Source organism: Micromonospora sp. NPDC002411 (genome assembly GCF_053592955.1).
In genome coordinates this window covers 1-42524 of sequence record NZ_JBSFBM010000012.1, presented here as the reverse complement: position 1 = coordinate 42524, position 42524 = coordinate 1, and the positions used below count along the sequence as shown (strand labels likewise).

Here is a 42524-nt window from a genome sequence, read left to right as displayed (position 1 = left end):
CGCAGCGCGGTCAGTAACTCCGGTGCGATTGTCGGGTCGGGGTGCAGGTAGTGGTCCTGCCCGGTCGGCTCGGTGACCGGCAGGGTGAGCCCGACCGGGTCGACCGATCGCAGGTCGGGGACGAGCCGCAGCAGGTCCGGCAGGGCGGACCGGTCAGGTGACACCACGATGTCCGGGCCGACGACGGCGAGCAGCTTGGCGAGGCGTACCGGATCGGTGAGCACGTCCTGGTCGGACGCCGCGCGGACCAACCCGGCTGCGAAGAGCCGGCCGTTGCGGTCGCGGTCCTGGCTGCCCCCGGGCAGCCCACGCCGTTGACGGAGCAGGTCGACCGCGGCGGCACCGTCGAGGCGCTGGCATCCGGCCGGGAAGACCCGCCGGGTGTGGGCCGACCCCACCTGCCGGGGCAGGCACACCGGCACACCGCCCACCTCGTCGGTGAGCGAACGCAGAGCGGAGTACGTCAGCACCACGCCGGTCCCGATGTCGACGCCGGTCAGGTCGGCCACCGTCCGCCGGGTCAACTCGTACCCCTTGGCCAGGTCCGGCTTGTCGCCCTTGGCACCGAACACGAACGCCGAGTTCAGCTTGTCGGCGCCGTGCCCGGGGATGGGTACCTTCAGGTCACGGGGCAGCGAGATCAGGTACGGGCGGCTGCGGTCGGCCGGGATGTGCATCAGCAGTACCGAATCGGCCAGCGGCGGCTGGGTCGTGTGGCGGTCGATGCCGAGCACCAGGATGTTCACCGCGCCGGACGGAACGGGCCGACCGGGCTCGCCGACCAGCCCGGCGGCCGACGGCGTCCCGGCCCGCTCCGGGGTGAGCAGCGGCACCCCGATTCCCAGGACACCGAGCATGGCCAGAGCCGTGCCACCCGCCTGCCACCGGCGACGGCGCCTCCGCCGCACCGTCGCCAGCCGGTCGATCGCGGCCCGCAGTGGACCGGTCGGCGGGGTCAGCGGCTCGTGCCGGCTGAACGCGGCACGCAGATCGTCCTCAATCATGTTCACGCCTCCACGTACTCGGCCCGGAGCGTGGCCAGGGCTCGGGAGATGGACGAACGGACGGTCCCAACGGCGCAACCGAGGACGTCGGCGATCTCGGCGTCGGGAAGGTCTTCGTAGTAGCGCAGCACCAGGGCGGCGCGCTGCCGACGCGGCAGCCGGGCCAGCCAGGCCCAGATCTGGTCCCGATCCACGGCGGACTGGGCGTGGTCGGTGGACGCGGGCACCGACGCGTCGGGGTACTCGCGCAACAGCACCCGGCGAACCCAGGAGCCGCGCCGCCAGTCGACGTACTGGTTGGTGAGCATCCGGCGTACATAACGTTCGGGCGAGTCCGCTCGGGAAACTCGTCGCCAGTTGAGCTGGACCCGGACCATGGTTTCCTGGACCAGGTCCTGGGCGTGGTGCGGATCGCCGGTGAGCATCACCGCGTACCGCAGTAGCGGGGCCAGCCGCGTGTCCGCGAACTCCTCGTACGTCACTGCACCTCCCGGGGCTCCTGCCTCAGATGACGGGAGCGGGCGCGCCAAACATTGCGATGCGCGTTGATCACCCTTTCGGTTCGTCTTGTCGAACGGGTGGGGCCGGTCCGGCGCGGCCAGGGCCAGGGGCTTCGGTACCCTATGTGGCCGTGGACACAGCTGAGAACATCCGCGCTCTCGGGGAGAGCGTCGCCCTGAACCCGCTCGATCCCAAGGAGCTCTTGCAGACCTTCGGGCTGATCGGCGTCTGGGTGATCCTCTTCGCCGAGACCGGCCTGCTGGTGGGCTTCTTCTTCCCCGGCGACTCGCTGCTGTTCCTCGCCGGAGTAGCCTCGTCGCCGGTGGCGGACGCGATCTTCGGCGACGGCACCCGCCTCTCTCTGGCCGGCCTGCTGATCGGCGGTCCGATCTGCGCGATCGTCGGTGCCCAGCTGGGGCACTGGCTCGGCGCCCGGTACGGCCGGCCGATGTTCGAGCGGCCGAACTCCCGACTCTTCAAGAAGGAGTACGTGGAGAAGGCCGAGTACTACTTCCAGAAGTTCGGCCCGGCGAAGGCCGTGGTACTGGCGCGCTTCATCCCGATCGTTCGGACGTTCCTCAACCCGGTCGCGGGCGCGCTCGGCATGCCGGCCCGGAAGTTCCTGCTCTGGAACATCGTCGGCGCGGTGCTCTGGGTGGACGGCATCCTGCTGATCGGCTACCTGCTGGCGGAGCAGATCTACCAGGCCATCGGCGACAAGATCGACCACTACATCCTGCCGGTGGTGGCCCTGATCATCGTGATCTCGGTGCTGCCGATCTTCTTCGAATTCCTCCGCGACCGGCGGGCTCGTAAGCGCGGCGAGGCCGTCGCGGTGGTCGCGGCGGCCAGTGCCGCCGGCGCCGTGGAGGCGGCGCGTGAGGCGTTCGACCACGACGGGCACCACCAGCGCGACCGCCGGCACCCGGAGCACGGTCAGGATCGCTGACCTGACGTACGACGACGGCCGGCCCCCTGGCGAGGGGGTCGGCCGTCGGCATGTCGTACCCGGCCTCCGGTGGTGCGACCGGGGACGAGCAGGTGTCAGCTACCGGTGACGCCACCCCTGGCTCGTCACCGGACGCCGTCCCCGACGCGGGACGGCGTGTTGTGCCTACGTCAGCGGGCCTTCTTGGTGGCTCGCTTACGCGGCGGGGTCAGCAGGTCGGCGATCGTCGCGATCGCACTCGGGACCAGGCTGTAGTACGCCCAGACACCGCGCTTCTCCCGCTGCAGCAAACCGGCCTCGGTGAGGATACGCAGGTGATGACTGACCGTCGGCTGAGAGAGGCCGAGCGGCGCGGTCAGGTCACAGACGCACGCCTCGCCCTCGGGGGCCGACTGGATCAGGCTGAGCAGCCGCAACCGAGCAGGGTCGGCAAGGGCCTTGAGGACCCCGGCGAGACGCTCGGCATCGGCACGTTCGATCGGCTCGCCGTTAAGCGGCGAGATCTGAGGCATAGTCATTTCGGCCAACGCAGTTCCCACGTATTCCATCCTTCCACCAGCAGCATCGATCCGCCTGCATATCAGCAGATCCGAATCGGCAAACTTTTACGCCACAAGGCCGAGGTCAGCCAACGTATAGGCCGCCCGGTACGGCAATCCGGCGGCTCGCACCGCGTCGCCGGCGCCTCGATCAACAATAACCGCCACGCCCACGACTTCCGCCCCGGCCTCGCGAAGTGCCTCGACAGCGGTCAACACACTTCCGCCTGTCGTGGACGTATCCTCCACCGCCAACACCCGGCGGCCGGCCACCTCCGGTCCTTCGATCCGCCGTTGTAGACCGTGCGCCTTGCCCGCCTTGCGCACCACGAAGGCGTCCAGGGCTCGATCGGTCGGAGCGGCGTGCAGCATCGAGAGCGCGACAGGGTCCGCGCCCAGAGTGAGGCCGCCGACGGCGTCGTACTCCCAGTCGGCGGTGAGGTCCAGCAACACCCGGCCGACCAGAGGAGCGGCCCGGTGATGGAGCGTGACGCGCCGCAGATCCACGTACCAGTCGGCCTCACGCCCCGAGGAGAGCACGACCCGTCCGTGGACCACAGCCAGGTCGGTAATGAATTTACGCAGGTCGTCGTGGTCCCCCATGGCGATAGAGGTTACTGCTCAAGTCTGAACGCCGTGTGCGGGGTCCACCCCGACCGACCCGGTGGGGGACCGATGGTTGGCGATGTTCGACTACGCTCAGCTACTGGCCTGACAGCGGCGTGCCAGCAGCGCCTCGGCGGCTCAGCGGCCCCGGTGGGCGGGTCGAGGGTCAGCGCTCGTCGCGACCGATGCGACCGCGAGTGTCCTTCGCAACAGCCTGGAGCAACCGGCGCGGTGCGTGCCGCATGCCCGCGACGACGACCTTGTATTTCCACGCCGGGACGCTGACCATCTTGCCTTTGCGCAGGTCACGCAGGGCTTCGTCGACCACATTCTCGGCCCGCAGCCACAGCCATTCCGGCGTCTTGGACATGTTGATGCCGGCGCGCTGGTGGAATTCGGTGCGGGTGTAGCCGGGGCAGAGAGCCATCACGCGGACACCGAATGGTCGCGCGGAAAGGCCCACCGACTCGCTGAAGTTGGTGACCCAGGCCTTGCTGGCCGAGTACGTCGAGCCGGGCATCGCCGTGCCGAAACCGGCGACCGAAGAGACATTTATCACTGCCCCGTCCCGCCGTTCGGTCATCGGTCGCAGCGCCGCCAGCGTCAGCCGCATGACCGCGTGCACGTTGAGCCGCAACAGGCGGGCCTCGTCCTCCGCCGTCGAACGCAGGAACGGCTTGTTCAGGCTGATGCCCGCGTTGTTGACGAGCAGGTGCACCGGGCTGCCGTCGGCGATCCGCTGTTCCACCACGGCGCAGCCGTCGTCCGTGGACAGATCCGCCGGGATGGTCTCCACGACACGGTCGTGGGTCGAGCCCAGCTCGGTGGCCATCTCGGTCAGCCGGGCCGCGTCACGGGCGACCAGCACCAGATGCCAGCCGTCGGCGGCCAGCCGCCGGGCGAACGCCGCTCCGATGCCCGCGGTGGCCCCGGTGATCAGAGCCCGGCGCTCAACGGTCGTGGGATCGAGCGGCACGGCGGATTCCTCACCTGGGCGGGTACGGGGGCGCGGGTGGCGCCGACGGCGGCTGGTACGGGGCAGGCGTGAACGCTTGTGGTGCGGACGGCATGGTCGGCGCGGTCGAGCGGTGGCGACCGAACCAGGCGCTGGCCGCCGGCAGCGCCAGCAGCGTAGCTACTACAAGGTAACCGAGCCCCTGCGCGACGGAAAGCCCGGCGTTCAACGGGATCCACCACGACGGGTACGCGTCGCCGACCAGCCCCAGCAACTCGGCGACAGCCTGCTCACCGGAGCCCAGTTGCAGGGGTGCGGCTCGTTCACCGATCAGCACCGCCACACTGCAACAGCCGGCGAGCAGGCCGAGTCCGCTGACTACCCAGGTGGCCACCCGCGCGCCGTTGCGACCCGCCAACAGCCCGAGGGCCAGGCCGGCGAGCACCGGCGCGGAGAGCGCGGCCACCACCGCCGACAGCACAACTGACGCACGGAGCACTGTCACCACGTCGGCGATCTGTTCCGGACTGGCCGAGGTTTCCCGGGCCGCGGCGCGGAACGCGTCGACAGTCCCGCCTAGCACCGCCAGGTCGACCACGGCGTACGCGAGCGCGGCGACCGCCATCACCAGCAGCGCGCACGCGGCCAGCAGGACGACGGCGGGCCGGCGGGCCGGTGCCGATTCCGGGTACGACACGACGAATCCCTCCGGTAGGCGTCGGGTTGCAACCTACTCGGAGGGATCGTCGGAGTCGTGCTTATCCCTCGGTCAACTCGTCGACGGCGGAGTCGACCCGGGACGGTCCGCGGGCGGCGTGTCGTCCGGCCGGTTCGTGGCCGGCGGCGGCGGGTAGCTCGGCTCACCGCTCGACGGGTAGCCGGGCTCACCCGTCGACTGCGGGTAGCCGGGCTGCCCAGAGCCCTGCGGCTGCCCAGGGTAGCTGGCGCCCGGGGTGGGCGGCTCCCAGGCCGCGGTGGGCTTGCGGAAGAACTCGTTGGCCTTCGGCAGCGCCAGCAGGATCAGCGCCACGATCAGCGCGATCAGGCTGACCGCGTTGAGCAGGAGGCTGACCGGGGTGACCCAGGAGGGCAGCGCCTCTTCCAGGCGGCGCTGGATCTCGTCGGAGCTCGGCCCGCCGCCGCTGGCCTGTCCACCGGCGAAACCGCCGGCCGCGTTGCTGACCAGGCCACCACCGACGCAGCAGACCATGATGCCGCCGACAATCCAGGTGGTGATCCGGGCACCGTTGCGGCCCTGGTTGTTGAACAGGGCCAGGACGCCCAACACGATGGCGAGCAGCAACAGCACGACGCCGGCTCCGACGCCGAAGGCGACGAAGACGTCGACCACCTGGTCGGCATTCTCGACGGTGCTGCCCGCGTACGCGTCGCGGAGAGCGTCGCGCGTCTTACCGATGGTGCTGAGCGTGATGATCAGGCTGATCACCTGGCAGGCCAGGAACAGGTAGAGCAGGTAACTGGAAATCGACACGATGGACGGCCGCTGACGGTCCGGCGTGTTCTGGGAGTCGACCACGATTCTCCTTCCCTATGATCGGGCCCACACCGTATCGACAACCGGCCACTTCGGCATGCCGTCGTGTTCCGCGAGTCCTGTCCGTTCGGCTCAGCGGTCCTCGGTCGTGGGGCGGATCGTCAGGTCAGCGGGGTCGAGCAGATTACCGCGGGCCACCCGCCAGCCCTCCTCGCCGTACGCCTCGAAGGAGAGCCGCGCCCCACCACCCCCCTGGTAGTCGTGGTAGCGCACCGTTCCGGCCGACGGCAGCCCGGTCTCACCGGTGGCGGTGTAGCGCGCCTGCCCGGTCTCGGTCCAGGTGTAGCGCCGCCCGCCGAGTGCGATGGTCGGCGCGCCCGGGGTGACTGTCGCGCCCGGCTCAGCCGTCCAGAGCACCAACTCCACCTCGGGACCGTCCTCCACGGAGAGCCGCTGGTGAGTGCCGGAGCCGTCGTCGAGCAGGTGCTGCACCCAACTCCAGTCGCCCTCGACGAGGCGAATGGTGCCGCTCACCGCGTACTCCCGGTCCCGGATGCGGACACGGTCGTGCAGCGCCAGGCGGAGCGGGCCCCCGCGCGGCGACGCTGTCGCCTGGCCTCCGGTCCGGCTCGTCGCCCGCCGGCGGGCCCGCACGAGGATCGCGACCACCGCGAGTACGGCAACCGCCGCCACCAGGCACATCGTCAGCGCGTCCACCCGACCACCTCCCCAGGTACGTCGGCGCAGACGGTAACAACCTTCGGCACCTGGACGGCCCGCGCTGTGGCCGACAGCTCAGCCACGTCGTGCCAAAGCCGTCGGGTGAGCCGTGTCCGGCGGCCGCCGTGGGCCGGGCGATGACACCTGCCTAACGGGGAGCGTCGGGTGCGTCCTCCGGTGGCAGCGTCGACGGTCCGGTCGGCTCTGATGTCGTGCCGGAGGCGGCCGGCGGCAGGTGCGCGGCCGGGTCGGGGCAGATCAGGTAGCCGGGTGGGAGCTGCTGGCTCGGTGGCGGGAAAACCGGCACGAGCGGGACTGGCGGATACCCGTAGCCGGTCATGGCGTAGCTGGGACCGGGCATCGACCACGCCGGGCCAGGTGGCGTCTCCTTGGCGCTGCCGGGCACGAACCAACGGTGCGCAGGCGGCAGCGCCAGCAAGAGGACCACGGCCGCAGAGAGCGCCAGGACGGTGAACACGCTCAGCCCTATCGCAGGGAAGAGGAGGTCGTCCCAGGGATCGGTGCCGGCGTAGAGCGTGTCGAAGAACGTCGATGTCTCCCACTCCTCCCACTCCGGTGGCGGCTCCGTCCCGAACCCGGGCGTGGTCAGTACGGGCACGAGAAACCCCGCGGAGCAGCACTGCGCGAAGCAGACCAGCAGCTGCGCGCCGCCGGCGACGAAGACCAGGATCCGCGCGACGTTGCCGCCTCGCCGGACCGGGACCGCGGTGACCGCCAGCCACACCGCGAGCAGCACCGCCGGTATGCCGAGGATCAGCGCCATCGCGACGTTGCCTCGCCGCTCGCCGGCCACCTCGTCCGGGTCCGCGTCCGGCACCAGTCGCACCGCGCGGTCGATCTGGCCGTCGAAGTGCACCGCCTCGACCACCGCCAGCGCAGCCAGGCCGAGCAGTACCAGCACCACGGCGAGTTGCAGCCAGAAGGCGATGGTCACGATGACCGGGCGGGGCGGGCGCGGCACGGTGACGGGCGGGCTCATGGCTCGCAACGTACGGCGCGGCATCGACAACCGGCAGGACCGATCGGGCAGCACCGATCGGCGAATGGATCATGCTGCGGCGAGCCGCTGGGTGGCGTAGTTGCCGATGGTTTCGCGGTCCATCACGCAGCCGACGAAGGTGGTGAACTCGCTCGGGTCGTCCCGCAGCGACGTCCACGCCGCTCGGGCCGCCGCCGGGTCGATCCGCTCCAGCAGCGTCGCCGCGTACGCCCGGCCGGCGGGTGTGCCGTCGGCCAGCACCCGGTCGAGCTGTCGGCGTACCTCCTCGGGGTGGTCGTCGAGGGTGGCCGCAACCTGGTGGTACGCCTCGGTCACCGGCAACAACGTGCCGGCGATACCGACCCCACCAAAGGCGAGCGTGTCAGCCGTGACCAACGTGTCGGCGGCCGACTCCAGTTCGCGCTCCCACTTCTTGCCGATACCAAACATGCCCCCACCTTTTCCCCGTCCACCCGCTCCCCACCCTGTTGATCAAGAGGTTTGCGTCAGGAGAGGGCAACTTCTTGACGCAAACCTCTTGATCATCGTGTTCAGGCACGGTCAGGCGGCGGTTACCTCGAGGGTGTTGGTGTTGGGGCCGCGGTCTACCTTCACCGTGTCGCCGTCGCGGATCTGCCCGCCCAGGAGGGACTTCGCCAACTGGTCTCCGATCGCGGTCTGGACCAGGCGACGCAGCGGGCGAGCACCGTAGATCGGGTCGTAGCCGTGCTCGGCGAGCCAGTCCCGGGCGGCGTCGGTGATCTCCAGGCCCAACCTGCGGTCGGCCAACCGCCGCCTCATTCGGTTCAACTGGATGTCGACGATGGAGCGCAGATCGTCACCCCGCAACGAGGCGAAGACCACGATGTCGTCCAGCCGGTTGAGGAACTCCGGCTTGAAGTGCGACCGGACCACGGCGAGGACACCCTCCCGGCGCTGCTCCTCGGCAAGCGTCAGATCACCGATCACCGACGACCCGAGGTTGGACGTGAGGATCAGGATCGCGTTGCGGAAGTCCACGGTGCGGCCCTGGCCGTCGGTGAGCCGACCGTCGTCGAGCACCTGGAGCAGCACGTCGAAGACATCCGGGTGGGCCTTCTCCACCTCGTCCAGCAGCACCACCGAGTACGGCCGGCGGCGCACCGCCTCGGTGAGCTGGCCACCTTCGTCGTAGCCGACGTAGCCGGGCGGGGCACCCACCAGGCGGGCGACCGAGTGCTTCTCGCCGTACTCGCTCATGTCGATGCGGACCATCGCCCGCTCGTCGTCGAAGAGGAATTCGGCCAGGGCCTTGGCCAGCTCCGTCTTGCCGACGCCGGTGGGCCCGAGGAAGAGGAAGCTGCCGGTCGGGCGATCCGGGTCGGCGATGCCGGCACGGGCACGGCGTACCGCGTCGGAGACCGCGCCCACCGCCTCGGCCTGGCCGACCACTCGGCCGCCCAGCGACTCCTCCATCCGGAGCAGCTTGGCCGTCTCGCCTTCGAGCAGGCGGCCGGCGGGGATGCCGGTCCAGGAGGCGACGACCGCGGCGATGTCGTCCGCTCCGACCTCCTCCTTGAGCATCGCGCCGTCGGCCTGGAGCTGGGCCAGCTCCTCCTCGGCCTGGGTCAGCTCGACCTTCAGGGCGGGGATCCGGCCGTAGCGCAGCTCGGCGGCGCGTTCCAGCTCGCCGTCGCGCTCGGCCCGCTCGGCCTCGCCACCCAGGCGCTCCAACTCCTCCTTCGCGGTGGAGAGCTTGGTGATGTGGCTCTTCTCGGTCTGCCACCGCTCGGAGAGCACTGTGAGCTGCTCCCGCTTGTCGGCCAGTTCCTTACGCAGCCGTTCCAGCCGCTCGGCGGAGGCGGCGTCCGGCTCCTTGGCCAGTGCCATCTCCTCGATCTCCAGCCGGCGGACCGCGCGCTCGATCTCGTCCACCTCGACCGGCCGGGAGTCGATCTCCATCCGGAGCCGGGACGCGGACTCGTCGACCAGGTCGATCGCCTTGTCCGGCAGGAACCGGTCGGTGATGTACCGGTCGGAGAGCGAGGCGGCGGCGACCAGCGCGGCGTCGGTGATGCGTACGCCGTGGTGCACCTCGTAGCGCTCCTTGAGCCCGCGCAGGATGCCGATGGTGTCCTCGATCGTCGGCTCGCCGACCAGCACCGGCTGGAAACGGCGCTCCAGAGCCGGGTCCTTCTCGATGTGCTCGCGGTACTCGTCAAGCGTGGTGGCGCCGACCATCCGCAGCTCACCACGGGCCAGCATCGGCTTGAGCATGTTGCCGGCGTCCATCGAGCCCTCGCCCTTGCCGGCGCCGACGACGGTGTGCAGCTCGTCGAGGAAGGTGATGACCTGCCCGTTGGAGTTCTTGATCTCCTCCAGGACGGACTTCAGCCGCTCCTCGAACTGGCCCCGGTACTGGGCTCCGGCGACCATCGCGCCGAGATCCAGCGAGATCAACTTCTTGTCGCGCAGGGACTCGGGCACGTCACCGGTGACGATCCGCTGGGCCAGGCCCTCGACGATCGCGGTCTTGCCGACGCCGGGCTCGCCGATCAACACCGGGTTGTTCTTGGTACGCCGGGAGAGCACCTGGATGACACGGCGGATCTCGGAGTCCCGGCCGATGACCGGGTCGATCTTGCCGTCCCGGGCGCTGGCGGTGAGGTCGACGCCGTACTTGGTCAGGGCCTGATACGTCTGCTCCGGGTCGGCGGTGGTGACCCGGCGGTCGCCACCCCGGACGGTCGGGAAGGCCGCGACCAGGGCCTCCTCGGTGGCGCCGGCCGTCTTCAACACGCCGGACACCGCCCCACCCACCCGGGCCAGACCGGCGAGCAGGTGTTCGGTGGAGGTGTACTCGTCGCCCAACGGCCGGGCGATCTGCTCGGCGGCACCGATGGCGTTGACGAACTCCCGGGCCAGTGTCGGCTCGGCGATGCTGGAGCCCCGGGCGGCCGGCAGGGCGTCGACAGCACGCTGGGCGGCCCGGCGCAGCTCGGTCGGGTCGGCCCCGACGGCGCGCAGCAGGCCCGTGGCGGTCGAGCCGTCGGTGTCCAGGAGGGACAGCAGCAGGTGCCAGGGCTCCACGGTGGCGTGACCACGCTGGTTGGCCAGCGCGACGGCGCCCGTGATGGTCTCGCGGCTCTTGGTGGTGAGTTTTTCGGTGTTCATGGGCTCCCCCGGATCGGCGTTGTCCACTGGGTTGGACACAACCAGAGTTGAGCGTATTCCGCTCAACCTTAGCGCTGTGACGCCTGTCACTCCCGGCGACGCCACCGCCAGTCGAACTCACCCGCGGCGGGCGCCGGACCGGGCAACGGGTCCGCGTCCTGCACGGCCGACAGGCCCGCCACCAGCACCGCGAGTTGCCGGCGGCGCAGCTCAGCGGTCCGCTTCGAATCGGGTACGCGCACCGCGGCGCACGCCTCCAACACCAGGCCCAGATCCTGTACGACCACGTCCGGGCGCAGCCGACCACTGGCGCGGGCCCGATCGAACAGGGCGGCGGCCAACTCGCCGGCGCGCATCGCGTCCCGGCCCATCTCCTCGGTGGGAGTGAAGGTGCCGGCCAGGTGGACGGTGAGCGAGTGCACGTCGGCATCGACCACGCCGGCCAGGAAGGTGCTGAACGCCGTCCAGTCGTCCGGCTCGGCGAGGGCCGCGTCGGCCTCGGCGATGTACCGCCGCAACCCGTCGTGGCAGAGCCGCCGCAACAGGTCCTCCTTGCTCGCGTAGCGCCGGTAGAGGGCGCTGATGCCGACCCCCGCGCGTTCAGCGACGGCAGCGATCGGCGCCTTCGGGTCGTCCAGGAAGACCGCGCGGGCGGCTTCGAGGATGACCTCGTCGTTGCGGGCGGCCTGGGCGCGGCGGCCGCCCAGCGTCTTCTCGGGTGTCGGCATGACCTCAGAGTATCAGTGGAACGGATCGTTCCGGTCTGCTACTGTGATTGCAGAACGAAACATTCCGTTCCGAAGGAGCTCCGAGATGACCGGCACCGCGATCCGCCCGTTCCGCGTCGAGATCCCGCAGACCGCACTCGACGACCTGGCCGCCCGCCTGGACCGCACGATCTGGCCCGCCGACCTGCCCGGAGCCGGCGACACCTACGGAATGAGCACCGACCGCGTCCGCACCCTCGCCGAGCGGTGGCGCAACGGCTTCGACTGGCGTGCGGTCGAGGCCCGCCTGAACGCCCACCCGCAGTTCGTCACCGAGATCGACGGCGAGCAGATCCACTTCCTGCACGTCCGGTCGTCCCGGCCGGACGCCACCGCGCTGGTGCTCACCCACGGCTGGCCCGGCTCGGTGCTGGAATACCTCGACGTGATCACGCCGCTCACCGAGCCCACCGACCCGAGCTCGCCGGCCTTCCACCTGGTCATCCCGTCGCTGCCCGGCTTCGGCTTCTCCGGCCCGACCCGCAGCGCCGGGTGGAACCACGAACGCACCGCCCGCGCCTGGGCCGAGCTGATGAACCGACTGGGGTACGACAGCTACGGCGCTGTCGGCAACGACGCCGGCTCGATGATCGCCCCGGTATTGGGCCGACTCGACCGGGAGCACGTCCTCGGCGTCCACGTCACCCAACTCTTCTCGTTCCCCTCCGGCGACCCGGCCGAGTTCGCCGGGCTGACCGACGCGGACCAGGCGGCGCTCGGGCACCTCCAGTGGTTCTACGAGAACAAGTTCTCCTTCAACCAGGTGCACAGCCAGCAGCCGCAGACCCTCGCGTTCGGCCTGGCGGACTCGCCGGTCGGGCTGCTCGCCTGGAACGCCCAACTCTTCGACGAGAGCCTGGACGCGGACTTCGTCCTGGGCAACGTGGCGGTCTACTGGTTCACCGGCACGGCCGCGTCGGCGATCCGGTTCTACTGGGAGGACGCCCACGCCGACCAGCAGCCGACCGAGCCCACCACCGCGCCGACAGCGGTGGCCATGTTCCCCGGCGACTTCCAGTCCATCCGCCGCTTCGCCGAACGGGACCACACGAACATCGTCCGGTGGACGGCGTACGAGAGCGACGTCGAGGGCCGGGGCGACGTCGGCGGCCACTACGCGGCTCACCAGGCCACCGATGTGCTGGTCACCGACATTCGCGAGTTCTTCACCAGCCTCCGCTGACCGCGTCGCGCTTGATCGACTCAACCACGAGCGCTTGATCGACTCGACTTCCTGAAAGTTGCGGTATCCCCCTTGCTGGGACACCCCGACTTCGGCGAAGTCGAGTCGATCAACCGTCTGCCGAGGCAGTATTGTCCGATTCGTCTTGGAAGGCGGGCAGTGTAGGGCGTCTCGTGGTCGGCACGCAGGACGCAGCGATGACCGTCGTCGAGCCGCCGGTCACAGAAGACCCAGTGCCGTACCCCTTGGTTGTCCTCCGTCGAGACGGTGATCCCGCCAAGGTCGATACGCGCAAGGAAAGCGAGCGACCGGCCGGCGGTCCGGCCCAGGATCTTGGCGCGCGCGAGGTCTGGAGCGGAGATCGGCAGGTGGATCACGAAGCGCCCAGTCATCGCCACTGCACCGGGTCAGGCATGGCTGGCAGTCCTCTCTCGCCAGGGATCGCTGGCACGACCGTCCACTGAAGGGAGTGCCCGGCCGTGCCAGCGCGACGCGGACGACCAGGCCGAGAGGCCGGCTGCCTACCAGAGCTTTTCGTCCCGAGTGCCCGCCCGGTCAACATACAATGCAAAGCATTGCAGGACAAGCAGTGAGCATGCTTAGTACGCACAGTGTTGGCCGAACACCCTTCCGCGTGGGAAGATCTTGGCGCCTACCAGGAGTCGCCCCATGCCCCGAATTTCGGACCGCCAACGCATCGCGCAGGACATCCGCGACAAGATCAGCTCCGGCGAGTACGCGCCGGGCGACAAGTTGCCCTCACTCCGCGAGATGACCGCGCACTATGGCGTGTCCGCCGAACCCGTCCGCTCGGCCCTGCTGATCCTCCAGGCCGAAGGGTTGATCGAGGGGCATCAGGGCAAGGGCACCTACGTGGCCGACCCAAAGTCGTAGAGATCGACACGACATCGCCGATGTTGCGGTATCCCGGCGCTGGGACACCCCGACTTCGCCGAAGTCGAGTCGATCAACCGCGGGACCGGGTCAGGTTGAGCGCTGTCACTCCAAGATCTGCGCTTTGTTCACCAAGCGGTAGCCTTGGCTGGTGCGAGTACGTGTCGAGCAGACCGCCTTACCCGGGATCGGGGTACGTCACGATCTGGTGACGGAGTCCGGACGCCGTTTGGGCGTCGTCTCCCACCGCAACGGCCGCCGTGATCTGGTCCTCTACGATCCCGACGATCCTGACGCCTGCCAGGCGGACATTCCGCTGACCGACGACGAGGCCGAGGCTCTGGCCGACATCCTCGGCGCGTCGCTGATGCTCGGCCAGCTCTCCGGCCTTCGCGAGCAGGCGGCCGGGCTGCTCACCGAGCAGATCGCCATCCCGGCCGGTTCGCGGTACGTCAACCGCCAGCTTGCCGACACCAAGGCGCGTACCCGCACCAGCGCCTCCATCGTGGCGGTGCTGCGCGAAGGCGAAGTAATCGTCTCGCCACTCCCCTCCTTCCGCTTCGCAGCCGGCGACGTGGTGGTCGTCGTCGGGACCCGACGGGGTCTCGACGGTGTGTCCGCCATCCTCGCCGACAGTGACCCGGACGGCTGAGGCGGATGCACGATTTCACCACGCTGCTCATCGAAGTCGGTGCGCTGCTGTTGCTGCTTGGCCTCCTCGGCCGGCTGAGCCGGCGCTTCGGCCTCTCGCCCATTCCCCTCTACCTGCTCGCCGGGTTGGCGTTCGGACACGGCGGGCTACTTCCGCTCGCCGCCAGCGAGGAGTTCTTCGCGGTGGGCGCCGAGATCGGCGTCATCCTGCTGCTGGTGATGCTCGGCCTGGAGTACTCGGCCAACGAACTGGTTGGCAACCTCCGCTCGGCAGCCCCGGCCGGGCTGATCGACGGTGTCCTCAACGCGCTGCCCGGAGCGGGGTTCGCCCTGCTGCTCGGCTGGGACTGGGTCGCCGCCCTGGTGCTCGGCGGCATCACCTGGGTCTCCTCGTCGGGGGTGATCGCAAAGGTCCTCGCCGACCTGGGCAGGCTCGGTAACCGGGAAACCCCGGTGATCCTCTCGGTGCTGGTCATCGAGGACCTCGCGATGGCCCTGTACCTGCCGCTCGTCACCGCCGTACTGGCCGGCACCGGCCTGCTCGGGGGCGGGATCGCGCTCACCGTCGCGGTGGGCACTGTGCTGATCGTGCTGGTGGTCGCCATCCGGTACGGCCACCTGATCTCGTCCGCCCTGTCGGCGAAGGACCCGGAGGCGCTGCTGCTCGGCGTACTCGGTCTGACGTTGCTGATCGCGGGCATCGCCGCGTCGCTCCAGGTGTCGGCGGCGGTCGGCGCGTTCCTCGTCGGCATCGCGCTCTCCGGCCCGGTGGCGCACCACGCCACCGAGTTGCTCTCGCCCCTGCGGGATCTGTTCGCCGCGGTGTTCTTCGTCTTCTTCGGCCTGACCACCGACCCGCAGGACATTCCGCCGGTGCTGCTGCCGGCGCTCGCGCTGGCCGTCATCACCATGGCGACGAAGACGGCCACCGGTTACCTCGCCGCCCGTCGGGTCGGCATCGCCGAACCCGGTCGATGGCGGACCGGTCTGGCACTCGTGCCCCGGGGTGAGTTCTCGATCGTCATCGCCGGTCTCGCGGTGGCCGCCGGGAGCGTCGAGCCGCGTTTGGCAGCGTTGGCCGCGACGTACGTCCTGATCACCGTGGTGACCGGGCCGATCCTGGCCCGGCTGCCGGACTTCCCGTGGTTCAAGAGGTGGCTGCGTAACCGCGCGGCGGCCCAACGACAGATGCCGGTGCCGATCCACGACTGACCGCGAACGTCAACGGGTGGGTCCTCCGGTCCAGCGGAACGCCGCTGCTGCGTGGGTCGCACCTTCGCGGAGGTAGAACCGGTGTGCCTCGGTCCGGGCCAGACCGGACTCCAGGAAGACGTAATCGGCGCCCTGTTCGTGCGCCCACGTCCTGGCAGCGGCCAGGAGGTTCGAGCCGACACCCCGAGACCGCCAGTCGGGGTGTACGGCGAGATCCTCGATCGAAGCCCGACGGCCGAAGCGCACCGAGAGGATGTCCACGTAGACGCTGACCACGCCGACCAACTGGTCCTCGTCCGATCGCGCCCCGAAGAGTGCGACGCCTTCGTGGTCGAGCAATTGCGCGGTCCGTTCGACGGCGCGGTCGTTGTCCCAATCCACGGGACGGCCACCGGGTGGGGCGAAAAGCCATTCCAGCCCCGTGACGAACTGAGCTTCAGCGCCTCGCTCGAACCGTCGAACGTGGATTGTCATAGGAGCATCATCGACCGCTCTGTCGATGCGGGCGTCCCGCCCATGCCAACGGTTGCGGAATTGCTCCCCACGGGGACTACCGCAGCACCCGGCGGCAGGTTACCGTTTCGCCCCAGCAGCCATGGTCCGCAGGCAGCGTTGCCACCCGCGGGCCAGAGCGGAAGGTTGGCCGGTGAGCGTGCAGGAGTCGACGTTCCACGGCTTCGCGAACCCCGTCGATCCGAGCCCGGCGGAGTTGCGAGCTTGGGCGTACAAGCCCGATTCGGTGCCGTTGGCCTCGATGCCACCCGACTGGGACCTACTGGTCTCCGGTGACCGATTGGTCCTGACGCTCTTCGAGTTAGCAATGGATCCGACCTGCCCGGCGCGCCGTTTCGCGTTGCACTGTCTCTACATCTACGCGGCCGACGGCATCCGGACGAACTTCCGCGCCCACCCCAAACGGCGCTTCCGCAAACTCGTGGAACAGGCCGAGCGGGACGGCGACGAACTGATGAGGATCTGGGCGCACAACGGTCGCGTGCTGTTGGCCCGGCCGGACCTCTTCGTCTATCGCGACTGGTGCGAAGGCGGCCTGGTCCGCGAGAACCGCCGCCTCGGCTGACAGCGCGCTGGTCGTCAGCGGTGATGGTGGTATCTGCGCCACTGTCGAGCACTCATCTACGTGAACGGGCCGGGACCCCCGCGCTGAGATCGCCAGCGTCCCGGCCCGCACTCACCCACGTGAACGGGCCGGGACCCCCCGTGGGTCCCGGCCCGTACGTCGGTTGCCGGTCAGTCCTGCTTCTGTTCCTTCTCAGGTCGACTCCGGTCGCCCGGTTCGGCGAACCTGCCGCCGACGACCCGGTCCCGGTAGGTCCCCTTGGTCACCCTGTCGAACTTCTCGCGGACGGTCTCGGCCAGGTCTTCCAACCGGTCTTCCGTCTGCTGGGCCACGTTCTTCGCCGGCTCCGCCATCGCTCCCCCTCGCCATGCCGGTAGGTCCGGATTAATCCGATTGGACCCGTATCGACAGGTTAACCGAAGCGGCCCGGGGCCGCGCCGGGAAATCCGGTACGGCCCGGGCCGAGGAGGCAGATCCGGGTGAGCGGCGGGTCAGCGACCGGGCGTGCGGCGGGGCCGCCACACCACCAGCGCGGTGGACGTGCGGTTGGTCGGCACCAGGTCACTGCCGGGGAAGCGGGCCAGCGACTCCAGTTCGGCAATCCGGCGGTACGCGGCGTCGAGCTCCGCTTCCAGCCGAGCCACCCGCTGCTGAGCCTGCTCCAGCAGTCGCTCCAGCCCGATGATGCGCTTCACGCCGGCCAGGTTGATCCCGTCGTCCTGGCTGAGTCGCTGCACCTCGCGCAGCAGCACCACGTCACGGACGCTGTACCGGCGGCCCCCGCCAGCGGCCCGGCCCGGCTGCACCAACCCGAGTCGGTCGTACTGGCGCAGGGTCTGCGGGTGCATCCCCGCCATCCGGGCCGCAACCGAGATCATCAGCACCTTGGCCTCGTAGGCAGGGTCACCCGAACCGAGGAACTCGCCCGACATCCCGCTCACCTCCGCGTCCATTCCAACGGACTAACTGACCCGACGCACCCGAGCGTCGAGATGTTCCCTGGCCGCCGGCGGGCTCTGCTCGGCGAACGCCTCCAGCGCCGCGCGAGCCTCGTCCGACAACCGGGCCGGAACGACCACGTCCAACGTGACCAGCAGGTCACCAGCCTGGCCGTCGCGACGAACCACACCCTTGCCGCGGGCCCGCAACACGCGCCCGCTCGGCGTTCCCGGCGGCACCCGCAGGGTCACCGCGCCGTCGAGCGTCGGCACCCGCAGGTCCGTGCCGAGCACGGCCTCCGCGAAGGTGACCGGCACGGACAACGTCAGGTCGTCGCCGGTACGCCCGAACAGCTCGTCCGGTCGAACCTTGACGTGCACGAAGAGGTCGCCCGCCGGGCCGCCGCGCTCGCCCGGCTCGCCGCGCCCGGCCAACCGGATGCGCTGACCGTCGGCCACCCCGGCCGGGAACCGCACGTTCATGGTGCGGGTCTTGGTGACGCCCCCGGTGCCGTGGCACTCCGGGCACTTCTCCTCGACCACAGTGCCGACGCCCTGACAGTTGCGGCACGGCTCGGAGAAGCTGAACGCCCCCTGGTCCCGGGTGGTGACCCCGGCACCGTGGCAGACCGGGCAGGTACGCGGCTGGGTGCCCGGCTTCGCCCCGTTGCCGTGGCAGGTTTCGCAGACTCCCGGCGCGCGCAGCGTCAGGGGCAGCGTCACCCCGCGCACCGCGTCACCGAAGTCGAGCGCCACCTCGGTCTCCACGTCCCGGCCACGGGCCGGACCGCGCGGTGCGGCCTGACCACCGGCCTGACCACCGCTGAAGATCGAGCTGAACAGGTCCTGGAAGCCGGCGCCGCCGAACCGACGGTCGCCGCCGGCACCGCCGAACATGTCGGAGACGTCGAACGGCATGCCGCCCGGCTGACCTCCGCCCCGTGCGTTGCGGCGGAAGGCTCCCGAGCCGAACAGCGAGCGCATCTCGTCGTACTCACGTCGGCGACCCGTGTCGGACAACACGTTGTACGCCTCGGACGCGGCCTTGAACCGCTCCTCGGCCTTGGGGTCGCCCGGGTTGTGGTCCGGGTGCGACTCGCGGGCCAGCTTGCGGTACGCCTTCTTGATGTCATCGGCGGAGGCGGCCTTGTCCACGCCGAGCACGGCGTAGAAGTCCTTCTCGATCCAGTCCTTGGAACTCACCGGTCCACCTCCTCTCGCCCCTCGTGGCCCGACCGTCCCGCCCACCGTTGGGTGGTGGGCGGGACGGCCTGGTCACTGTTTCGCACTATTCCGGGTCCGCGACCGCGACCAGCGCGGGGCGCAGCAGTCGCTCACCGAGCTGGTATCCGCGCCGCATGACCTGCACGCAGGTCGGCTCGCTGACGTCGGCCGAGGTCTGGTGCGCGACCGCCTCGTGCCGGGTCGGGTCGAACGGGTCGCCCTGCTCGCCGAACGCGTTCAGGCCGAACTTGCCCAGCGCGGTGGTGAGCTGTTCCGCCACCGTGCCGAACGGCCCGACCAGGTCGCCGTGTTCCCGAGCGCGGTCCAGGTCGTCGAGGATCGGCAACAGCGCGGCCAACACCGAACCCGTGGCCTGCTCCTGCACCAGGCTGCGGTCCCGGTCGACCCGCTTGCGGTAGTTGGCGTACTCCGCCGACACCCGCTGCAGGTCCCTGGTGCGCTCGTCCAGGTCGGCCCGGAGCGCCTCCAGCTCGGCGCCGAGCGAGGTGCCCGGGCCTCCACCGTCCACCGGCTGCGCCGGGGCGTCCACCACCGCCGGACCGGACGGCTCCGGCCCGTCGGTGGAGTTGACCTCGACCTCGATCTCGTCGACCACAACCTCGGCGTCCTCGACGAGGCCCTCGGCCGGCACGCCGGTCTCCGCGTCGGCCGCGGTGCCCTCGGGCTCCGAGGTGTCGATGAGCTTGCGGTTGTTGCGGATGACGACCCCCTCCCCGTCGCCGGTGGTCGGCTCCGTGGTCGCGGAGCCACCCGGCGTCGACCCGGTGTCGTCCGGGTCGGCGGCTCGTGGCTTCTGCGTCATGCGGCTACCTCATCCCCTTCGCGGTGGAAACGTGTCGGAGGCCGACGGTCACTTCTTGCCGTCCTCGTCCACGATCTCCGCGTCGACCACGTCGTCGGCGCCGCCAGCCTGCGCGCCGGTCGCACCGGTCGCACCGGTGGCACCCGGGCCGGGCTCGCCGCCCGGCTGCTGACCCTGCTCGGCCTGCTGCGAGTAGAGCAGCGAGCCAGCCTGCTGGGAGACCTGCGCCAGCTTCTCGTGCGCGGACTTGATCTTCTCGATGTCCTGACCGCCGAGGGCGCCCCGAAGCTCGCCGAGCGCCTCGTTGAGCTGCTCCCGGTTCTCGGTGGGCAGCTTGTCGCCGCTCTCCGCGAGGAACTTCTCGGTCTGCCACTGGAGTGCCTCGGCCACGTTGCGGGTCTCGGCGTCGTCGCGGCGGCGCTTGTCCTCCTCCGCGTGCTCCTCGGCGTCCCGGCGCATCCGCTCGATGTCGTCCTTCGGCAGCGAGGAGCCGCCGGTGATCGTCATCTTCTGTTCCTTGCCGGTGCCCAGGTCCTTGGCGTGCACGTTGACGATGCCGTTGGCGTCGATGTCGAAGGCGACCTCGATCTGCGGCACGCCGCGCGGCGCCGGCGGGAGGCCGGTCAGCTCGAAGGTGCCGAGCTTCTTGTTGTACGCCGCGATCTCCCGCTCACCCTGGAACACCTGGATCAGCACCGACGGCTGGTTGTCGTCGGCAGTGGTGAAGACCTCGGAACGCTTGGTCGGGATGGTGGTGTTGCGCTCGATCAGCTTGGTGAAGATGCCGCCCTTGGTCTCGATGCCCAGGCTCAGCGGGGTCACGTCGAGCAGCAGGACGTCCTTGACCTCGCCCTTGAGCACACCGGCCTGGAGGGCGGCACCGACGGCGACGACCTCGTCCGGGTTGACACCCTTGTTGGGGTCGCGGCCGGTGAGCTGCTTGACCAGGTCGGTCACGGCGGGCATCCGGGTCGAACCACCGACCAGGATGACGTGCTCGACGTCGGAGATCTTGATCCCGGCGTCCTTCACGGCCTGCTCGAACGGGCCCTTGCAACGGTCCAGCAGGTCCTGCGTCATCCGCTGGAACTCGGCGCGGCTCAGCGTCACGTCGAGGTGCAGCGGGCCGGCCGCGCCGGCGGTGATGTACGGCAGGTTGATGTTGGTGGTGGTGGCTGCGGACAGCTCGATCTTGGCCTTCTCGGCCGCCTCGCGGAGGCGCTGGAGGGCCATCTTGTCCTGAGACAGGTCGATGCCGTGCTCACCACGGAACGTCTTGACCAGGTGGTCGATGATCCGCTGGTCCCAGTCGTCGCCACCGAGCTGGTTGTCACCGCTCGTCGACTTGACCTCGACGACGCCCTCGGCCAGCTCCAGCAGCGACACGTCGAAGGTGCCGCCACCGAGGTCGAAAACCAGGACGGTCTGCTCCTTGGAGCCCTTGTCCAGCCCGTACGCCAGGGCGGCAGCGGTCGGTTCGTTGACGATCCGCAGCACGTTGAAGCCGGCGATCTCACCGGCCTCCTTGGTGGCCTGCCGCTGGCTGTCGTTGAAGTAGGCCGGGACGGTGATCACCGCGTCGGTGATCTGCTCACCCAGGTACGCCTCGGCGTCCCGCTTGAGCTTCATCAGGGTCCGGGCCGAGATCTCCTGCGGGGTGTACTTCTTGCCGTCGATGTCGACGGACCAGTTCGTGCCGACCTCGCGCTTGACCGACCGGATCGTCCGGTCCGGGTTGGTCACTGCCTGGCGCTTGGCGACCTCACCGACGAGCACCTCGCCGTTGCGGGCGAACGCGACGATCGACGGGGTCGTCCGCGAGCCCTCAGCGTTGGCGATGACGGTGGGCTCACCGCCCTCGAGAACGCTGACGCAGGAGTTCGTCGTGCCGAGGTCGATACCGACCGCACGTGCCATCTTCGCTTCCTCGCTTCGTAAGGTTGTGCAGGTGACGGGCGCTGCCCGCGGCTGCCTGGCGAGCACCGCCCGCAGCGGGCCCCACCACAAGTTGAGTGAACTTGACTCAATACTGCCACGCGTTGGCCAATCGTCAAGTCGGGTTGAGTCAACCCGACGCAACCCCACTCGCAATTACCGTCCGGTTGTCTTCCCTTGCATCGGTCGGGCACGCTTTAGCGGTGACGACGCACGGCGATCCCGCCACCCGTTCCGGCGCGCCTGCCGTCGCCACCCGCACCGGCCCGCCGGACGCCACGGAGGAGCCGTCCGCCACCACCGGGGACGACAGCCTCCCCAGCGCGCTGTCGGGCCTCCGGGAGGCGATCGGCGCTACCCGGTACCCTCTCGCGCTGCCCTCCGCCAGCGCCTCCCGGCACACCGCCACGGCCCTGACCGACCAACTCGACGACTACCTGCTACCCCGGCTCGCCCGACTGGACGCCCCCCTGCTCGTGGTGGTCGGCGGCTCCACCGGAGCGGGCAAGTCGACACTGGTCAACAGCCTGGTCAAGGCCCGGGTCAGCGCCGCCGGCGTGCTCCGGCCGACCACCCGGTCCCCGGTGCTGGTCTGCAACCCGTCCGACGCGGCCTGGTTCCGGCAGGGTGACCTGCTGCCCGGGCTGACCCGCACCACCGAACCGAGCGAAGACCCGCGCGCCCTGCACCTGGTCACCGCGCCGGCCCTGCCCCCCGGGCTGGCCTTCATCGACGCGCCCGACATCGACTCGGTGGTCGACGCCAACCGGGCCCTCGCCACCCAACTGCTGGCCGCCGCCGATCTCTGGCTTTTCGTCACCACTGCCGCCCGGTACGCCGACGCGGTGCCCTGGGAGCTGCTGCGCAGCGCCCGGGCGCGAGGCGCGGTGATCGCCATGGTGCTGGACCGGGTGCCCGCGGAGGCCACCGACGAGATCTCCGCGCACCTGGCCGAGATGCTCGCCGAACAGGGCCTCGGCCAGGCGCCGCTGTTCGTGCTGCCGGAGACCTGGGTCGACGGGCAGGGCCTGCTGCCCGAAGGGGTGACCGCGTCACTCGCCGACTGGTTCGCCCGGCTGGCCGCCGACGCGGACGCCCGGGCAGCGGTGGTCCGCCAGACGTTGGACGGGGCGCTGGCCGCGCTGCACCCCGCCGTCGAGGAGTTGGCCGACGCCGCCGACGAGCAGGTCGCCGCCGCCGACGCACTGGACGAACGGGTCCGGGCCGCGTACCGGGGTGCCGAGCGCACCGCCGAGCAGGGGCTCCAGGACGGTCGGCTGCTCCGGGGGGAGGTGCTCGCCCGCTGGCAGGAGTTCGTCGGCACCGGCGAGCTGTTCCGCACCCTGGAGGCACGGATCGGCCGCCTACGGGACCGGGTCGTCGCCGCTGTCACCGGGCGGCCGGCACCTGCCACCGAGCTTCGCAACGCCATCGAGTCGCAGCTGGTGACACTGCTGCGCGGGGTGGCCTCGGAGGCCGCCGAATCCGCGTACACCGGGTGGAAAGCGCACCCGGCGGGTGCCGGGCTGCTCGACCCCGCGCTGGCCCACCCGAGCGACGACCTGCCGGCACGCGCCGAACGGATGGTCCGGGACTGGCAGCGCGGGGTGTTGGAGCTGGTCCGGGTCGAGGGCGGTGACAAACGGTTCGTGGCCCGCACCGCCGCGTACGCGGTCAACGCCACCGGGCTGGCCGTGATGATCGCCGTCTTCGCGTCCACCGCGTTCATCCCCACCGGGCTGGAGGTGGCCACCGGGGCCGGCACCACCGTCGCCGCGCAGGCCGTACTCCAGGCGATCTTCGGCGACCAGGCGGTGCGTACCCTCGCCGCCAAGGCCCGCACCGACCTGCTGAGCCGGGTGCGGACGCTGCTCGACGCGGAGGCCGAGCGCTTCCTGAGTCGCACCGCGGACGCCCGCCCCGCCGCGGACGTCGGTGACGGCCTACGCCGGGCCGCAGGGCGGGTCGAACTGGCCCGACACCGCAGCGGCCTGTCCGCCGCTGGCGACAGCCGGCCGGCCGTCGACGAGGAGGGTTCCCGGTGACGAACATCACCGGCCGGCTCCGCGAGGCGTTCCGCGGAGACCAACGGGTCGACGCCGACGCGCTGATCGCCCGGCTGGACGCGGTACGCCGGTTCCTGGCCGCGGTGGACGGCCTGCTGCCGGACGCCGAACTCGTGCCCGCGCACACAGTGGTCGAGCGGGCTGGCACCCGGCTCGCGCTGTCCCGCGACCACACAGTGGTCGCTCTGGCCGGCGCGACCGGCAGCGGCAAGTCCAGTCTGTTCAACGCGTTGGCCCGGTTGGAACTGTCGCCGGTCGGGGTCCGCCGGCCGACCACCGGCGTGACCCACGCCTGCGTGTGGGGGCCGTTGGAGGGCGCCAACCGTCTGCTCGACTGGACCGGCGTGCTGCCCCGACACCGCTTCGTCCGGGAGAGCGCCCTGGACGCGGACGACGAGTCGGCGCTGCACGGGCTGATCCTGCTCGACCTGCCCGACTTCGACTCGGTGCAGCGGTCCCACCGGCTGGAGGTGGACCGGCTGCTCGGCCTGGTCGACCAGGTGGTCTGGGTGGTCGACCCGCAGAAGTACGCCGACCGGGTCATCCACGACAACTACCTGCGCGAGTTCCACCGGCACCGCGACGTCACGCTGGTCGTGCTCAACCAGGCCGATCGGCTGCCCCCGGCCGAGTTGCCCCGGGTCATGGACGACCTGCGCCGGCTGCTCGACTCGGACGGGCTGACCGGGGTGCCCCTGCTGGCCACCACCGCCATCGACCCGGCCGGGATGGTCGGACTGCGCGACGCGTTGGAGCGGACCGTCGCCGAGCGGCAGGCCGCGCTGCGGCGGCTCGCCGGTGACGTCGACACCGTCGTCGTCGGGCTGGACGAACTGGTCGGCTCGGCCCGACCCGCCGGTGGTCCGGACGACGGGGCTGTCGCCGGGTTGAACCGGGCGTTGGCCGATGCCGCTGGCGTGCCGGCGGTGAGCGAGGCGGTGGAGCGGGCGTACCGGCATCGGGCCGGCGCGACCACCGGCTGGCCGGTGGTCCGGGGCTGGCGACGGTTGCGGCCCGACCCGCTGCGTCGGCTGCACCTACCCGGCCCGGTCGGCGCGGACGCCGACCCGGCGGAGAGCCTGGTGGCGGCGACCTCGGTGCCCGACCCGACGGTCGCGCAGCGCTCTGCCCTGGGCCTCGCGATCCGCGCGGTGGCCGACCGCGCCGCCGGCGACCTGCCCGCCGCCTGGCCGACGGCGGTGACCTCCGCCGCCCGGTCCCGCCTCGACGACATGCCGGACGCGTTGGACCGGGCGATCGCCGGCACCGACCTCGGCCTGGACCGTCAGCCGGTGTGGTGGCGGGTCGTGGGCAGTGTGCAGTGGTTGGTCACCCTGGCCGCCGCGGTCGGCCTGGGCTGGCTGGTGCTCGGCTACGCGCTACGGATACTCGGCCTGCCCGCGTTGGACAACCCGATGGTCGGGCAGGTGCCACTGCCGACGCTGCTGCTGCTCGGCGGTCTGCTCGCCGGGCTGCTGGTGGCGGCGCTGACCCGACCGGTGATTCGCTGGGCCGCCCGGCGCGCGCGGGCCCGTGCCCGGCAACGGCTGACGGTCCGGGTCGCCGAGGTGGGCGAGGAGTACGTGCTCGCGCCGGTGCGAATCGTGCTCGGCTCGTACGCGCAGGCACGCGACGCGCTGCGGGACGCCGCCCGCCGCTGACGTCCGACGCGGCTCGCTACCGCTCTGCGTACGCCCTGGGCGGCGTAGGGTCGAAGCATGGCCACGCCTCAGACCCCCTACGACGCGGTGCTGCACGCCGCACGCGACGTGACCAAGCTGGAGTCCGCCCTCGACGCCGAGATGCTCGGCAGCGCGCTGCTGGGCAGTGTCTACGCCATCGCGGAGACCGACCGCGACACCGCCGTACGGGAGTTCGTCACCGGGTTTCTCGCCGCCACCGCCCGACGCCGGATCGCGTCGGCGACCACCATCCGCCAGATCTTCGCCAGGCTCGTTCCGGACGCCGAGGGCACCGAGCGGGTACGCCCGGGCAGCCAGGCGCCCAGCTGGACCGGTCAGCTCGGCCGGGTGCACCTCACCGGCTCCTGGGCGTACGGCGACGTCTACGGCGACCAGACCTCCTACCTCGCCACCTTCGCCTACGACGACGCGTCCGGCGGCTCCGAGCACGCGCTGGTGGCCCTCGTGGACCACAACATCGGGATCACCAAGGACATCTTCGTGGGCGGGCCGGCCGAACGGATCCTGGACCAGGTCCGGCAGATGTGCGCGGACGACGAGCTGACCTGGTTCCGTACCGAGAACCCAGCCCGGCTCCGAGGCGAGGTGGCCCGCCACCTCGCGGTGACCGACGAGCTGAGCGAGTTGCCCGGCGAGGGTTCGCTGGCCACCGACCGGGCGCTCGTCGGCGCCCGACTGGCGATGCTGCCCACCGCGACCGAGCCGACCGGTCCGGCGGAGGTCGAGCCGCTCTCCGCCGCCGAACGCACCGACCTGGTCCGGCGGTTCCTCGCCGCGCCGGAGGCCACCCGTTTCGGCCTGGACTCCGTCGACGGCCCGGAGTTGGCTTCGCTGCACTTCTGCCTGAGCCTGCTGCTGGACCACTCAGCAACCTTCCCGGACGCCGACCCGATGCGCTGGAGCCCGGCGGTGTCCGGGCTCTTCCTGCTGGACTGGGTGCACCGTCGGGCCGTGCTCGACATGGACGACGCGGCGATGCTGCCCCGGGTGCTGCGGGCGTGGGCGCGGTACGCGTCCCGCCAGCGCGGCCTGCCCGAGGCGGCGACGACCCGCACCGACGAGGCGATCGAGGAGATGGTGCCAGAGTTCGCGCGCCTCTACTCGACGGGTGAGCGGCGCAGCGCCGCCACCGCCGCCGTGGCCCAGCTGATGGCCGACGGAGTGGACCCGGACGACCCGGCCGCGCTGGACGCGTGGATCGAGGCGAACCGACACCGCCTCGCCGACGACGGCGCCTGACGACATCCGAGGCGGGCGGTGCGATGCCGCCCGCCTCGACCAGGCCCGGCGTCCCGCGCCCGGCCTAGCGTTCGTTCCAGGCCGGTCCGGCGGCCAGGCCCGTTCAGCGCAACGGGCCGAAGATCGCCGCGGCGATCAGTGCGCCGAGCACGCCGCCGGCGAGCACCTGCGGCACCGTGTGGTCGCCCAACCGCACCCGGGACCAGCCGACCAACGCCAGGAGCGGTGCGGCGACGACCACGCGCGTCCCGAAGGTCAGCGTCAGGATGACCAGGGTGCCGGCGGTCACCGCCGAGTGGATCGACATCTTCCACCAGTGGCTGACCGACACGGCGACCACCAGGCCGACCAGCCCGGCCAGGGCCAGCGCCAGCACCGGGCGGGGTGCGTCGAGCACGGCGAGCAGGGCGAGCCCTCCCGCGACCGAGCCGAGGCCCACCAGCAACGGTGCCCGGCGCTGCTCCCGCCGGCCGATGTGATGGTCCGTGAGCCGGCCGCGGCGTACCCCGCCGACGATGTAGGCGAACGGGATGCCGGTGACGAAGAACGTGGCGAGCAGCCCCCAGACGAGACCCTGACCGGGGCGGCTCGCGCTGTGCCAGCTCACCGTGAGGATGAGCAACGACACGAGCACTGCCGGTGCGGTCACCTCGGTGACCAGCCGGGCGACTCGTTGGCCCGGGCCAGGTCGGGTGGTGACCGGGCGGAGTTCCGCACCGCCGCCCACGCCACCCCCTCCGGTACGCGCCTACCGTCGAACGCCCCCGGCACCGGATGGGCCGCGGCTGTTCGTCACCGTACCGCCGGTGGCACCACGGGGTGTGCCGGTCGGGCCAGCGGCACCGGGCAGATCGTGGGAGCCGCGGAAGCGGTCGGCTATGACGGAACTGCCGGGCCGGGCCGGCTGGCCGGTGCGGCGGTGGTCGCGGGCGTCGCGGACGGCAGCGCGGTCGCGGACGGCGCGGGCGTCGTGGGTGGCGGCGCGGGCGTGGTGGACGGCGGCGCGGGCGTCGTGGGTGGCACGGACCGGGTGCTGGTCGGCGCTGCGGTGGCGGTCGAGGGGTCGGTCGGCGTGGAGGTCGGACCCACCGTGGGGCTCGGGTCGACCGTCGGTGTCGGCTCGAACGTGGGCGTCGGGTCCACCGTCAGGGTCGGGGTCGGATCAGGCCCGGTGGAGCCGGTCGGATCCGGGTCCGGTGGATCCGTCGGGTCCGGATCTGACGAACCGGTGGGGTCCGGGTCGGTCGGGTCCGGGTCTGGTGAACCGGTCGGGCCCGGGTCGGTCGGCGAAGCGGTCGGCGGCGGCGGAGCGACGGGCGGCGGTACGGCCGGCGAGGTGCCCCGGGTGGGTTTCGGTGCCGGCGGGCGGGTCGTCGTCCCCCGCAGGGCGGGACCCCGGTCGGCAGTGGCCGGCTCCTCAGGGGAACGGCGGGGAGCGGCGGGCAGCCAGCCGCTGGGTGGAACGACGCTGGGTGTGCCGGGCGGTGGGAGCCCTGGCTGGCTGGTCATCGGCAGCGGGATCAGAACCGGGCCGACCGACGGGGTCGGGATGAAGGGGGTGCTGCTGTCCGGCAGTGCGGTGCTGCCCGGAGTGGCCGAGCCGGCGCTGATCGCGGCGAGGATCGGCATCGACGCGGTCCCGGCCAACAGGGCGACGGTGAGCAGGTAACCCCGGGTGGGGCCGCCGCTGCCGGGGGCACGGTGCACACCGACCACCCGGCGGTAACCGCCTGCGGACCGGTGCCGGCCGAGCGCCGGTGTGCCGGGACCGTCACCTGGCTCGTGCACCGCACACCCCTTGTCGTAGCCGTCGGCCGAGATGGAGAGACGCCCCGCCAAAGCTGGCAAATAACCCGATAGGCGCGATCCTGCGGGAATCAGCCTTCCGCAGTCACCCTGCGTTAGCCAACCTCCACCGCGTGTCGACACGCGGTGCTGACCGAACGGTGACGAATCGTCGCCGGATCACCCTGGAGACGCAGCCCGGCATGATGACGACAAACGATGGCAAAGCGTGGCCGGTCGAGATGCGAGGTAGGCGTACTGTGGGCGCGCTCACCTGCTCTGCGAATATGGAGCACGACGGCAACGCAGCCGTGACCTCCGCGCACCCTCGCGGCAGGCGCGGTTGAGCGCCGGCACTCCCGATCCGGGTTCGGCCAGAACCCGGTTCACGCCGTGCGGCAACCCCCACCGGGGCTAGGCGCGGCCGCCAGGAACCCGTCCGGCAGCAGCCGGGCAGGCGCACGAGTTGCGCGGCCGGGTGATCCCCCGGTGCCGACGCAGACACGACAGGGAGAGACCGATGGCAAAGGGCGACCCCGGGGGCACCACCCGCAGCAGGCGGCCTGCACCCCGCTCCAAGAAGGGCGCAGCCGGTAATCCGGAGCTGGTGCAGCTGCTCACCCCGGACGGTGAGCGCATCGACAGCGCCACCGGGCCGGACGGCACCGAGTACCGCGTGGACTTCACCGACGAGGAATACCGCGGGCTCTACCGCGATCTGGTGATGGTCCGCAAGCTGGACGCCGAGGCGACCGCCCTCCAGCGCCAGGGCGAGCTGGGCCTCTGGGCCAGCCTGCTCGGCCAGGAGGCCGCCCAGGTCGGCTCCGGGCGGGCGCTGCGATCGCAGGACATGGCTTTCCCGACCTACCGGGAGCACGGCGTCCTCTACTGCCGGGGCATCGACCCGATCATGCCGCTGGGCCTGTTCCGCGGTGTCGACCAGGGCGGCTGGGACCCGAACGAGTTCAAGTTCAACATGTACACGATCGTCATCGGTGCGCAGACCCTGCACGCCACCGGTTACGCCATGGGCATCACCATGGACGGCAAGATCGGCAACGACGACGGCGAGGCCGCGATCGCCTACTTCGGCGACGGGGCTACCAGCCAGGGCGACGTGAACGAGGCGTTCGTCTGGGCCAGCGTCTTCAACGCGCCGCTGGTCTTCTTCTGCCAGAACAACCAGTACGCGATCTCCGAGCCGTTGGAACGGCAGACCCGGGTCCCGCTCTACCAGCGGGCCGCCGGCTTCGGTTTCCCCGGCGTACGGGTGGACGGCAACGACGTGCTGGCCTCCTACGCGGTGACCCGCACGGCGCTGGACAACGCCCGGCACGGGCAGGGCCCGAGCCTGATCGAGGCCTACACCTACCGGATGGGCGCCCACACCACCTCCGACGACCCGACCCGCTACCGGATCGCCAGCGAGGTCGAGTCGTGGCAGGCCAAAGACCCGATCACCCGGGTCAAGGCCTTCCTGGAGAAGCAGCAGATCGCCGACGCGGCCTTCTTCGCCGAAGTCGACGAGCAGGCCCGCCGCGAGTCGGTGCACCTGCGCGAGCGGGTGCTCAACATGCCCAACCCGGAGCCGGTGACGATGTTCGACCACGTCTACCCCAACGGCTCTCCGCTGCTCGACGAGCAGCGCGCGAAGTTCAACCGCTACATGGAGTCGTTCGAGGGGAGCGCCCACTGATGGCCACGGAGACGCTCACCATCGGCAAGGCCCTCAACACCGGCCTGCGCCGCGCCCTGGAGACCGACCCCAAGGTCATCATCATGGGCGAGGACGTCGGCAAGCTCGGCGGCGTCTTCCGGATCACCGACGGGCTCCAGAAGGACTTCGGCGACCAGCGGGTGATCGACACCCCGTTGGCCGAGTCCGGCATCATCGGCACGGCGGTCGGTCTGGCCATCCGTGGCTATCGGCCGGTCTGCGAGATCCAGTTCGACGGTTTCGTCTACCCCGCGTACGACCAGATCGTGTCGCAGGTGGCGAAGATGCACTACCGCTCGGGCGGCAAGCTCAGCATCCCCATGGTGATCCGGATTCCGTTCGGCGGCGGCATCGGCGCCGTCGAGCACCACTCCGAGTCGCCGGAGGCGTACTTCGCGCACACCGCCGGCCTGAAGGTCGTGACCTGCTCCAACCCGCAGGACGCGTACGTGATGATCCAGCAGGCCATCGCCTCGGACGACCCGATCGTCTTCCTGGAGCCCAAGCGGCGCTACTGGGAGAAGGGTCAGGTCGACCTGGACGCGCCGCTGTCCGAGGCGTACCCCCTGCACTCGGCCCGGGTCGTGCGGCCCGGCACCGACGTCACGGTGCTGGCCTACGGGCCGATGGTGCGGACCTGCCTGGAGGCGGCAACCGCGGCGGCCGAGGACGGCCGGGAGATGGAGGTCATCGACCTGCGCTCGCTCTCCCCGCTGGACCTGAGCGCCGCGTACGAGTCGGTGAAGCGCACCGGCCGCGCGGTCGTCGTGCACGAGGCGCCGTCGAACATCGGTCTCGGCGCCGAGTTGGCCGCCCGGATCACCGAGGAGTGCTTTTACTCCCTGGAGTCGCCGGTGCTGCGGGTGACCGGCTTCGACACCCCCTACCCGGCCGCCCGGGTGGAGGAGGAGTACCTGCCCGACCTCGACCGGGTGCTCGACGCCGTCGACCGCACCTTCGGCTGGTGAGCGACATGTCCCGGATCAAGACGTTCAACCTGCCCGACCTGGGCGAAGGGCTGACCGAGGGCGAGATCCTGACCTGGCTCGTCAAGGTCGGCGACATCATCGAGTTGAACCAGCCGATCGTCGAGGTGGAGACGGCCAAGGCGGCCGTGGAGATCCCGGCGAAGTGGGCCGGGCAGGTGCAGGCGATCCACCACCCCGAGGGCACCACTGTGGAGGTGGGTGCGCCGATCATCGCGATCGACACCGACCCGGGTGCCGGTCCGCTGGACGCCCCGTCGACCACGGCCACCCCCAGCGGCGACCTGCCCATCCCGTCGGCGGCTTCGCTGGCGGCGGTGGAGGTGGCACCGGCCGAAGGCATGGTGGAGCCCGGTCTGATCGGCGGTGCGGCCCCGGGTGGGCGGACCGCGGTGCTGGTCGGCTACGGCCCGCGTACGACCTCTGCCAAGCGCCGCCCGCGCAAGGGCGGCGTCCCGGCACAGGCCGCCGCGACGCCGGCTCCGGTCGCGCCGGCACCCGCCCCGGCTCCGGTCGCACCTGGGCATAACGGGCAGGGCGTCGCGGCGACGGGCGGTCTGGTGCTCGCCAAGCCGCCGGTGCGCAAGCTCGCCAAGGATCTGGGTGTCGACCTGACCGCCCTGACCGGTTCGGGTCCGCTGGGCTCGATCACCCGGGAGGACGTGCAGCAGGCGGCGAACGGCGCCGCGGTGGTGGCCGAGCCGATCGCGGCGACGGCGACGAGCGCCGCGAGCTTCGGCGCGGACCGCGAGCAGCGCATCCCGGTCAAGGGGGTACGCAAGCTCACCGCCGAGAACATGTCGCGCTCGGCGTTCACCGCTCCGCACGTGACGGAGTTCCTGACCGTCGACGTGACCCGGGCGATGAAGGCTCTGGAGCGGCTGCGCAGCCGACGGGAGTGGCGCGACGTACGGGTCTCGCCGTTGCTGCTGGTGGCCAAGGCGGTGCTGCTGGCGGTGAAGCGTCACCCGATGGTCAACTCGACCTGGGCGGGCGACGAGATCGTGGTCAAGGAGTACGTCAACCTCGGTATCGCGGCGGCCACCGAGCGTGGCCTGATCGTGCCGAACGTCAAGGACGCCGGCCGACTCTCGCTGCGCGAGTTGGCGGACTCGCTGACCGACCTGGTGCAGACGGCCAAGTCCGGCCGCACCTCGCCGGCGGACATGTCTGGTGGCACGTTGACCATCACGAACGTCGGGGTGTTCGGGGTGGACACCGGCACGCCGATCCTGCCGCCGGGCGAGTCCGCGATCCTGGCCTTCGGCGCGGTGCGGGAGATGCCCTGGGTGCACAAGGGCAAGGTCAAGGTGCGTCAGGTGACCACGCTGGGGCTGAGCTTCGACCACCGGATCATCGACGGTGAGCTGGGCTCGAAGTTCCTGCGCGACATCGGCGACTTCCTCGCCGATCCGGAGGCGGCGCTGCTCGCCTGGACCTGATCGTTCGTAACGCCAGCCACGGCCGGTGTGCCACGGGTTAACGCCCGGCACACCGGCCGTGTCGTTTGGGCGACGGAACCGTCGGCCGAGACGCCTGTTGACCTTTGATTGTTAGGCAAGTGTCTCAGCTCACCTAATAATCGATGGAACTTCACCTGCCTCTGGTGTTGAATAGACGCATCAGGGGCTGACAACCGAATAACTAGGGGGACCCACCAATGAGCATGATCGAGCGAATCCGCAACCACCGCGACGCCAACCGCCGCGCCCGTGCCATCGAGCACGCGCTGCGCTCGGCGAACTCGCCGGCGGTCCGCGAGGAGATCCTCGTCATCGCCCAGCGTCACATGAGCTGACGCTCCACGACATTCCGCACCTCCTCCAGATCGATGGCCCACCCGGCCCACCGGGTGGGCCATCGGCGTTTCCCACCACCCACCACCGGGATTCCGCCCTGCCGCAGCGCCCGGTACGGTGGGCTTCGGTCGCCGCCCGCCGACCCGGCAGAGGCCGAGCTGACAGAAGCTGCTCGCCACCGACCGGCCACGCGCAGTGACGACCGGTGCTCCTTGGACGCGCCGTGCCGCTACCCGATACCGTGCGGGGAGCCGGCACAGCGGCACGCCGGTGACGCCGGCAGCCATGCCGAGGAGACCGATCGGCACCGGCGAGCCGACATGTGATGGAGGAGGCGCACCCATGACGTCCGAGGGCCCGCACCGTCCCGGCCAAGAGCCGGACGAGGTGTCACCGGGCGCCGGCGGACCGGCGCCGTACGGCGACCGCCCGGCGCAGCCGGACAACGGCCAGAACGCCGCCGGCCCCGACCTGGGCTGGGCGCCCCCGCCGCCGACGCGGCCCAACCCGTCGACGCCGGCATGGGCGACCCAGGCTGAGCAGCCGCCCGCCCCCGCCTGGGGTGCTGCCCCGCAGCCCAACGACCCGGCGCAGCCCGCCTGGGCCGCAGGCGGTGGCACGAGCGAGCCGCCGCAGCAGCAGCCCGGCACGTGGGGGGCCGCGCAACAGCAGGGTTGGACGCCGGCCGAGCAGACGTCACCGGCGCCCACCTGGGCCTCGGGTGCCGTTGAGCAGCCCGAGTGGGTGCAGGCCCAGCCGGCCGCGAGGGGTGCCGCGCAGGTGCCTCCGGCCACTGCTGCCTGGCCTGCCCAGGAAGATCCGGCCCAGTCCGGCGGCTGGGGTGGCGCCGCGCAGGCCAACCCGCCCGCTGGTGACTGGCGCGGCGCCGAGTCGCAGCAGCCCGAGCCGCAGCAGGCCGGCGGTTGGTCCGGCGGCGCCCAGCAGGACGACGCGTCCGGCAACGGCGGCTGGCCCGCCAGCACCGCTGCGCGTGACGACCAGCCGGCGTGGACGCCGGCCGAGCAGTCACCGCCGACCTGGGGTCAGCCCGCGGAGCCGCAGGAGCAGTCCGCCCCCGCATGGGGGCAGGCAGCCCCGCCGAACGCCGTCCGTGGGGCGGCTCAGGTGCCGGCACCGAGCCGGCCCGGCCAGGACGATCCGGCGCAGTCCGGCGGGTGGGCCGCACAGCAGCAGGCGCAACCCGCAGCCTGGAACGACGGCGGCGACGCACGCCAGGACCAGCCCGCGCAACCCGCCGCCTGGCAGGGCGCCGAGGGCCGTCCGCAGCAGCCCGACTGGGTGCTGGCACCCCAGGACCAGCCGACCGAGCGTCCGGAGCCGTCGGGGTGGACCCCGCCGGAGCAGAGCGGCCTGCCCGCTCGCGCCAGCGCCAGCGTGCCCGGTAACGACGGCGCGCCCGGCTGGCCTGCCAACCCGAACAACGCGGCACCGAACGCTCCCGCCGTGCCACAGGCCGAACCGTGGGCACCCGGTGAGGTGTGGGGTCGCGCCGAGGCGGAAGCTTCCGCCCAGTCCCGTGGTGGCTGGGAAGCCGACCGCGCCGACGAGGCGCCCGCCTACCAGCCCGGGCCCGCACCGGGCATCTCGCCGGCGAACGCCGTGCCGCTGCCCCCACAGGAGCAGCGCGTGCCGGGTGCCAGCCTGGCCGCAATCCCGCCGGCCGACTACGCGCCGCCGCAGGCCCACTTCGCTCCGATCCCCGAGCAGCCCGCGTACGCCGAGCGGGAGGCGCCGGACGCCGCCGCACAGTACGAAGCGGAGCCGGCCGGCTGGGGTCGCGCTGAGGACGCTTCCGCGAGCGGCGCGGTGGTGCCCGCCCCGCGTACCTCTCCGGAGTCCGGCGCGGGTCGTGCTGTCGTACCGGCGTCGGAGGCCGAGTCGGCGGCCGGCGTCGCCCGGGCCACGGCGAGCGCCTCGGTGCCGCTGGCCAGCCGGGTGATGCCCCCCACCGACCAGGCCGTCCGGCCGACCAGCACGGCCTCGCCACAACCTCGGGTGTACGGCCGCCCGGCTCGGCCCGAGCCGGAGAACGAGCCGGAGCCGGAGTCGTTCCAGGCCGACCCGGCAGCCGAGCGCCAGGCCGCACCCGATTGGCAGCACGACTCGCAACGGCCGGTCGTGCCCGAGTGGCAGCAGAACGACCCGCAGCGGCCGGTCATGCCGGAGTGGCAGAACGACCCGCAACGGCCGGTCGTGCCCGAGTGGCAGGACGACTCGCAGCGGCAGGGCGGCCCCGGCTGGGGTGGCGAGCCCGCAGCCGATCCGCGTTTCGACGACCGGCAGCCCGCACCCAACGCGTTCGGTGAGGCACCGCCGGCGTTCCCGCCGGGCGTGCCGTCCTTCGTCGACGCGCCCGGCAACAACAGGCCGGTGAACGGCAACCGGCCGCACGCCGGTGCGGAACGGCCGGCCGACCAGTTCGGCGGCCCCGGGTCGCCGGCCGCCGGCACCGCCGCGGTCAACGGCACCGCTGCCTTCGGCGGGCCGGACTTCGGTGGGTCAGGCTCCGGTGGCTTCGGTGGGCCGGGCTTCGGTGCCGGGCCGGCGACCGAGCCGGTGCCCGGCGGTAACTTCCCGCCGTCGTTTCCGCCCGCGCAGCAGCCTCCGGCGCCCTGGGGCCAGGACGCCGGCCAGGCGGACCAGGGTCGGTTCGACGCGTTCAAGCCGGACGCCGACGCGCCGAAGGTGGAACCCCCGGCGCCGAAGGTACGCAACGGCCGGGTGCTGGCCGCTGTCCTGATCGCCGCGGTCCTGATCCTGGCGGTGCCGCTCGGCCTGCTGATGCTGCTCGGCAAGTTCGGGGGCAACGACACGCCGGCCTTCGACCCGGCGGTCGGCACCTGCGTGAAGCAGTCCGGTGAGGGTGGCGCTTCGGCGGCGGACTGCGGCGAGGCGGACGCTTTCACGATCGTGTCGAAGGTGGACGCGAAGGAGAAGTGCACCGACACGACGCAGCCGCACGTGGTGCTGCCGGGCGACGGCACCAACCGGGTGCTCTGTCTCAAGCCGGCCGCGAAGTAACTCCACCGACGGCGGGGTCACGGGCGACCGTGACCCCGCCGTCGTCGTACCCGGTGGAGATCAGCCCTTGCTGCCACCGATCGCCACTATCAGGACTTCTCGACGCCTCCTGTCGTCCGGGTCACGGCGATCGGGCCTGCGGGGCGTGGCAGGCTGAGGGCATGGGAACGACAGCGCGTGTACGGGCGCCCGAACTGCGGGGCCGGCAGTGGCTCAACACCGGCGGCCGGAATCTGACCTTGCAGGACCTTCGCGGCAAGATCGTGATCGCGGACTTCTGGACGTTCTGCTGCATCAACTGCCTGCACGTCCTCGACGAGTTGCGCCCGCTGGAGGAGAAGTACGGCGACGTGCTCGTCGTGATCGGCGTGCACTCGCCGAAGTTCGAGCACGAGAAGGACCCGGATGCCCTCGCCGCCGCCGTCGAACGGTACGGGGTGCACCACCCCGTACTCGACGATCCCGAGATGGACATGTGGCAGCAGTACGCGGCGCGGGCCTGGCCGACGCTGTCGGTGATCGACCCCGAGGGGTACGTCGTCGCCACCATGGCGGGCGAGGGGCACGCCGAAGGGCTCGCCCGGTTGATCGACGAGCTGATCGCCACCCACGAGGCCAAGGGCACCCTGCACCGGGGCGACGGGCCGTACGTTCCGCCGCCGGCACCGGAGACCGCGCTGCGTTTCCCGGGCAAGGCGGCGCAGCTGCCGAACGGCAATTTGCTGGTGTCGGACTCGGCCCGGCACTCCCTGGTCGAGGTGGCACCGGACGGCGAGACGCCGGTGCGTCGGATCGGCTCGGGCGAGCGGGGCCGCGCCGACGGGCCAGCTGCCGCGGCGACGTTCTCCGAGCCGCAGGGGGTGTGCCTGCTGCCGACTCATGTCGCCGAGGTCGCCGGGTACGACCTGGTGGTGGCCGACACCGTCAACCACCTGCTGCGCGGCGTACGGCTGGAGTCCGGCGAGGTCGTGACAGTGGCCGGCAGCGGGCGGCAGTGGCGTGCCGAGGTCGACGACCACGCCCACGACGCGCTCGCCGTGGATCTCTCGTCTCCGTGGGACCTGGCCTGGTACGACGACAAGCTGATCATCGCGATGGCCGGTATCCACCAGCTCTGGTGGTTCGACCCGATCAAGCGGACCGCCGGCATGTACGCGGGCACCACCGTCGAGGCGCTGCGCGACGGCCCTCTGGCCGAGGCGTGGATGGCGCAGCCGTCCGGGCTCTCCGTCTCCGCCGACGGCACCCGGCTCTGGATCGCCGACAGTGAGACCAGCGCCGTCCGCTACATCGAGAACGGTGTGCTGGGCACGGCCGTCGGGCAGGGGCTGTTCGACTTCGGGCACGTGGACGGGCCGGCGGAGTCGGCGCTGCTCCAGCACCCGCTGGGGGTGTGCGCGTTGCCGGACGGCTCGGTGCTGATCGCTGACACGTACAACGGGGCGGTACGCCGCTTCGACCCGGACAGCAATCAGGTCTCCACTGTCGCCGACGGGCTGGCGGAGCCCAGCGACCTGGTGCTCACCCCGGCCGGTGAGGTGCTGGTGGTGGAGTCCGCCGCGCACCGGCTGACGCGGCTCGCTCCGGGTGCCCTGTCGGCGGCGGGTGCCAGCACGGTGGACGGGCCTCGGCACCGCACCGAGCGCAAGCCGACCGACGTCTCGGCCGGTGAGGTCACCCTGGACATCGTCTTCACCCCGGCGCCGGGGCAGAAGCTGGACGAGACGTACGGGCCGTCGACCCGGTTGGTGGTGTCCGCGTCTCCGCCGGAACTGCTGGTGGAGGGTGCCGGCACGGGCACCGAGCTGTCCCGTCGACTGGTGCTGAACAGCGAGGTCACCGCCGGGGTGTTGCAGGTGACCGCCCAGGCGGCCACCTGTGACGCGGACGTCGAACACGCGGCGTGCCACCTGACCCGGCAGGACTGGGGCGTACCGGTCCGGGTGGTCGACGGCGCGGTGACCCGGCTTCCGCTGGTGCTCCGCGGCCTGGACGCCTGACGCGTGTGGAGGGGCCCCGACGGGCCCCTCCGCTCACGCGAACGGCGCCAGGGACACGCCGGCGTCGATCAGGGTGGCGCGGACCAGTTCGGCGGCGGAAACAGCGCCCGGGGTGTCGCCGTGCACGCAGATCGAGTCGACCGAGCAGGGGATGACCGTGCCGTCCACCGCCACCACGACCCGTTCGACGGCCATCCGCACCGCCCGTTCGGCCACCTGCTCCGGGTCGCTGATCACGGCGCCGGGGGTGCCTCGGGGCACCAACGCCCCGTTGGGCAGGTACGCGCGGTCGGCGAAGGCCTCGGCGACGACCGGCAGGCCCGCGCCGACGGCGAGCTGGGCCAGCGTCGAGCCGGGTAGGCAGAGGACGGGCAACTCGGGGTCGTAGCCGGTGACCGCGGCGACCACCGCCGCCGCCTGGGATTCGTCGGTGCTGGTCGCGTGGTAGAGCGCGCCGTGCGGCTTGAGGTAGCGGACCCGGGTGCCGAACAACCGGCAGAACGCGTTCAGCGCACCGAGCTGGTAGATGACCTCGTCGCGGAGCTCGGCGAAGTCGTACGCGATGTGTCGCCGACCGAAGCCGGCCAGGTCCCGGTAGCCGACCTGCGCGCCCACCGCGACCCCGCGCCGCGCGGCGCCCTCGCAGACCCGCCGCATCGTGGACGGGTCGCCGCCGTGGAAGCCGCAGGCAACGTTGGCGGAGGTGACGAGGCTGAGCAGCGCCTCGTCGTCGCCGAGTCGCCAGATGCCGAATCCCTCGCCGAGGTCAGCGTTGAGGTCCATGGAATCTGACGGTAGTCCCTGGCCGGGCCTGCGCGAGCGGGGTCACGTCGGTGACCACCCCGACGACTGGGTATCCGCCGGTGGTGGGGTGGTCCGCCAGGAAGATCAGCGGTTGTCCGTCCGCCGGCACCTGCACCGCGCCCAGCACGATGCCCTCGCTGGGCAGTTCGCCGGCGACCGCGCGGGGCAGGGGTGCGCCGGCGAGTCGCGCGCCGACCCGGTTGCTCACCGGGCTGAGGGTGTACGCGGAGCCGAACAGCCGGTCGAGCGCGGTCGGCGTGAACCAGTCGTCGCGAGGGCCGAGGCGCAGTGTCAACCGCAGCTCGGGCGGGGGCGTCGGGCACACGGTCAGGTCCACCGGGGCTGGTGCGCCCAGCGGCTGGCCGAGCGGCACCCGGTCGCCGTCGCGCAGCGGCGGCGGGCCGAGCCCGGAGAGAGTGTCGGTGGCTCGACTGCCGAGCACCGGCGACACGTCGATGCCACCCGCCACCGCCAGCCAGCTCCGTACGCCCTGTCGGGCGGGGCCGATCCGCAGCACCGTTCCGGCCGGCACTGTGAGCGGGCGTCCGGTGTCGGCGGGCCGAGCACCCGCCTGGACCGTGACGTCGGCACCGGTGAGCGCGACAGTGGTGGCCCGGGTCAGCCGCAGCGTGCAGCCGGTCAGGGTGATCTCCAGCCCGGCGGCGTGCTCGGGGTTGCCGACCAGCCGGTTGGCCAGCCGCAGCGCCGTCGGGTCGAGGGCACCAGAACGGGGTACGCCCAGGTGCGCCCAGCCGGGCCGGCCCAGGTCCTGCACGGTGGTGAGCGCCCCGGCGCGGAGCACCTCGATGGCGGCCGGGTGGGTCACGTCGCCACCATCCGGACCGACGTGCCGGGACCGAGTCGGGCCGGTGGGTCGGCGTGGACGTCGAAGAGGACCAGTTCGGTGCTGCCGACCAACTGCCAGCCACCGGGTGACGCACTCGGATAGATGCCGGCGTACGGGCCGGCGAGGGCGACCGAGCCGGCCGGCACCCGGGGGCGGGGTGTGGCCAACCGGGGCAGCGCCAACTCGGCGGGTAGCCCGGTCAGGTAGGGGAAACCGGGGGCGAATCCGCAGAACGCGACCCGGAACCGGGTGTCGGTCAGCCGGCGCAGCACGGCGGGCACGTCCACGTTCCAGTGCTCGGCCACTGTGGGCAGGTCCGGTCCGTCGAAGCGGACCGGGACGACGACCTCCGTGGCGGCACGGCCGGTTGTTCTGGCAACGGCGTCGGCTGCGGCGGGGCGGTGTGTCGCGGCGACGACGTCGCCCGCCCACCGGGTCAGCTGCTCGGCCGTGGCGGTCGGGTCCGGCAGACCGTCGAGCAGGACGGTGCTGGCCGCCGGCACGATCTCGACGGCGACCAGGTCGCCCTGCTCCCGACGCCGCCACAGCTCGGCCCGCCACGCTTCGACCAGCTCGACCTCGGGCACGTCGTCGTCGGTGGTGGTGGTGGTGCAGTCGAGCAGCAGGGCGTGCGCCCCGACGGGCCGGATCCGCATCGGCTCATCTTCGCCGATGGCCCGGAGTCGCGGTGTTCACGATGACGGTGCCGGGCGTCACCGACGCGACTACTTGAAAGTAACCTACGGTGCCGTAACCTGATGTCGTGACCACCTCCGCCCCGCTTCGCCTGAAGCCGGTCGACATCGGTAAGCCCCGGATGCGCGGCTGGCTGCACACGTACGCCTTCTTCGTCGCCCTGGTCTGCGGCATCGTGCTCTGCTCGATCGCCGCCACCCGACCGGGGTGGGCACCCCTGGTGAGCTGCCTCATCTACAGCCTGACGGTCTGCGGGCTGTTCGGCACGAGCGCTCTGTACCACCGTCGAGTGTGGTCGGAGCGCGGCTACCAGGTGATGCGCCGGATGGATCACTCGATGATCTTCGTGTTCATCGCCGGCACGTACACACCGCTCTGCGTGATGCTGCTCGCGCCCCGGCCGGCCACCGTGATGCTGGCCCTGGTCTGGGGTGGGGCACTGGCCGGCGTGGCCCTCAAGGTGGTCTGGCCGCACGCGCCGCGCTGGGTGTCCGCACCGCTCTACCTGGCGCTGGGCTGGGTGGCGGTGGCCATGCTGCCGGAGATCCTGCACGGCGGCGGAGTCGCGGCGCTGGTGCTGCTGATCGTCGGCGGCGCGATCTACAGCGTGGGCGCGGTCTTCTACGCGTTGCGGCGGCCCAATCCGTGGCCGACAGTCTTCGGCCACCACGAGTTCTTCCACGCCTGCACGCTGCTGGCGGCACTCTGCCACCACATCGCGATCTACTTCGCGCTGTTCGCCTGACCCAGACGGCGCCGCCATGATCGTGCTTGATCAAGGATGTAGTGGCCTCGATCGCACCCCGAGGGCCCTACTTCCTGGATCGAGCATGATCTCCAGGCGATCGCCGCGACGAGGCATCGGGCACACCTCAAGATCCGCGCAGCTTCGGTGACACTGCTGCCTCAACGCGCCCTCAGACAGCAACTTCACGGAAAGTGTGCAGATCTTGGCAGGCGCGGGGCTCGCGGCGCGCACACGAACTGGGGTGGAACGCGAGCCGGGGCCCCGCGACGCTGCGGGACCCCGGAGTGCGCGAGCGAGGATCAGACCGGGTGGCCCGGGCGACGAACCTCGCGGTACTCCCGCATGACCTGGTCGTCCTGGACCGGCACGACCCGGTCGGCCACGACGCGCTCCTCGCGTACCGGGGCGGCGACCACCGTCCGGCGGCGGCTGTTCCAGAAGTAGAGGGTGGCGAGCAGGCCGGCGACGCCGGCCAGCATCAGCACCCAGCCGACCACTGACAGGTTCAGCCAGCCCAGGCCGGCCTCCACGGCGAATGCGAAGATCGCGCCGAGCGCGATCAAGAAGATGCTGCCACCAATGCCCATGTCTCGCTCCTCGGCTCTAACCTGGCGTACGACGCGCCGCGGCCGTCGGTAGGGGTGCGGCAGGCATTGACTTACCCAGGCACGGAGATCGCCAATCGGGCAAGCTGAGGGCATGACGGACGCCGACCCCGAGACACGGACACTGGTCCTGCTGCGGCACGCCAAGGCCGAGCAGGGTAGCGACGCGGCGGACGACGCCGAACGACCGCTCAGCGCACGTGGGGAGTCCGACGCGGCGGCGGCAGGTGCCTGGCTGGCGCGGAACGGCCTGCTGCCCGACGTGGTGATCTGCTCGACTGCCAGACGCACCCGGCAGACCTGGCACGGGGTGGCGATGGGGATGACCGGTTCACCACCGGAGGGTGGTCCGACCGGTCCTCGACCGACGGTCCGTTACGAGCCCGGCGCGTACGACGCCCACCCCGAGGAGTTGTTGGCGCTGGTCCGCACTGTCGACCCGGCGGCCCGGACCGCACTGCTGATTGCCCACAACCCGGGCATTTCCCTACTTTCTGCGCTCCTTGATCCGGACGGGGCAGCCGAGGAGGGTCTGCGTACCGCCGAACTGGCGGTGCATCGTGGCCGATTCGACTGGGCGGAGCTGAGCCGGGCGGGAGCCCCGATCACTGCGGGGCACACCGCACGCGACTGAGCCACCCGCCGGTGACCGGCGGGTGGCTCAGGGGTACGCGCCCAGGCCGTGCTCAGGACGGCGGAGCGGTTGGTGGCGGCGGGTCTGGCGGCGGCGGCATCATCGCGGTCGGATGAGAGAGCCGGTTCTCCTCCACGATGAGGGTCCGGGCCCGCTTACGCCGGTCCTGCCAGAACCAGAGCGTGGTCAGCAGTACGGCCAGCCCGGCCAGGATGAAGACCCAGCC

41 protein-coding genes and 2 pseudogenes are annotated in these 42524 nt (G+C 71.4%); 17 read left to right on the top strand and 26 right to left on the bottom strand.

The genetic code is table 11. From position 1 onward, the window contains the following. A partial coding sequence (locus ACWCO3_RS03265; RefSeq protein WP_450008245.1) for an LCP family protein occupies window positions 1-1004 on the bottom strand: 1004 nt, incomplete at its 3' end. A gap of 2 nt (window positions 1005-1006) precedes the next feature. After that, window positions 1007-1486 carry a SigE family RNA polymerase sigma factor gene (locus ACWCO3_RS03260; RefSeq protein ID WP_450008243.1) on the bottom strand — a complete coding sequence of 160 codons (480 nt, stop codon included), beginning with the start codon at window positions 1484-1486 and terminating at the stop codon, window positions 1007-1009. A 143-nt stretch (window positions 1487-1629) separates the two neighbouring features. Between ACWCO3_RS03260 and ACWCO3_RS03255 the strand changes: the two genes are divergently transcribed. Then, window positions 1630-2454 carry a DedA family protein gene (locus ACWCO3_RS03255; protein ID WP_145778207.1) on the top strand — a complete coding sequence of 275 codons (825 nt, stop codon included), beginning with the start codon at window positions 1630-1632 and terminating at the stop codon, window positions 2452-2454. A gap of 170 nt (window positions 2455-2624) precedes the next feature. On the opposite strand, the gene ACWCO3_RS03250 is transcribed toward ACWCO3_RS03255, so the two are convergent. From ACWCO3_RS03250 to ACWCO3_RS03205, 10 genes are all read right to left on the bottom strand, one after another. Next, entirely contained in the window at window positions 2625-3002 is a 378-nt protein-coding gene (locus ACWCO3_RS03250) for an ArsR/SmtB family transcription factor (RefSeq protein ID WP_030332125.1), read from the bottom strand. 57 nt (window positions 3003-3059) lie between these two features. After that, complete coding sequence (gene pyrE / locus ACWCO3_RS03245) at window positions 3060-3596, bottom strand: orotate phosphoribosyltransferase (protein WP_145778208.1); 537 nt, start codon at window positions 3594-3596, stop codon at window positions 3060-3062. Window positions 3597-3765: 169 nt separating this feature from the next. Further along, window positions 3766-4575 (bottom strand): SDR family NAD(P)-dependent oxidoreductase, encoded by an 810-nt coding sequence (locus ACWCO3_RS03240; RefSeq protein ID WP_145778209.1) that lies wholly within the window; start codon window positions 4573-4575, stop codon window positions 3766-3768. 10 nt (window positions 4576-4585) lie between these two features. Continuing rightward, window positions 4586-5251: a hypothetical protein gene (locus tag ACWCO3_RS03235; RefSeq protein ID WP_145778210.1), complete on the bottom strand. Its 666-nt coding sequence runs from the start codon at window positions 5249-5251 to the stop codon at window positions 4586-4588. A gap of 72 nt (window positions 5252-5323) precedes the next feature. After that, window positions 5324-6091 (bottom strand): hypothetical protein, encoded by a 768-nt coding sequence (locus ACWCO3_RS03230; RefSeq protein ID WP_450008240.1) that lies wholly within the window; start codon window positions 6089-6091, stop codon window positions 5324-5326. A 90-nt stretch (window positions 6092-6181) separates the two neighbouring features. After that, window positions 6182-6751: a DUF4178 domain-containing protein gene (locus tag ACWCO3_RS03225; RefSeq protein WP_450008249.1), complete on the bottom strand. Its 570-nt coding sequence runs from the start codon at window positions 6749-6751 to the stop codon at window positions 6182-6184. A 166-nt stretch (window positions 6752-6917) separates the two neighbouring features. Then, window positions 6918-7769: a hypothetical protein gene (locus tag ACWCO3_RS03220; RefSeq protein ID WP_450008238.1), complete on the bottom strand. Its 852-nt coding sequence runs from the start codon at window positions 7767-7769 to the stop codon at window positions 6918-6920. A 69-nt stretch (window positions 7770-7838) separates the two neighbouring features. Then, complete coding sequence (locus ACWCO3_RS03215) at window positions 7839-8219, bottom strand: hypothetical protein (protein WP_145778213.1); 381 nt, start codon at window positions 8217-8219, stop codon at window positions 7839-7841. Window positions 8220-8330: 111 nt separating this feature from the next. Next, window positions 8331-10922: an ATP-dependent chaperone ClpB gene (gene clpB, locus ACWCO3_RS03210; protein WP_145778214.1), complete on the bottom strand. Its 2592-nt coding sequence runs from the start codon at window positions 10920-10922 to the stop codon at window positions 8331-8333. Window positions 10923-11008: 86 nt separating this feature from the next. Then, window positions 11009-11650 carry a TetR/AcrR family transcriptional regulator gene (locus ACWCO3_RS03205; protein WP_450008236.1) on the bottom strand — a complete coding sequence of 214 codons (642 nt, stop codon included), beginning with the start codon at window positions 11648-11650 and terminating at the stop codon, window positions 11009-11011. An 85-nt stretch (window positions 11651-11735) separates the two neighbouring features. Between ACWCO3_RS03205 and ACWCO3_RS03200 the strand changes: the two genes are divergently transcribed. After that, entirely contained in the window at window positions 11736-12872 is a 1137-nt protein-coding gene (locus ACWCO3_RS03200; protein ID WP_450008234.1) for an epoxide hydrolase family protein, read from the top strand. Window positions 12873-13024: 152 nt separating this feature from the next. Here the strand turns inward: ACWCO3_RS03200 and ACWCO3_RS03195 are convergent. Next, a pseudogene (locus ACWCO3_RS03195) lies at window positions 13025-13264 on the bottom strand (hypothetical protein); the annotation flags it as partial. 277 nt (window positions 13265-13541) lie between these two features. Here ACWCO3_RS03195 and ACWCO3_RS03190 point away from each other — a divergent pair. From ACWCO3_RS03190 to ACWCO3_RS03180, 3 genes are all read left to right on the top strand, one after another. Then, the gene (locus tag ACWCO3_RS03190) at window positions 13542-13766 is read left to right on the top strand and encodes a winged helix-turn-helix domain-containing protein (protein WP_145778217.1); all 225 of its coding nucleotides are present in this window, start codon (window positions 13542-13544) and stop codon (window positions 13764-13766) included. Between the two features lie 151 nt (window positions 13767-13917). Then, window positions 13918-14418 (top strand): cation:proton antiporter regulatory subunit, encoded by a 501-nt coding sequence (locus ACWCO3_RS03185; protein WP_145778218.1) that lies wholly within the window; start codon window positions 13918-13920, stop codon window positions 14416-14418. A 5-nt stretch (window positions 14419-14423) separates the two neighbouring features. Next, a complete protein-coding gene (locus tag ACWCO3_RS03180; RefSeq protein ID WP_357931668.1) occupies window positions 14424-15629 on the top strand; it encodes a cation:proton antiporter in 1206 nt (401 codons plus the stop codon). A gap of 9 nt (window positions 15630-15638) precedes the next feature. On the opposite strand, the gene ACWCO3_RS03175 is transcribed toward ACWCO3_RS03180, so the two are convergent. Then, complete coding sequence (locus tag ACWCO3_RS03175) at window positions 15639-16010, bottom strand: GNAT family N-acetyltransferase (protein ID WP_208744894.1); 372 nt, start codon at window positions 16008-16010, stop codon at window positions 15639-15641. 265 nt (window positions 16011-16275) lie between these two features. Here ACWCO3_RS03175 and ACWCO3_RS03170 point away from each other — a divergent pair, with 265 nt between their 5' ends. Continuing rightward, complete coding sequence (locus ACWCO3_RS03170; RefSeq protein WP_145778221.1) at window positions 16276-16707, top strand: hypothetical protein; 432 nt, start codon at window positions 16276-16278, stop codon at window positions 16705-16707. Between the two features lie 170 nt (window positions 16708-16877). Here the strand turns inward: ACWCO3_RS03170 and ACWCO3_RS03165 are convergent, their stop codons facing one another. From ACWCO3_RS03165 to dnaK, 5 genes are all read right to left on the bottom strand, one after another. Continuing rightward, window positions 16878-17060, bottom strand: coding sequence for a hypothetical protein (locus ACWCO3_RS03165; RefSeq protein ID WP_145778222.1), 183 nt, complete (start codon window positions 17058-17060; stop codon window positions 16878-16880). A 138-nt stretch (window positions 17061-17198) separates the two neighbouring features. Next, window positions 17199-17639 (bottom strand): heat shock protein transcriptional repressor HspR, encoded by a 441-nt coding sequence (locus ACWCO3_RS03160; protein WP_088991285.1) that lies wholly within the window; start codon window positions 17637-17639, stop codon window positions 17199-17201. A 30-nt stretch (window positions 17640-17669) separates the two neighbouring features. Further along, the gene (gene dnaJ, locus ACWCO3_RS03155; RefSeq protein WP_355024984.1) at window positions 17670-18848 is read right to left on the bottom strand and encodes a molecular chaperone DnaJ; all 1179 of its coding nucleotides are present in this window, start codon (window positions 18846-18848) and stop codon (window positions 17670-17672) included. A gap of 85 nt (window positions 18849-18933) precedes the next feature. Next, window positions 18934-19692: a nucleotide exchange factor GrpE gene (gene grpE / locus ACWCO3_RS03150; protein ID WP_269681679.1), complete on the bottom strand. Its 759-nt coding sequence runs from the start codon at window positions 19690-19692 to the stop codon at window positions 18934-18936. A 48-nt stretch (window positions 19693-19740) separates the two neighbouring features. Then, window positions 19741-21609, bottom strand: a complete 1869-nt coding sequence (gene dnaK, locus ACWCO3_RS03145) for a molecular chaperone DnaK (protein ID WP_355024983.1) — start codon at window positions 21607-21609, stop codon at window positions 19741-19743. Window positions 21610-21830: 221 nt separating this feature from the next. On the opposite strand from dnaK, the gene ACWCO3_RS03140 reads away from it, so the two are divergent. The 3 genes from ACWCO3_RS03140 to ACWCO3_RS03130 are packed head-to-tail and all read left to right on the top strand — an operon-like array spanning window position 21831 to window position 26635. Continuing rightward, the gene (locus ACWCO3_RS03140) at window positions 21831-23672 is read left to right on the top strand and encodes an ABC transporter (RefSeq protein WP_423436382.1); all 1842 of its coding nucleotides are present in this window, start codon (window positions 21831-21833) and stop codon (window positions 23670-23672) included. Then, window positions 23669-25354 carry a GTPase gene (locus tag ACWCO3_RS03135; protein WP_358050158.1) on the top strand — a complete coding sequence of 562 codons (1686 nt, stop codon included), beginning with the start codon at window positions 23669-23671 and terminating at the stop codon, window positions 25352-25354. The genes ACWCO3_RS03140 and ACWCO3_RS03135 overlap by 4 nt, the downstream gene beginning before the upstream one ends. 57 nt (window positions 25355-25411) lie before the next feature. Further along, window positions 25412-26635, top strand: coding sequence for a hypothetical protein (locus ACWCO3_RS03130; RefSeq protein ID WP_145778228.1), 1224 nt, complete (start codon window positions 25412-25414; stop codon window positions 26633-26635). A 103-nt stretch (window positions 26636-26738) separates the two neighbouring features. On the opposite strand, the gene ACWCO3_RS03125 is transcribed toward ACWCO3_RS03130, so the two are convergent. Then, the gene (locus tag ACWCO3_RS03125; protein WP_145778229.1) at window positions 26739-27362 is read right to left on the bottom strand and encodes a phosphatase PAP2 family protein; all 624 of its coding nucleotides are present in this window, start codon (window positions 27360-27362) and stop codon (window positions 26739-26741) included. Window positions 27363-27511: 149 nt separating this feature from the next. Continuing rightward, window positions 27512-28423 carry a hypothetical protein gene (locus tag ACWCO3_RS03120; RefSeq protein WP_358075356.1) on the bottom strand — a complete coding sequence of 304 codons (912 nt, stop codon included), beginning with the start codon at window positions 28421-28423 and terminating at the stop codon, window positions 27512-27514. Window positions 28424-28940: 517 nt separating this feature from the next. Here ACWCO3_RS03120 and pdhA point away from each other — a divergent pair. The 6 genes from pdhA to ACWCO3_RS03090 all read left to right on the top strand — a co-directional run bounded on the left by pdhA (window position 28941) and on the right by ACWCO3_RS03090 (window position 37964). Next, on the top strand, window positions 28941-30116 hold the full coding sequence (pdhA, locus tag ACWCO3_RS03115; protein ID WP_357931680.1) for a pyruvate dehydrogenase (acetyl-transferring) E1 component subunit alpha: 1176 nt from the start codon (window positions 28941-28943) through the stop codon (window positions 30114-30116). Then, on the top strand, window positions 30116-31105 hold the full coding sequence (locus ACWCO3_RS03110) for an alpha-ketoacid dehydrogenase subunit beta (RefSeq protein ID WP_354883289.1): 990 nt from the start codon (window positions 30116-30118) through the stop codon (window positions 31103-31105). Before pdhA ends, ACWCO3_RS03110 begins: the two co-directional genes overlap by 1 nt. After that, window positions 31102-32565, top strand: a complete 1464-nt coding sequence (locus ACWCO3_RS03105; protein WP_208744895.1) for a dihydrolipoamide acetyltransferase family protein — start codon at window positions 31102-31104, stop codon at window positions 32563-32565. The genes ACWCO3_RS03110 and ACWCO3_RS03105 overlap by 4 nt, the downstream gene beginning before the upstream one ends. Before the next feature lie 218 nt (window positions 32566-32783). After that, on the top strand, window positions 32784-32921 hold the full coding sequence (locus ACWCO3_RS03100) for a hypothetical protein (RefSeq protein WP_167393602.1): 138 nt from the start codon (window positions 32784-32786) through the stop codon (window positions 32919-32921). 343 nt (window positions 32922-33264) lie between these two features. Further along, window positions 33265-35964 carry an LppU/SCO3897 family protein gene (locus ACWCO3_RS03095; protein ID WP_358162391.1) on the top strand — a complete coding sequence of 900 codons (2700 nt, stop codon included), beginning with the start codon at window positions 33265-33267 and terminating at the stop codon, window positions 35962-35964. A gap of 161 nt (window positions 35965-36125) precedes the next feature. Continuing rightward, on the top strand, window positions 36126-37964 hold the full coding sequence (locus ACWCO3_RS03090; RefSeq protein WP_450008224.1) for an NHL domain-containing thioredoxin family protein: 1839 nt from the start codon (window positions 36126-36128) through the stop codon (window positions 37962-37964). 33 nt (window positions 37965-37997) lie between these two features. Here the strand turns inward: ACWCO3_RS03090 and ACWCO3_RS03085 are convergent, their stop codons facing one another. Genes ACWCO3_RS03085 through ACWCO3_RS03075 form a run of 3 tightly spaced genes read right to left on the bottom strand, consistent with a single transcriptional unit; the run spans window position 37998 to window position 40271 of the window. Next, window positions 37998-38747, bottom strand: coding sequence for a LamB/YcsF family protein (locus tag ACWCO3_RS03085; RefSeq protein ID WP_145778234.1), 750 nt, complete (start codon window positions 38745-38747; stop codon window positions 37998-38000). After that, window positions 38731-39693 (bottom strand): 5-oxoprolinase subunit C family protein, encoded by a 963-nt coding sequence (locus ACWCO3_RS03080; protein ID WP_450008247.1) that lies wholly within the window; start codon window positions 39691-39693, stop codon window positions 38731-38733. The genes ACWCO3_RS03085 and ACWCO3_RS03080 overlap by 17 nt, the downstream gene beginning before the upstream one ends. Continuing rightward, complete coding sequence (locus ACWCO3_RS03075; protein WP_450008221.1) at window positions 39591-40271, bottom strand: 5-oxoprolinase subunit B family protein; 681 nt, start codon at window positions 40269-40271, stop codon at window positions 39591-39593. Before ACWCO3_RS03075 ends, ACWCO3_RS03080 begins: the two co-directional genes overlap by 103 nt. Before the next feature lie 107 nt (window positions 40272-40378). Here ACWCO3_RS03075 and trhA point away from each other — a divergent pair, with 107 nt between their 5' ends. Further along, complete coding sequence (trhA, locus tag ACWCO3_RS03070) at window positions 40379-41056, top strand: PAQR family membrane homeostasis protein TrhA (RefSeq protein ID WP_145778237.1); 678 nt, start codon at window positions 40379-40381, stop codon at window positions 41054-41056. Between the two features lie 302 nt (window positions 41057-41358). Here the strand turns inward: trhA and ACWCO3_RS03065 are convergent, their stop codons facing one another. Beyond that, window positions 41359-41646, bottom strand: coding sequence for a DUF6458 family protein (locus ACWCO3_RS03065; protein WP_450008219.1), 288 nt, complete (start codon window positions 41644-41646; stop codon window positions 41359-41361). A 112-nt stretch (window positions 41647-41758) separates the two neighbouring features. Here ACWCO3_RS03065 and ACWCO3_RS03060 point away from each other — a divergent pair, with 112 nt between their 5' ends. Next, window positions 41759-42298 carry a SixA phosphatase family protein gene (locus tag ACWCO3_RS03060; protein WP_357931704.1) on the top strand — a complete coding sequence of 180 codons (540 nt, stop codon included), beginning with the start codon at window positions 41759-41761 and terminating at the stop codon, window positions 42296-42298. 52 nt (window positions 42299-42350) lie between these two features. Here the strand turns inward: ACWCO3_RS03060 and ACWCO3_RS03055 are convergent. Beyond that, window positions 42351-42524 (bottom strand): annotated as a pseudogene (locus tag ACWCO3_RS03055) (DUF6458 family protein); the annotation flags it as partial.

Excerpts from the sequence above, each read along its gene's own strand:
- ACWCO3_RS03250 (WP_030332125.1), bottom strand. The coding sequence starts at position 3,002 with ATGGAATACGTGGGAACTGCGTTGGCCGAAATGACTATGCCTCAGATC.
- pyrE (WP_145778208.1), bottom strand. The coding sequence starts at position 3,596 with ATGGGGGACCACGACGACCTGCGTAAATTCATTACCGACCTGGCTGTG.
- ACWCO3_RS03225 (WP_450008249.1), bottom strand. The coding sequence starts at position 6,751 with ATGTGCCTGGTGGCGGCGGTTGCCGTACTCGCGGTGGTCGCGATCCTC.
- ACWCO3_RS03220 (WP_450008238.1), bottom strand. The coding sequence starts at position 7,769 with ATGAGCCCGCCCGTCACCGTGCCGCGCCCGCCCCGCCCGGTCATCGTG.
- ACWCO3_RS03215 (WP_145778213.1), bottom strand. The coding sequence starts at position 8,219 with ATGTTTGGTATCGGCAAGAAGTGGGAGCGCGAACTGGAGTCGGCCGCC.
- clpB (WP_145778214.1), bottom strand. The coding sequence starts at position 10,922 with ATGAACACCGAAAAACTCACCACCAAGAGCCGCGAGACCATCACGGGC.
- ACWCO3_RS03205 (WP_450008236.1), bottom strand. The coding sequence starts at position 11,650 with ATGCCGACACCCGAGAAGACGCTGGGCGGCCGCCGCGCCCAGGCCGCC.
- ACWCO3_RS03200 (WP_450008234.1), top strand. The coding sequence starts at position 11,736 with ATGACCGGCACCGCGATCCGCCCGTTCCGCGTCGAGATCCCGCAGACC.
- ACWCO3_RS03190 (WP_145778217.1), top strand. The coding sequence starts at position 13,542 with ATGCCCCGAATTTCGGACCGCCAACGCATCGCGCAGGACATCCGCGAC.
- ACWCO3_RS03180 (WP_357931668.1), top strand. The coding sequence starts at position 14,424 with ATGCACGATTTCACCACGCTGCTCATCGAAGTCGGTGCGCTGCTGTTG.
- ACWCO3_RS03165 (WP_145778222.1), bottom strand. The coding sequence starts at position 17,060 with ATGGCGGAGCCGGCGAAGAACGTGGCCCAGCAGACGGAAGACCGGTTG.
- ACWCO3_RS03160 (WP_088991285.1), bottom strand. The coding sequence starts at position 17,639 with ATGTCGGGCGAGTTCCTCGGTTCGGGTGACCCTGCCTACGAGGCCAAG.
- grpE (WP_269681679.1), bottom strand. The coding sequence starts at position 19,692 with ATGACGCAGAAGCCACGAGCCGCCGACCCGGACGACACCGGGTCGACG.
- dnaK (WP_355024983.1), bottom strand. The coding sequence starts at position 21,609 with ATGGCACGTGCGGTCGGTATCGACCTCGGCACGACGAACTCCTGCGTC.
- ACWCO3_RS03130 (WP_145778228.1), top strand. The coding sequence starts at position 25,412 with ATGGCCACGCCTCAGACCCCCTACGACGCGGTGCTGCACGCCGCACGC.
- pdhA (WP_357931680.1), top strand. The coding sequence starts at position 28,941 with ATGGCAAAGGGCGACCCCGGGGGCACCACCCGCAGCAGGCGGCCTGCA.
- ACWCO3_RS03110 (WP_354883289.1), top strand. The coding sequence starts at position 30,116 with ATGGCCACGGAGACGCTCACCATCGGCAAGGCCCTCAACACCGGCCTG.
- ACWCO3_RS03100 (WP_167393602.1), top strand. The coding sequence starts at position 32,784 with ATGAGCATGATCGAGCGAATCCGCAACCACCGCGACGCCAACCGCCGC.
- ACWCO3_RS03095 (WP_358162391.1), top strand. The coding sequence starts at position 33,265 with ATGACGTCCGAGGGCCCGCACCGTCCCGGCCAAGAGCCGGACGAGGTG.
- ACWCO3_RS03090 (WP_450008224.1), top strand. The coding sequence starts at position 36,126 with ATGGGAACGACAGCGCGTGTACGGGCGCCCGAACTGCGGGGCCGGCAG.
- ACWCO3_RS03085 (WP_145778234.1), bottom strand. The coding sequence starts at position 38,747 with ATGGACCTCAACGCTGACCTCGGCGAGGGATTCGGCATCTGGCGACTC.
- ACWCO3_RS03075 (WP_450008221.1), bottom strand. The coding sequence starts at position 40,271 with ATGCGGATCCGGCCCGTCGGGGCGCACGCCCTGCTGCTCGACTGCACC.
- ACWCO3_RS03065 (WP_450008219.1), bottom strand. The coding sequence starts at position 41,646 with ATGGGCATTGGTGGCAGCATCTTCTTGATCGCGCTCGGCGCGATCTTC.
- ACWCO3_RS03060 (WP_357931704.1), top strand. The coding sequence starts at position 41,759 with ATGACGGACGCCGACCCCGAGACACGGACACTGGTCCTGCTGCGGCAC.